The organism is Chryseobacterium mucoviscidosis, from assembly GCF_002177115.1.
GTDB classification, from domain to species: Bacteria; Bacteroidota; Bacteroidia; order Flavobacteriales; family Weeksellaceae; genus Chryseobacterium; species Chryseobacterium mucoviscidosis.
Genome location: NZ_MVAG01000084.1, coordinates 1 through 57671, shown reverse-complemented (window position 1 = coordinate 57671; position 57671 = coordinate 1). Strand labels below are relative to the sequence as shown.

The following is a 57671-nucleotide window of genomic DNA, read 5'->3' as shown; positions in this document are numbered from 1 at the left end:
TTTTGAGCATCGCTTCTCAAAAGTATACAGATCCGCTTGATATTTCTTTAGAAGATGTTGAGAAATTTATCTTTTGGAAAATTAATAAACACCATATTTCTGCATCGCATCAAAGCATTATTCTTTCGAGTATTGCTAAATTTTACAAATTATTATTTGGTAAGGATATCAATCTTAAACATCTGTATCCTAAAAGAAGAGAAACAAAGCTGCCTAAGTTTCTTACCTGTAACGAAGTAAAAAAGATTCTTGAATGCACCGAGAATATAAAGCATAAAGCTCTCCTCACTACAATTTATTCGTGTGGTCTGAGATTAAGTGAAGTTCTGGAACTGAAAATATCGGATATAAAATCTCAGGAATCTGTTCTTTTAATCAGACAGGGAAAAGGGAAGAAGGACAGATTTGTAAACCTCTCTCCCAAATTGCTGGAATTATTGAGAGTGTATTTTAAAATGTATCAGCCGAAAACGTATTTGTTTGAAGGTCAAAATACAGAACAATACTCAAAAAGAAGTGTGCAGCAGGTATTTAAAAACTCATTGAAAAAGGCAAACATCAGTTCTCCCGCAACCGTTCATACACTGCGCCATTCTTACGCAATGCATCTTTTAGAAAACGGTACAGATATCAGAATAATTAAAGAACTTTTAGGGCATAATGATATTAAAACCACAGAAATTTACACCCATATTACAGATATTTCCAAAAGTAAAGTCAAAAGTCCTTTAGATTACTTGTAAAAAAACTTCACAAAAGCAGTGTAATTCTCGCGATGTCACGGATTTGTAATTTCCATATTGTAAAATGACGGATTGCAAATCCGCGCTATCGGATAGTGCTTATTTCATTTTTGGTTCACTCTTCGAAAGTGTTACAAATTTACCATTTTCGTCAATTTTATAAATTGTTGTCGTAATCTCTGTTTCTCCACTGGATTCGTTATAATCTTTCACTTCAATTTTGCTTTTGGAAATCTCGCTTTTTGTCCACATCCAAGATTCCGCAATTTCGTCGTAAGCAATTTGCAATGTGTCAATTTTCTTGAAATTTTTGTCAAAAGTCACCATAAAGGTTTTAAGTTCCATTTCTCCATCTTGAAATGTAAATACAAATGTTCTGAAATTTTCAGAATAGGGCAGTTCATAATTAACAGAAATATCCCTTCCGTTTTTAAGCCAATCTTGAAGTCCTAATTTTTGTATTTGTTCTTTTTTAGCTTTTTATAAACTCTTCCATCAGGATGATTTTCTCTATATGATTCATCATAAGTGTCGAAAGAAGTTTCTTCAGATATTGGAAAATTCGCCATATCTACTTTCATAAATTTGATTTCATCAATTGCATCCGAATTTTCTTTTAATAAATCAGTTTTGGGTTGAATTTGATTTTTTGGCTTAATTTCTGTTTTTTCAATTTCTTGAGTTTTTTCTTTACAAGAAACTACTGTAATAAAGAATAGAAGTATTAAAATATTTTTTTTCATTATTGATTCATTTTATGTTTTTGTTTTGCGGTTTTGAGAGCATTACTGCTAACGGTTTGTGGCTTGGCGAAGGCAGGGCAATCGAAGCACTTCCGTTCGGTTAATGTACAAAAATTTTATAGAAGCACAAAAGCTGAAGTTTGCACTTCAGCCCTGCTTTTGCCAAACCGATGTTGTAGGTAGTTTTATTTTTCATCGCAATATCCTTTGTTGTCTGTTTTCATATGTTGTCGTCCCCATTGATACATACTGTCAATAATAGGCAACAAGGTTTTTCCATAGTCAGTTATATTATATTCAACTCTTGGTGGGATTTCAGGAAAAATAATTCTTTCAATTATTCCGTCTGTTTCTAATTCTCTTAACTGATTCGTCAAAGTCTGTTTACTAATTTCCGTTATGTTTTTAAGTAAAACACTATAACGATTTCTGTCTGTTCGTATCATATGAATAATACTTGGTTTCCATTTTCCACCAATAATATTCATACAATACACAACAGGGCAGTTACCTGGTGTAAACTCTTTTGTCTTCCTAACCGCTTTGTTTTCCATTAGTCTAAAATTTTAGCCTATACACATATTTATTGTTAATACAAAATTTTTAGTCAAAGGTAATAAATTTGTGGTACAACTAAATAAAATTAAAAAAATGAACAGAATAGCAGTTATAACAACAAAATACGCTTCTAATTATCCAGATGTGGATTTTGAGGCTTTGAAGCAAAAAGAAATACCAATGGTAATGAAGTGGAAAGAAGAAGGAATTATTGAAAACTTTTTTGTAAGAACAGATGCCAATGGTGCAATGCTTTTTTTTAAAGATATGGAAATGGAACAAGTGGCTAATAAAATAGAAAGTTTACCTTTTTTTCCATATTTAGAAAAGGTGGAATACATTGATTTAAATAAAATATTTTAAACTTAAAAATGTAAGTAATACAATATCAAAATTTTGGAGCATCAGAAGTTTTAGCTCTCAATAATATTCCTCAACCAACAATTGCTACGGCAGACGATGTTTTAATTCAAGTAAAAGCCGCAAGTCTAAATCCACTGGATATTAAAATACCGATGTCGCGGATTTGTAATCCGTGATTTTAATTTTTATATTCTGAAAGTATAGGTCGCAAATTTTTTGCGAAAGATGTTCTTGGTAGGTAAATGTCATGGGCTGTAAATCTGCGACATCTGGTTATCTGGAATTAATTGACAATCAAATGGGGTCATTAAAATTTACTGGACTTCCAAACCGAATTTTACTTTCTCTTAAGACATCTTCTGTAAAATTGATTAGTTTTAATATTTATATACAAATTGGGGAAGTTTTCCTTCTTTTACAATCTGCTTGACTAGTTCGATTTTTTCCGTATCAAATATTTGCATAATGTTGGTGTAAAATGGCAGCTAACGTTCCGGGGCTTGGCGTAGTAGCCGTTGAGCGTTGGATTTGTGCGTTGGCAGGCTATTACGCCAAACCCCTATTGCCTGATGTGCTTTTTTTATTATTTCAAAGTTTTTGTCAGCCATACAATTCTTCAAGTTCAAGTTTTTTAATTCGTGAACGGATTGCACCTTTTGTTCGTCCGAAATGTATTGCCAAATCACGAACATTCACGCCTTCGCAATACATTACTGTCAATTCTTGGTCAAGTTCGTCTGTCCAAGGTTTGTATGCGTCTTTATGTTTTTCTCTTATTTCGTCATAAGAATATGCTTTGCCATTTGTCTGTTCTTGTTTTTCTGTTTGCAGATTTGTGGTTTTGGATTGTATTGGTGTTACAAGTTTTTCCTTTTCTTCTTCGCTTGAAACTTTCATTATGTGAATTTGCGAAGAACGTGGAAATTCTTTTGGCATTAGTGTTTCAGGAATGTGAATACTGTTTCTTGTTCGTGTAACGGCAACATACAAAAGGTTGATTTCTTCATTTAGTTTGTCAGGATTGATGCTTTTTTCTTTGTCTTCTAAAAATTTTTCTAATTTTTCTTCTGAAATAAAATCGTTGACAAGTTGAATAGCATCGTATTCCATTCCTTTGCAACGATGAACAGTTGAAAAAATCATTTCTGCTTTTTCTTTGTCATCGTTGTCAATGTGCTTTTCTTTAATTGCTTTTATGATGTTTGGAATTTTGTTGCCGTATTCTCGCACAATTTCAATCATCATTCCAAGTTGAACGTCTTCGGTTTTTTCAATATAATCTTCTAATTCATCAAGGTTTTTCATTTCCTTGATTAGCTTATCTTTGATAAGGTGTCGTTTTTCGTTGTAAAGATTTAGAATGTCATAAAGCGAAGCTCCTTCGTCTGCATAAGTGTAAGAACTGATGTTGCCTTCAAAATAAATGTTCTTAACTTTTTTCTTTTCCATTACATACTCAATCGCTTTCAAAAGCAAACCAAGATTTGTTCTTCCAATTACCGCTTTTGATTTTACTTTGTCGGTTGTGCCTTTTCCTATTATTGAAAAATTTGGTTCGTTGTTGATATGTTTTTTTAATCTCAAAACTTCCATTCCTAAGCTTGCAATGTCTTGACTGAAACGAAAACTTGTTGAAAGATTATAAGTTTTGAAATCTGCTTTTTCAAGTGAGTTCACGGCATAACGCCAACCGTAAATTTGTTGGTGCGTGTCGCCAACGATTACTTTGGTTGCTTTTTGCTTAAAGAAAACGTCAAGCATTGCCGATGAAGCATCTTGTCCTTCGTCAAACAAAATGTAGTCGTAATGAAGTGTCGGGTTTGAAAGTTGAAATTTTTTGAGATAAAAGTCGTGTGTGATTTCAATTTCGCCTTTGTCCATTTTGTTTAAAAGTAAGCGTGTTTGTTTCTCAATGTAGTCGTAAAAGATTGTTACAAATGCTTTAGCTTTATTGTCGGAAACAGTTCCAAGATAATTTAAGTCCTGAATTTTTTGTTTGTCGCTGTTACAGAAATATGCAATAAACTTATTGATGTGGTTCGCAACAATGTATTCAGCGTGCTTTTCTCCGTTACCTTGCAAGTTAAGCAACTCGGCTATTTCGTTTGTCTTGTAACCTTGATGTCGGACTTTGTATTCGTGTTTGAAAACAATGTGCTTGTATGCAAGCGAATGTGCAGTTTCAACTTTTACGTTGTCAAGTCCTTTGTCCATAAATTTTTTCTGTGCTTCTAATTTTACTGATTTGTTGAAAGCAAGGTAAAGAATTTTGGATGTCTTGGGTCGTGCTTTGGCGTATTCAATTATGGTCGTAGTCTTACCCGAACCTGCAACAGCATTTATTTTGATGTTGCCCGTTGAATTTATGATGTCATATTGTTCCTGTGTAAGCTCCATTTTTAATGAAAAAATCGTCTGAAAGATACGATTTTTTGATTTTTGTCCGTTTGTTTTAGTTCGTCTGTTTCTTGTTAGCACGGTCGCCTGTAGCATTGCAGGCAACATTTAAATTTAATTATTGCGTCAAATTTAAATTTATAACATGCGTCCAAGTATTTTATAATCAACTGATGTCGCAGATTTGCAATCCGTTACTTTAATTTTACTAGTTCGCAACAGTAATGGTTAGCTTCTTTTTCTTTTGCTGGATGTGTACAGTTTTTCCTTTTCCGAAACCCAGTTCATCAAGCCATTTTCCTCTGAGCCTTATTTCCGGAACGATGATGAGTTGATTGCTGCTTTTCTGAAATCTTGAATGGATTTTTAGTTTTCTTGAATTCATTATTGTCGTATTTTTATATGACAAATGTATAAAAAAAAATCAATTTGTCAACTTTTTGTATGACAAATTTGTAAGCGAATTAGCTGACATTTGAATTATGACGAGAGAACAGCTAAAGACAGAATTGGGTAAAAGAATTATTATGCTTCGAGAACAGAAAGGGTGGAGCCAGTCGGATTTTGCCCGTGCCTGTAATAAAGACCGACAGGCAATTGAAAAATTGGAAAACGGAAAAGTAAATCCTACACTTTATACTTTACTGGAATTGGCTGCTGCTTTGGAAGTTTCTTTGTCAGAACTGGTGGATTTAAAATGATGTATTATTTCACACGAATTGTGACATTAGGATCTAAACGTGATGTCGCGGATTTGTAATCCGTGATTTTAATTTTTATATTCTGAAAGTATAGATTGCAAATTTTAGCGAAAGATGTTCTTGGTAGGTAAATGTCACGGATTGCAAATCCGCGACATCTGGAAAATTTAGTAATAAAAATGGTATAATTTTTATGATTTTCATTTTTGCGTTCCGTTGTTTTAAGATTACAGCTAACGATCAGCTCGGCTTTGCGATGTGGCGGAATTTTGGCACAAAAGTTCAATAGAATTACTGCTATTGAACCTTGCACAAATGTTTAATAGAAGCACTTCAGCCGCCATATTGCCAAACCGATGTTATGTGCCGTATTAATTTCATTCGTTAAAGTATTTTTCAATTTCAGTTATAGCATTGTCAAGACCATTTTCGTCTCTGATTTGTTGCCCAACTATTGAAACATTATTTTCTATTTCCTTTATTTGAACTTTTTGAATAGCCGAAATTAGTTTGTCAGCCGATAAAGTTTTTACAGGAATATGTACACCTAATTTTTTTCGTTCAACAATTTTCCCCCAAGTTGGTTGGTCTGTATAAAATGAAACAATGATTACTGGTAAATTGTGTCTTAACATCGTTGCCAAAGTTCCTGCACCACCGTGAAAAACTCCTATTTTGCATTGTGGTAAAATTGTTTCGTGATTTACATACTTCGTTACAAATAAATTTTTGTTTGTTGGCAAATTGTCAAACTGTGACCAGCCTGTACAAAACAAAATTCGTTCATTGGTTTGCTCTAAAACTTGTGTCAAGATTTTAGAAAACTTTGCTGTGTTACCAACTCCATTACTGCCGAAACCAATATAAATGGGTTTGTCGCCATTAGATAACCATTCAGAAAGTTCGCTTGTTGTTTGGTCCAAAAAATGATTTTCTCGTGTGTGTTTTGGAATATTTATAAAACCAGTTATTTTATGATGGCTTTCCCAGTCTTTTGGTTGTGGAATTAATGACTGACTTAAACAGTACAAGTCCAATATTTTTTGTTTGTCAAGATATGTAACTAAATTCTCTTTTAGTTCAGGCAAACCAAGTTCTTTTCTATACTCGTTGGTGTCTTGTTTTATGAATTTCCAAAAGAAACCTTGTGCGATTTTATAAGTGAGTTTATTGTACCAAGGAAAATTAAAAAAATCAAAATCACCTAATGGAAATTCAACCGTTGGAACAACCGGTGGCATAAAATAACTTAATGCAACTTTTTTATTTTGTATTTCAGCAATAGCACTTAAAATTGGAAGTGTCATTGAGTTAGCAATGATAAAATCAACTTTTGAAATTGCTTCATAATAGCTTTTTCTCAAAGGGTCTCTGTTGTCGTGAAGTACTTTGAAATAATACTTCATTAATTTTATTGAGTTCTCTGTCTGCAAAATGCTTTGTCCTTCTTTTGAGTTCATCATTGTTTCGGCATTTCCCCAAAGTGGCTGAAATGCGACACCAAAACCTTCAACAAAGTCTTTAAAGTCTTCCGTTGCAGAAAGGGTTACTTGATGCCCTTTTTCCATAAGTCCAAGAGCCAATGCGACATATGGTTGTAAATCTCCTCTTGTTCCGTAGGTAAATATTCCTATGTTCATTTAGTTTTTTTGTACAGTTTTACTATTTCTTCAATAACGATTGCTGGGTTTCTCTCCCAAACCTTATGGTCAGCATTTTTAGCAATTACAAAATTATGATTTGGCATTGTTCCCAATTCCTTACAACAATTTATCCATTTTTCCTTTTCATCTTCTTTTATCATTGGTTGGATGTTTTCCGCCATAATCATTGTTACAGGTGTTTTTGAACTTAAAAACTTGTCTTGCATAAATTCGGCTGTATTTGAAAAGCTATTTAAAGCATAAAACAAACCTGGTTTATATTGTTTAATCATTTTCCAATCTTCCTCTTTTATTGTTTGGATAAATTCATCCGACCATTTTTTTGTAAAAAAGCAAGGTGTAGCAATGTCTATACAAACAACTCCTTTTACCTTTTTTATATTCCGATGAGTAAATAATGAAGCATAATAACCACCAAAAGAATGGCAAACAATGAATATTTTTTTAGAATAGCCTAATTTTTTTAAAGCTATTTCTAAGTCTTTTACTTCGTTTTGGAAGCTGATTTTTGTCGTATCAATTTCACTTTTTCCTAACCCAGCTCTGTCATAAGTTATTATTGTAGCTTTTGTTTGCTTATGAATTTCGTTTGTTATTGATTGCCAAACACTACCATCATCGCCATTTCCTGCTTCAAAAAGGATTGGTGTTCCTTTTCCTTTAATAATGTTAAAGTGCAATTTGTGATTTCCAACATTTATAAGTGTGTCAATTGTTTGAGCTTGTCCAAAATTGTAAGTTGTCAAGCAAATAAGTAATAAAATAATTTTGTTCATTTTCTCAAAGTATTATTGTCCCGATCTCGCGGATTTGTAATCCGTGATTTTAATTTTTATATTCTGAAAGTATAGGTTGCAAATTTTTTGCGAAATATGTTCTTGGTAGGTAAACGTCACGGATTAAAAATCCGCGACATCTGAGCTTCAATTGTTGCAAGGCTCTCATCTTCAACAAAAAATCCTAACTTCCATAATTTTCCTTCAGTTTTCTCATCAACAGTCTCACGCCTTGTTGAGTATCCGGATTAAAAGAGTTGGCGAAAATAATATACGCTTTGTGCTTTATTCTGTCGATATGAACAAGGCTGTAATACGTTCCTGCTGTACCGGAATGGGTAGAAAGTTCCTTTCCGTTCTCGTAAATATTAAACCATCCGATCGAATAATTCGGAATTCCTTTGTGAATAAAAGTATACGTTTTGGCTTTCAGGTAATTGTTTTTTCCTTCAAGCCCCTGAATATTAAGCTGAATGAATTTGATATAATCTTTCAGTTTTATATTGATATCTCCCGAAGGTTCTGTGTAATCCAGATGATAATCAAAAGTGGAAGGAACCGGTTGTAGTTTACCATCTTCTGTAAAATGTCCCCAAGTGTCTTTCTTATCCTGATTTTCCGGCCACGATAATTGTACGTTTAATTTTAAATCTTTGTTAAAGACCTGATCAACCAGTTGTTCCCAGTTTTTACCAGTTACTTTTTCTACCATTAAAGTCGCTAAAGTATATCCTGCATTGGAATAGACAAAAGGATGCTGTTCGTCTGTTTTTGCAGGTTCTAACGTCAGTACAAACTCTCCGAACTGTTTTCTTTTTTCCTGATGAGTTCCTTTAAAATCCGGAATTTTGGGATCGTCTTCTCCCTGAAACGGCTGAATTCCTGCTTTGTGGGAAAGGAGATCCTGTAACGTAATATTGGCGTATTCGGGTTTGCTTTTCGACTTCCATTTGGGGAAAAGATCGAAAAATTTGGTCGTCCATTTTAATTTTCCGGCTTCCACATATTTGGCAATGATAAATGCAGTCATTGCTTTGGTGTTGGAACCAATGTGGAATCTGTCGTTTAGAGTTGCCGTGTCCTGAAGATCAACTGAATGTTTTCCTAATGCTGCAATTTCCAGTGTAGATTTGCTGTCGATTACGGCGTAGCTGATTTCGGGAATATGAAACGCTTTGCGAATAGAATCAGCAAAATGAACGGTTTTCTGCCCGAAACAGATAATTGACAGTATTATGAAAAGGAGGGAGGTTATTTTTTTCATCGGTTTTTTGCTGTAACATCATTATATTTTTGTAACACGCAGGCAAATTTTAACACTTTGGAAATCTATTCTTTTTCATTGTTTTCAATTTCGTCTTTTTGTTCTGATATTTTTTGTCCACAATATGGACAAAATTTATGAAGTTTTTCTAATTGGCTGAAACAAGTGCTGCACAGGATTACCTTATCAAAAACCTGTTTAATTTTGTTTGTAGTTCGAACTGTGTATGTAGTTGGAATTTCTTTTAAGAAACTCGATTCATTTCCCTTTTGAGTAATTAAAAAAAGCTTTTCTTTGGCTCTGGTAATAGCAACATAAAATAGACGTCTTTCTTCTTCCATAAGCAGATCGTGATTTGCTTGTTTTATCACTTGGAAAATCCTGTCTTCAAGCCAAATATCCGGAAATCCACCATTGCCTTCCGTTAAACCAATAATGAAAACAACTTTTGCTTCAAGTCCTTTGGATGCATGTATTGTCTTACTCTGAACACGAATATTTTCATTTTTAAATCTGAAAAAATAAGGCGTAAACATCTTACTTCGTCTGTACAGAAATAAAATTTCATCATTGTTTATCCCGTCTTCTAACAGCTCTTTTACTTTATCTGTACAAAATTGCAGATTTTCGTCTTCTGTATTTCCTGCGAAAACAACGATCTTATGTTCGGATTTTTTTGATGCCTGAACGTCTTTTTCTACCTTAAATTTGTTATGTTTAATAACTTCGTTGCTTGCACCAACAATATTTTGTGTGCTACGATAATTTAGATTGAGTTTTATTGTTTTTGCATTTGCAAAGTGTTTTTCAAATTCTACAATATAGCTCACATTTGATCCTCTGAAACCGTAAATACTCTGCCAATCATCACCAACGCAGAATAACTGGGTATTGTTGGTAAGTAATAATTTAATAAGCTCTACTTGTAAATTGTTTACGTCTTGAAACTCATCAACCAAGATATATTGAAATTTTCCTTTGTATTTGTTTGCTATATCTTCGTGATTTTGAAACAATGAAGCTGTTCGTGAAATTAAATCGTTAAAGTCAAGGTAAGATTTGTTTGTACAATAATGAATATATTTTTTCACAATGGGAATTGCCAACTCATAAAAAAAGCGTACACGTTCGTGTTGATCTTTCCCAGCGTTTTCTGAAACTTTATCTATGCAGATGTTTTCAACTTTTATCATATCAGTAATTCTTAAGATTTGTAGAATAAAATCTTTCACGTTTTCATGATAGCCATTAAATTCTTCTTTAAAGTTTATGGAAATATTTTGGTGATAATCTGATGGTAAACGATTTTTAACAATTTTGTCGAGCGTGTGATTGAACAAAGCAGAATCTTTTGTCATACTTTCAAAAGTCCTGATTAGCAAAAAATTTCCTATTTTAAACTGTTCTTCTTTATCTTTTGTTGAGTAACTTTTATTGCTAACGTGCTCAAGGTAAAGATTTGCATTCGGGATATAAAAATCAGGAGTAAAAGTAAAATCTTTAATGTTTAGCAAAGGTTCATATTCGAATTTTATGCTGTGGCGATAAAACCAATCTGCAATAAATTGTTCTGATTTCGAACGTACTTTTGTTCCGTTAAGTGTAGTAAAATATTTTCCGTCTTTGGGTATATATTTAGGATCTATTTGTTTTAAATGGATTTTGTCTATGATATAATCCAGTATATAGCGTTTCAGCTTTAACAGGTATTCTGTGTTTTCACATTCGTCTATAAGTAATTTATGCATTACTTCAAAAGCCGTTTCGGGAGCAATGTGTTTTGAAAGTTCACTCTCGTCGTCGCGCTTTTCGTCTCCTATTATTTTGAATTTGTTATCAAACTCATTTACACCATAATTACGTAAAACACTGTAACAGAAGCTATGAAAAGTTTTAATGGTAAGTCCGTCGATCCATGTGTATTTCTTCTGTTGTAAAAATCTTTCTTTTTCTTTGTCTGCAATGCTTTTTTGCTTGTCAAAAAGTTGTTTTTCGTATTCACCACTTTCGTCTGCAGAAATGATAAGCCGGTCAATCATCTCATTTGTTGCGTTTTTTGTAAAAGTAATCGCAAGAATGCCGGAAGGATTCACATTTTTTTCTTCAATTAAGTAAATGAGTTTTTGCAAAAGTGTTTTTGTCTTTCCTGAACCTGCTCCTGCAAGAACTAAAAGTCTCTTATCTTCGCTAATAACGGCATCTTGCTGTTTCTCATTTAAAGCACTTAAATTTGTTTTCACTTTTTTGTTTTTAGTTTTTTATTGATTATCGCCTTATTTATAACGGTTCTTTATATTCCCGAACTTCAAGCGAACTGCAATAATTTAAATATAGTAAAAAAGTTTAATAAAATCGGTATAGTATATTTGTAATCGGATTAATTTCAGGACTTATAGTAAAGTGAAAAATATTCTGATATTAGTTTTTAGATATTTTTACGAACGAGGTTCTTGGGTAGGGAAATGTCACAGATTTCAAATCCGCCGCATCTTTTTAAATATTAATAAAAGTTATTCTCTTTTTCTGCTAATGATTTCTTCAAGTCCGGGTTTACAGGTTAATAAATGCCATCCGCCAAAAACAATAAATATTCTGTCGTTGCTGTCTAATAATTTATCAACGGTACTTAGTAAAAACTGGTCGCGTATTTCTTTGGATTTTCTTCCGATTTCCTGAAATTTCCCCACGGGTTCAAAGGGATTTGTAGGTTCAAGTTCCAAAATGTCGAAAGGACGTTTCAACAGCTGCTCATAACCGGATTTATAGAAACTGAACTTCTGTTCGGACTTGGATAATGCTACACCGCCTTTTTTAATGATATAGTTTTCTATAAATGTATTGTATCTTTTTTCTATTTCGCGGAGGTCTGTAATGTGCTGTCCTTTAAGTCCCCACATAAGGCGTTCTGTAATGATGTACGCCAAGAATTCTTTTTTAGAATAGCTTTTAAGTAATTCTTTAAACTCGAAGGAAACTGGCGGATCTCCGTCAACTGTTTTTATTTTTAAACTGTCACTCAGTATTTTGGTTAATCCAATTTCTCCATCCTTTAATAAGGCATCCTGTTTAGAAGTATAAATTTTCTTTGAGATGTCGCCTCCTTCATTAATGGCAATATTGGGTCTGAAGGCAAAAAAGTTCTGCTCAATTTTTGCAAACATTGGATTTTCAATATCCGAATCGTCTGTGAGATGAGCTACACCGCAAAACATCACTGTTTTTTTACCGTTTGTAAATTCCAGAATGTACGGATTGGAAGGAAGTTGTTTGTTAGAATCCAGCTTTATGTCGAGATAACTTGTTGTAGTATAAACAGGCGCAGCATCGTTACCTGTTTTTTTATTGAGATTTGAAGCGCTGCAACTTACAAGCAACACAGAAATAAAAATGCAGATCAAGAGATGTTTCATAGTGATTTTAATTCATTGCGGCTGACTTTCAAATTTACACATTCGTAGATTGTATGCATACACAAACCATTGTTTTTCTTCTGCTGAATATTCACCATTTTTCCTTCTCCGAAGCCGAGTTCATCAGCCATTTTCCTCTGAGGCGGATTTCCGGAACGATGATCAGTCGGTTGCTGCTTTTCTGAAATCTTGAATAAATTTTAAGTTTTCTTGAATTCATCATGTTGTTTTTGTTATCTGATAAATTTGGTTTTGGTTATTTGTTTTTACATTTTTCTGGCTGTACAGGAGGAAGTTGTAAAAATGCCTGAACTTCCTGCCTATACAAACCAAGGGTATATGATAAATTGTGTTTTTAATCTCTAAATAATCAATTGATTTTATATTAAATGCTTTTATTCGACAAATATAACAAAAAATCACAATACTGGCATATATCCCAATAATATTTATTTTTTATAAATGCAATTTAGATGAAAACATAGTATTAATGGATTTTCACAAAGACCTGCAAATTTTGATAGGAAAACGTATTTCTGAAATTAGAATGAAAAATAACCAAACTCAACAAGATTTGGAATTTTTAACAGGTATTGATTCGGCAGAAGTAAGTAAATATGAAAAAGGAAAAAGAAATTTAACTTTGAAAACTATGATAAAGTTTGCCGTAGCATTACAGATTCATCCAAAAGAATTATTTGATTTTGACTTTGATATAGAAAAGTATAAAATTGATGAGTAAACCTCGATATCGCAGATTTGCATCAGGGTAGTTTATTAATTATCTTTTTTTGAAAAAGTTGATTAATTCCTCTGTTAAGGGAGTTTCTATCATATATCCAGTAGGGTGGTTTTTATTTGAATTATCAAACCATTCTTTTATTTTCTTGTATTTATTTGTTAAATTTTTCTCTCTGGAAATTAAATTTATCTTGTTTACATTATTTTCAAAAAAAGGTAAATCTTCTACTAGAATATTATTCCATAAATGGGCAATGATAAAATATTTCTTGTCTTTTCTTTTAATAAAAAATATATTATAGTATTTTTTGTCTTTTTGTATAATATTACTTATTCCGGAGCATTCTTCACCGTTAATATTTTCATAAAAATCATTATTATTGGTCTCAATTTTAACTTTTAGCTTTTTAAAATTTTGATTGTATCTATTTTTTAAAATAGTGAAAGTATTTCCAAATTTTATATTATTTTCTATATAAAATTCATTTTGTTGATTATTGTTATACGAAAATTCTGTTGTTTCGGCTATTAGTATAGCATCACTATTCATAACCATTTTGTATAAAGGAAGTCGAGACTGAGCATACATTATATTCCATCCTAAGATAAAAAGTATAACAATGAAAAATTTATATCGTTTCATATTTAATAATTTTTGATATCGTTTCTCATTATTTTTAATTTAACTCGATATTGCGGATTTTTAATCCGTGATTTAAATTTTTATATTGTATAAGCATTGATTGGAAATTTTTACGAACGAAATTCTTTGATAGGAAAATGTCACGGATTGTAAATCCGCGACATCGGATAAATCACTTATCATATATTTTATTTTTAAAAAGCTATTTATATTATAAATTGATAACCCGATAGCACGGATTGCAAATCTGTAACATCGGTTTATGTAACTTTTTTAATTTTTCTTATTTAATTCTTGAAAAAATTCTTTTGTTTTTTCTTCATCAACTAAAAGTTCTATAAATGTTCTAACTTCTCCAGTTATTTCTGGTTTATTCAATAAAATATCTCCTAAAGTTCTTAATCTACGTAATTGACCAACACTACTAATTCTTGATTTTAATGTTGTATCAGTTTTAATAGTTTTTACAAATTCTTCAGCGGATTTGTTATCAAATTTTTCAAACATTTTAGAAATTCGTGAAGCGGCTCCATCCGAATAAAATGCAGTTCTTGCATAACTATAACTTGAACCTTTATAACCTACATATGTTAAAGTAATAGCATTTACAAAACGACTAACTAATGTGTCTGGAATAACAGAGCCATAACTGTATAAATCTTTTGCTATTCTAGCTTCTTCATTCCAATTATCTAAATTTTCTTCTAATTCTTTAATTTTAGGTTCAAATATTAACTTTCGTGTTGTAGTACTTAAATAACGTAGTCCGTCCACATGGCTTAACAATTCAATGCCTTTTTCATTTTTATCAGCGTCACCTTCCAAATACATTTTGTCAAACCGTTGACTAATTTGTTCTCTAGATTCTTTAGGTAAAACTCTCCATAAAATAGGAAAACTAAACTCTATATTACCTCTAAATCTAGTGGAAATAGTATCTGAAATATAGTAAGTGAAAAATTTATTTGCCATCTCAGTTTTATAAATTATAGGTAAATCGATGAATGCTTGCTCAACTGCTAACTCATGTTTATCATAAGTATCTGTATCCATTTTTGTTATATAATCGTTTACATTAATTATGGGTACTGGAAATTCTTGAGATAACACATATTTATTACAATCAGCTAACATATTTAGAACCTTAAATAAACTAGGATCAGAACTATCGGGATGACCATCAAATATATTTCTTGTTTCCCTTGCCTGATGTATAACTTTTTTTGCTTCCCAACTTAATACACCAATTTTGTATGCTCCTTCAATAAGATCATTATCAGTTACATCACGTTGAAAACCTTCATAATCCTTTACATTTTTATTCATTTCTTTATTAAATAAATCTAAGCTACGGTGCATTACTTTTCTTCTTAAATCATCGCTTACCGCATTCCAATAACAACCAATAGCACTTCTTAAACCTCCAGCAGTTAATACTCGATGTGCTTCATTGATATATTTATTATCAAATAATTCCGGTCGAACATTTATTAGTTCTTTTTGTAAGTATGTTAATTGCTCCTCAGGTAAAACAATTTGAGGAGCAATACTATTGGGTTGAGTTGTTTCTCCCATATTTTAACTATTTTTATTTTTATGCAATTAGTTTTAAATCTCAATAATATCTAAATTATACATTTATCAAATTAATATTAATTAATTTAATTAAGTATATTAATAATATGTGATTATACATTGCTATTTGCGTTGATTTAACCATTTATTATTATCAAATATAAATAATAAATATACTATTTACTTAAGGAAAACCATAATAGAAACAAAAAAACCGCCCTATAAAATAGAGCGGTTAGTATATTGAATGGTCTTAGCGACACGCTGTTACATCATTCCCGGCATTCCGCCACCCATTGGCATTGCTGGTTCGTCTTTTTTCACTTCTGTGATTACACATTCTGTTGTTAAAAGCATTCCTGAAACAGAAGCTGCATTTTCAAGGGCAACTCTTGTTACTTTTGTTGGATCGATGATACCAGCTTCAAGCATGTTTACATACTCGTCTGTTTTTGCATTGTACCCGAAATCTCCGCTTCCTTCTGCTACTTTCGCAACGATTACAGAACCTTCTCCTCCTGCGTTGACAACGATTTGTCTCAATGGCTCTTCGATTGCTCTTTTCACGATCTTAATTCCTGTATTTTCGTCTGCATTTGCACCGGAAAGGCTTTCAAGAGAAGCGATTGCTCTTACCAAAGCAACACCACCACCTGCAACAATACCTTCTTCTACTGCAGCTCTTGTTGCGTGAAGCGCATCGTCCACTCTGTCTTTTTTCTCCTTCATTTCCACTTCAGAAGCAGCACCTACGTAAAGTACAGCAACACCTCCTGCTAATTTAGCCAGTCTTTCCTGAAGTTTCTCTCTGTCGTAGTCAGAAGTAGTAGTTTCCATCTGAGCTTTGATCTGTGCAACCCTTCCTTTGATTTTGCTGTCGTCACCACCACCGTTTACAATCGTTGTGTTGTCTTTGTCGATAGAAACTTTCTCAGCAGTTCCCAACATATCTAAAGAAATGTTTTCCATTGTGAAACCTTGCTCCTCAGAAATTACCTGTCCTCCTGTTAAGATTGCGATATCTTCCAACATCGCTTTTCTTCTGTCTCCGAATCCAGGTGCTTTTACTGCAGCAATTTTAAGAGAACCTCTTAATTTGTTTACCACTAAAGTTGCCAAAGCTTCTCCTTCAACTTCTTCAGAGATAATTAATAAAGATTTTCCTCCCTGAGCAATTGGTTCAAGAACAGGAAGTAATTCTTTCATGGAAGAGATTTTTTTCTCAACCAAAAGGATGTATGGATTTTCAAGTTCAGCCAACATTTTTTCAGGATTTGTCACGAAATACGGCGACTGATATCCTCTGTCGAACTGCATCCCTTCTACAACGTCTACCGTTGTATCGATTCCTTTAGCTTCTTCTACTGTGATAACACCTTCTTTACCTACTTTTCCGAACGCTTCAGCGATTAAAGCACCGATTGTTTCGTCGTTGTTCGCAGAAACAGAAGCTACCTGCTTTACTTTATCTGTAGAATCTCCAACTTCCTGAGACTGAGCTTTCAGGTTTTCAACCACTGTTGCAACCGCTTTGTCGATCCCTCTTTTTAAATCCATTGGGTTTGCACCTGCAGCTACGTTTTTAAGACCTTCTCTTACGATAGCCTGTGCCAGAACAGTAGCGGTAGTAGTACCGTCTCCTGCGATATCATTGGTTTTGGAAGCCACTTCTTTTACCATTTGCGCTCCCATGTTTTCTACTCTGTCTTCAAGTTCGATTTCTTTTGCAACTGAAACCCCATCTTTGGTAACGTGAGGAGCACCGAAAGATTTTTCGATGACTACGTTTCTACCTTTTGGTCCTAAAGTTACTTTTACTGCATTAGCCAATGCATCAACACCTCTTTTTAAAGCGTCTCTTGATTCGATATCGAATTTTATTTCTTTTGCCATTGTTTTAAGCTTTTGGCGATTTGCTTTTAGCTTTTGGCTTTAGCAATTCGCGGTTTATTTTTTATAATTTGATTTTAATTTCCGTTAAGCCTGTTCCAAAGCGTGACAAGCTTCTTTTTTAGCAGGGTTAATTCTTCTGAAAGATTTTGGTATTCATTTTCATTAATGTAATCTAAATCTTTAGCAAGAATTAATTGGTTTTCTGCTTCGTTGGATGATCCCAGCGCAATATTGATGAAATTAGCAAACTCTTTATCTGAATTTCTTCCGCTTCCTTCCGAAATATTATATCCGATAGAAGCAAATGATCTCCTGATTTGAGAGGTCAACCCAAACATTTCTTCCTTTGGAAAATTTTTGGTTGAGGTATAAATTTTTAAAGTCAGTTGATGGCTTAATTGCCAAACTTCAAATTTTTTGAAATCTCTCATTTACTATTTTCAATGCTGGAAAGCCATCTGCCAAAAGCAAAAAGCTATTAGCCAATTATTCCTAGTAAATCTCCTTCTTTTACAATTAAATAATCCTTTCCTTCCAATTTCAATTCAGAACCTGAATATTTTCCGTAAAGAACTTTGTCACCCACTTTTACAGTTGTAGGCTCATCTTTTTTGCCCGGGCCAACTGCCACAACAGTACCTTCCTGAGGTTTTTCTTTTGCGGTGTCCGGAATAATAATACCTGAAGCTGTTTTAGTTTCTGCAGCGATCGGCTCGATCAAAACTCTGTCTGCTAATGGTTTAAAGTTTACTGACATAATATATTTAATTTTTTTAATTATTTCTGTCTTGAAATTCTCTAATTGTATGCCAACACAGGCAAAAGAAAATTTTGGCAGACTAATTTTTTTTGAACGGAAATTTTGGCAGAAAAAAAGTCACTTCAAAAATGAGGTGACTTGTATTTTATTAATGACAAGAATCTTCGTAATCGTCGATCAGTTTTTTATAGATATCAGTGTATATTGCTGATTTATATTTCATATTTATTTTTGATGCTTCAGCTCCTCTTTTACCTTTAAGTGCTGCTTTTCTTTCGTCATCTGTTGCTCTTTTCTTTTCCTTAAAAGTTTTATTGGAAAAATAATCGTTCTGTCTTGCTTCATCTACTTTTTTCAGAAACTCAGGACAGTCTGCTCCTACTATTTCATAGGCTGTATAGAATTTCTTGTATAATGTTTTAAGATTAAATAAATCTAAGGGACTTAATGAAGGATAATCTACCGGCGCAATGGCAACGGTGTCGTCTGGTTTGCTTAAATAAACCATTACATAAGTTAACTGACAATCGTTTTCGTTTCCATTGGAAGCTGCGGAATAATTATTTCCAAAATCTGCCTTGCACATCATGCTTCTGTAACCATAAAGATTTATCAGTCCTTTTTCCATCAAAGGAAGCATCAGTACTTTTCCTTCGGATTCCAGTTCCTGATCTTTGTTGATTTCTTTTACCAGGCGTTTGTCCAGTTGAAATTGCTCCTGGGTTTCTTCATTTGTATACAATAAACTTTTAATATCAGAAACAGGGATTAATTGTACTTGGGTATCGCTTTTTGAAGATTTAAATTTTACTTCTTTTCTGTCTAAATTGGCATATTTAGGTCCTTTTCCCATGAAACTGAATGTTGCAACATCAGGAAGCATAAAGTCTTGTGCAAATCCTTTTTTCGTACTGCCGTCTTCCATTAGAATTTCTATGGGAAGGAAATCCCTTTTTCCTGTATAAAATTGTAGAGATTGTGCAAAAAAGTTTTGTGCTGAAAGAATAAACACCAATAAAAGGCTAAGTTTTTTCATGGATATTTTAAAGTTTTTTATCAGGTGCAAATCTAAAAAAAGTATCCAGATTCTGAATACTTTTAAAGAATAATCTTTTTATTTCACAGATTCCATAACCATTTTTCTTCCGTCGGAATCTATTTCCTGTTTTAAAACCTTCCTTGTTGAAGTATCAATGTAGTAAGTAACGACGGACTTTCTGTCCTGAATATCATCTGTTGTTTTTACGATCCAGACTTTATTACCGTTAAGATCTCCTTTGATTATATTTTCCACATAGGCTTTTATAACGCCTTTTTTAGCAGCCGGATTATAATCGAAAATCGGCATTTCTGCGGATATATTTTCTTTTAAAGGCATAAATCTTATGATTGCGGGATACGCATTGCTGTCAAAATATTCAGTAGAAATTTTTTCGTCGATAATGTCTTTTTTCTGTGTTTTTTTATCGAAATAATATCCTGTTGCTTTATTTTTTTCAAACTTAATCACCATGTCTCTCATCATATTGTAGGAAGAATGATACATCGGCTGAAAATCTGAAATTCTAACCACCGTAGAATCCGTCCATGGTTTGTCCGGAGCCTGATTCATCTTTACCGTAGTTTTAAGAAGAAGTCTGTTTTTGTCTAACTTTTTTACCTCAGAGGTTATTTTTCCGATTTCCATTTTCTGATCACCTTTTTCGGCGTACCATACTGCATCGGAAATTTCATCTTTAATGTATTGCGATTCGAGTTTTACATTACTTGGAACAATGGTTTTCTGAGCAAAAAATTGGGCACTGCTCATTATTAAAAGGATCAGAAATAGTCTCATGATTTTTTAATAATAAGTAGTGCCCTTTATGTAAAAGTTACAGAACTTTTCGGCTTATTTTTTCCCTGCAGCCTGCATCGGGTTTACTTTTCCGTTAGAAGCGCCTCTTGCATTTCCTGCTTCTTTCTGTTTAAATAGATCGAATTTGGAAACCTGTGCTGTTCCGCCGTCGTTGCTCCAGAAATTATTGGAAGTATCAATATCGGCAGTTTCTCTCATCGGATCTAGCTGAACAGATTTCAGTTTCTTTTCAAAATAATACGTTTTAGAAACTTTCTGCTCGTTCATTCTCCAGATCTGTGCAGAAGATTTGTCGGTAAGTTTTGTTCCGTCCTCAAAAGTAAATTCTAAAATAATCGGCATTACCAAACCTCCTTTGTTAACGAAATCAAATTGATAAGCGGTAAGATTTTTAAATTTATCTTTTTCTTTCTGCGTTAAAGGTTCGGTTCCGTCGAATTTGGAAGTGTATTCTTTGTTGTTATCCACTTTTTCCTGACCTCTGTCGTATCTGTAATAGAAATCCTGAGCTTCCTTGTCTTTGTCTACATAGAAAGTAATGTTTTTATCTTCTCTGTTTCTGATTTTTGAAATATCTTCAAATTCATTCAGAGCCGGTTTATCAACTTTATATTTATTTTCTTTGGCTTCTCTTGGAGCAGTATTCAAATCCGGAGTTGCAATCGTCACTTTATCAATCGCGATATCTACAGGATCAGTTCCATAGAACCAGCCTCTCCAGAACCAATCCAGATCTTCACCGCTTGCGTCTTCCATCGTTCTAAAAAAATCTGCAGGTTCAGGATGTCTGAAAGCCCATCTTTTCGCATAGGTTTTAAAAGCTTTATCAAAAAGTTCTCTTCCCATGATCGTTTCACGAAGAATATTCAATCCGGTTGCCGGTTTGGAATACGCGTTCGGACCAAACTGAATAATGTTTTCAGAATTGCTCATAATCGGCTCCAACTGATCTTTCGGAAGTTTCATGTAATCCACAATTGTCCACGCCGGACCTCTTTTTGACGGGAATTTATTATCCCATTTTTCTTCGGTAAGATATTCCACGAAAGTGTTTAATCCTTCGTCCATCCAGCTCCATTGTCTTTCGTCTGAATTAATGATCATCGGGAAGAAATTATGTCCCACCTCGTGAATCACAACGCCCAACATTCCGTTTTTAATTCCTTCGGAATAGGTTCCGTCTTTTTCCGTTCTTCCGTAATTGAAGCAGATCATCGGATATTCCATTCCGTTTGCTGCTTCTACAGACTGCGCAACAGGATATGGATAAGGAATGGTGAATTCTGAATAGGTTTTGATAGTATGCGCAACTGCTTTGGTTGAATATTTTCTGTATAATCCATAAGCTTCTTTAGGATAAAAGCTCATTGCCATTACTTTATTGTTGTTTTCAGGAATCGTAACGCCCATTCCGTCCCACACAAATTTTCTTGATGAAGTCCATGCGAAATCTCTCACGTCATTTGCTTCAAAAGTCCATGTTTTTCTCTGCTTGGAATGATTTTTCTCTGCTTTTTTAGCTTCATCCAGAGTCACGATTTCTACAGGTTCAGTAGAAGTTTTAGACTTGTTATATCTTGCCAATTGCTCAGATGTTAAAACCTGATCGTAGTTTTTACATTCTCCGGTTCCACCCACAACATGATCTGCGGGAACATTCATCGAAACTTTAAAATTTCCGAAAACCAGAGCAAATTCTCCTCTTCCTGTAAACTGATGATTCTGCCATCCGTGGAAATCGCTGTATACACACATTCTCGGATACCATTGCGTCATGGTGTAAAGATCGTTTCCTTCTTCAGGGAAGTTTTCGTAACCGCCACGACCACCCATTTTCATTCGGTTCGGGATATTGTAATTCCAGTCTACTTTGAAAACCAGTTTTTCTCCTTTTTTCAGAACTTTAGGAAGATCAATACGCATCATGGTTTTATTGACGGTATATTTCAAAGGATTTCCTGAAGCATCCGTTACTTTTTCAAGATTTACTCCATAACCATTATCAATTGCCGGAACTTCAGAAGCTTTCAACTGTTGGTCTGTTGCTGCTTTCGGAAGGGTAGAAGAGAACGGAAAGTCGGCTTTCTTTACCGTTGACTGTTGATTCTCATCAAGCTGAAGCCAGATATAATCCAGATCATCCGGAGAATTATTGTAATACGTAATGGTTTCAGAACCTTTTAAATTTCTTTTGTCTTCATCAAGGTAAGCATTGATCTCGTAATCGGCTCTGTTTTGCCAATAGCCATGACCGGGAGCTCCGGAAGCGGTTCTGTAGATATTAGGCGTAGGAAGAATGGTTCCTAACTGTTCGAATTTATTTCCGTGGTTGCTTCCCGGATTATTCTGAATATTCTGTGCGGTGAAACCTGTATACGCAAATACAGAAAGAGAAAGTATGGCAACTTTTAGTTTCATAACCGAAATTGTTTTAAAGATTTTCAAATATAATAATAAGTAGCTGAAAATTTGAAAATGTTTCAGCGTTAAAAAGGAATTCTTTCTAATGTCATTTTTAAGGATAAAGCAAATACGCCGGAAGAGACAAAAAGAATCCAGTCTTTCTGGTTTACTTTGAATAGTTTAAGCAAAATAAAGAGCAGCATTAAAATCCCGAAAACAATCGCAATCTGTCCCAATTCCAAACCGATATTGAAGCCTAAAAGAGGAATGGCAATACTCTGGCTTTTAGCAATCATCACTCTTGCGGTATTCGCAAAGCCCATTCCGTGGATCAATCCAAAAATTAAGGCTAAATAATAATTGGCGTTATTCTGAGACTGTTTTTTATTTCGGATGAGAATATTATTCAGCGAAGTTAAAACAATCGTTAGCGGAATGAGAAATTCTACCCAGTCTGAATTGATTCTTATAATGTCAAAAGTGCTTAATGCCAAAGTAATCGAATGACCGATGGTGAAAGCGGTGACAAGAATTAAAACTTTCTTTAGATCGCTAAAAGAATATACCGCAATTAAAGCCAGAACAAAAAGCTGATGATCGAGTGCATCCAAAGAAATAATGTGTTCCCAGCCGAGGTTCAGATAGAATAAAAAATCCTGCATTTTTCCAATATTATTTTTGAAACGCGATGATACAAAATTTATTTTAACTTTGTTATAAAATTCAATGGTATGCTTGTTAATATAGAATTAGAAAATGCTGAAGATTTTGTCTTTATCAAACAACTTTTAGAGAAAATAAAAGGTGTGAAATCTGTTTCTGTAAAAGAAGAGGAAGAATTTTATGAAGACGGAACGCCAAAATGGTTTATAGATAAACTGGCAGATTATGCAGACAGCCTTGAGGAAAAAGACATGATTTCAGAAGAGGAGTTTTTTTCATATGCAAGAAAAAAAGCGTGCGAATTATATTCTCGAAAGTAGCCAGCCGGAGTTATGAAAATATTCTTGAGTTTCTCTCCCAAACGTGGACTGAGAAAGAGATGGGGATTTTTATAGATGAAGCAGAAAAAGTAACAAATCAATTGAAGGAAGGTAAATTCCTACTTTTTCAAAAATATTCTAAAGACATCCGTTCAGCATTAATCGGCAAAAAACACGTAAGAATGTTCTTCCGAAAAGAAAGCGAGACTAAAATTAAAGTTCTACTGTTCTTCGATATGCGACAAGATCCACAAAAAATCCTTGATTTATTACAATGAAAAAACTGTTTTTCTTCTTTACCGTTTTAATTATATTTTTCTCTTTTACAAAGGCAAAACATCCTTATCATGTAGGTTCTGTAGAAATTAATTATAACCAGAAATCTAAAACGTTTGAAATTACAGGGCGTTTTTTTCTGGATGATCTGGAAAACGGACTGAATAATAAATACAGCAAATCGCTTCATTTCAACGATCCGAAATTCAAAACACAGCTCAACGAATCTCTTAAAAATTATTCCGCGGAATATTTTAAGCTAAAAGGCAATAATAAATTTCTGAATGTTAATTATGTAGGTTACGAAGAAGATCATGAATCGGTAAATATTTACCTTGAATCTGAAAAAATAGACAACCCGAAAAAAGTAGAAGCAGCAGTAAGTTTTCTGTATAACTTATTTGACGATCAGATCAATATTGTTCACATCATCGTTAACGGAAACCGAAAAAGTGAAAAACTAACCTATCCGAATCGTTATTTGTTTCAGCAGTTTTAAAAATTAATTTTCGAGCTGTAAAAGTGCATTGATTCCTTTGGCGTGTTCCAATAAATCAGGAAAAAAATCATCATAACATTCCTGAAGAAAATCTTTATTCTTTAAAAAAGCTTCGTGAACGGGAATATCAATGTTTAAATATTTTGCCTTGTTCAAAACGTTTCTCATACTGTAGCCGATGTTTTTCTCGAAGCGGTAGTTGTAAAGCCAATCGCCTTCTTCCATTTTTTCAAGCATGATTCTGAAGTTTTCAGGAAGAAATTCATAATTTTCATTTAAAACACGATAAACTTTTCGGGAATGATTTTTCCAGTCTTCCAGAGAATTCAGGCTTAAATCATTCGCTACAAAATAATCCATAGAAACATCCACAAAAGCTCCGGCATACAATCTTACCAAAGGTGCAAATACTTTTTTTGCTTCATGAATGGCAGGATGACCGTCTGTAAAAGTATCAATAGCGCGGTGTAAAGTGATCCCGTCCTGAATATCTTTCGGAAAAGAATAGCGGTCTCTGTTTTTAATGAAATCTTCCAGAAACTGACCGACAATCTGTCCGTCTGTAAAAGTAAGAAAGGAATGCGCCAAATAATTCATAAACGAATATAGAAATTTTTAAGCAAAACTTTACCGTTCTGTAAAGTTTCAACCCACACTCCGTTTTCTGTTTCAGAATAGTTAAAATTGATTGTATTCACAACGATTTCTTCCGGTGAAAGAAAACAGACATAAAGTTCTTCATCATTCACAAAACATTGCAACTGAACCGGAAACGAAAGCGTATTCTGAAACTGTAAATCTTTGTAGCCGTAAACCACGGTACAATCTGAACCTAAAGGCGTAAAACGTTCATGATCCTTATAAATGTCTATGGAATGAGGAAATCTTTCAAGGATTTTTAAACCTGACTGTAATGCTAAAAAGTATAAAATTGAAGAAAACTGACAGATTCCGCCTCCAAAATCACTCGAAATATTGTTTTTAATTAAATTTCTCCCTTCTTTAAAATTATTTTTCTCATTCGGTTTTCCGATCAGTTTCCAGAAAGAAAAAACTTCGTTGGGATGAATAATCAGATGGTTGATTTTTTCTCCGACAATCTTCAGATTATGAAGTTTGTTATCATAAAATTCTCCTTTTTTTATGACCTGCCGAAGCTCAATTTTATATTCTCCGATGTTTTCTGAGCTGTAATATTTCGGATAAGAATATTGGGTTTTGCTTTCGTTAATATATCTTCTCAATAATTTCCATTGCAGTTTAAAACCATGTGGAAGGAGTTTTCGTAGTTGCTGTCTCATATCTTTTCTAAAACAACAATGTGATAAGAAGCCCTGTTTTTCAGGAATGTTTTACACAGCAAAATATCCAGCGGAAGAAAATATTTTCTTAGGCTTTTAGGAATTCTATGAATCGGGAACAGTAAAATTCCGGTTGAATTTTTAATTTTCCATCGTTTTCCGGATAATTCAGAAATTTCTTTGGGTGTAAAACTGTTTCCTGCGTGCCAATCTTCCTGTGGAGAAACAACTTTTCGTCTGTTTTTCGTGGGATAATCGAAAATTAAAGTTCCGTTTTTGTTTAATTTCGAAAAGCATTCATCTAAAAAAGCTTCTGTTTCCTTTCTGTTTTGATGCATAATGACGTGGAAACAGAAAATACAGTCAAATTCATCCACAAAAGGGATTTTTGAGATTTCTCCTTTGGTTAAAATTTTTTCAGGATATTTTTTTCGGGCAATATTCAGCATTTCTTCACTGAAATCTGCGCCGTGAGTGGCAAAATTCAGCAATCTTCCTGTTCCGCAACCTAAATCCAGAACTTTTGAATAACTTTTATTTCCAAAAAATGAATTTAAAAAAGCTCTTTCCTGTTCATCAATATATTTTCCGTAGGAATTCCCGAAACGGTTTTCGTCATAGGTTTTTGCAAGATGATTATAGTAATTGAGAATGCTGGTTTTCATCATTTAATATTTTGTGTTTTTAATTAAAATAACCTCTCGTGAAAATCCTCTATTTTGCTTACTTCTTCTATTTTAATCCCGAATTTTTTCTTCGGAAGTTTATTTAAATTAGAAATGAAAATCTTTTCGTAGCCCAATTTTTCCGCTTCGGTAATTCTTTGTTCCGCCTGTGCAATCGGACGTATTTCGCCGCTTAAACCAATTTCTCCCGCAAAACAATAATGTTCGGAAATCGCAATGTCTTCATTGGATGAAAGAATGGAAGCGACAACCGCTAAATCTAAAGCCGGATCATCGGTTTTTATGCCTCCGGTAATATTTAAGAAAACGTCTTTTGCTCCGAGTTGAAAACCTGCTCTTTTTTCCAGAACCGCAAGAAGCATATTCAGTCTTTTGGCATCAAAACCGGTGGAACTTCTCTGCGGTGTTCCGTAAACTGCGGTACTCACCAAAGCTTGAATTTCCAACAGCATCGGACGGTTTCCTTCCAAAGTTACCGCCACCGAATTTCCGGAAAGTTCTTCAAATTTTTTGGTGATTAAAATTTCCGATGGATTTTTAATTTCCTTTAAACCCTGAGAAATCATTTCATAAATCCCGATCTCGGAAGTGGATCCGAAACGGTTTTTGTTGGCTCTCAATAATCTGAAAAGGTGATTTCTGTCACCATCGAAATTCAAAACCACATCTACCATGTGTTCCAGTACTTTCGGACCGGCAATTTGTCCGTCTTTCGTGATGTGACCTACCAAAAACACAGGAACATTGTTTTCTTTGGCGTATTTAATAATCTCATTGGAACATTCGCGGATCTGGGAAACCGTTCCCGGCGAACTTTCAATGAGCTGTGACTGCAATGTCTGAATGGAATCGATAATCACAAAGTCGGGCTCCAGTTTTTTAGCTTCATGAAGAATTTTTTCCAGATTGGTTTCTGTAAACAAAAAGCAGTTGGGATTTTGGATATCAGTCAGACGGTCGGCTCTCATTTTAATTTGAGAAGCACTTTCTTCCCCCGAAACATAGAAAACTTTTTTCTTCATTTTCAGAGCGAGTTGAAGAAGCAGGGTAGACTTACCGATTCCCGGTTCTCCGCCGATCAGGGTGACAGATCCTAAGACAATTCCGCCTCCCAAAACCCTGTTGAGTTCTTCGGAAGGTGTTTTTATTCTCGGTTCTTCATTGGTTTCAACTTCAACGATATTGATGACGTGCTGTTTGGTCTTTGAAAAAGGCGGCGTTTTGTGTGAAGTTGTTTTTTCCACCACTTCTTCCACCAAGGTATTCCACTGTCCGCAGTTTTTGCATTGTCCCATCCATTGGGAATACTGGGTTCCGCAGTTCTGACAGAAATATGCTGTTTTGAGTTTTGCCATACTGCGAAGTTCTGAAATATTTTTTAAGTGTCAATAAGATAAAATTTTAAATTTGTTTAAAAATTTAACCATGAAAATTTCAAAAAGCGCAATTTTTTTTGCCGGTATGTTCGTCGGGCATTTTATCATTTCTCCTATAAAAGATGGTCGGGCTAAAAGATTATATGATAAACTGACTGATTCTGAAGTGAATTTTAAAAATTATCATCAGACGTCAAATAAATTTAATTATAATTCAGACACGTATCGTGATGACAAAGATTATAGTTTTGATAATCAAGTTTCGGGATATTCCAAAGCTAATATCAACAATCGTTCTAATCAAATGAATTCAAACAACAATGCCTATTGGAGAAGTAGAGGGTATAATGAAAGACCTGATAATTGGCAAAATACGGGAGGAAACAGTGGATATTCAAAGGCTGAGCTAGATAATCATGCTAACCAAATGAATCCTAATAATGAAGCTTATCACTCCAGTAGAGGAAATAAGTAATTTTAACAAAATCGGAAAACTAATCAGGGCTTGTTTTACGTTATAATAGATTACTTTTACTTTAGAATTAATTCAAAATATTATACAATGAAAAAATTACTTTTAACCTTTGTATTTACATTACTAAGTGTTTTCAGTTTTGCGCAGACAGACTGGGCGGTAGATCCGATGCATTCTTCTGTTAATTTCAACATCAAACATATGGGAATCAGCTTTGTGCAGGGAAGATTTGATAAGTTTGACGGGAAGGCTTCCACAAAGGGCAATACTTTAGAAAATGCAGACCTGAATTTTACAGTTGAGGTAAATACCATTAATACAGGGGTTGAAATGAGAGATAAGCATTTGAAAAGCGAAGATTTTTTTAGTGCAGAAAAATATCCGACGATGAGTTTCGTAACGACGTCTATGAAGAAGGATAAAAATAATACCTACACTCTAAAAGGGAAATTAACTATAAAAGACGTAACCAGAGATATCTCTGTTCCGGTAACTTTCGGTGGAATAGCGAAAAATCAACAGGGAAAAGAAGTAATGGGATTTCAGGCAAATTTTACCATAAACCGTTTGGATTATGATATCAAATATGATCCTACAGGAACTGGAGTTGCTAAAGAAGTAGATGTTAATCTGTATTTTGAAATGGTAAAAATATAATTTGTACAATTATAAATATTAATAGAAGGTTTTCAGTTTTGGAAACCTTTTTTATTGGATAATCGCAAAGACGCAAGACTTTATAAACTAAATTGTTTTTAAGGCGCAAGAAAATCAAAGATTTTCAATTAAGACTAATGAAAAATATTGACTGTTAAATTTTATCAACGATAAAATCCTTGCGCCTTGTACATGGTACGCATGTAATAATAAACCTTTGTGGCTTTGCGATTATCCAAAACAAAATTTAAAATTCTAAAATGAAATTGCTTTGTATTTCTTTTTCCCCTAACTTTGCACAAACCTAATCTAATGAGTAAAAAGAATACAAAGTACATCTTTGTGACAGGAGGTGTAACTTCATCTTTGGGAAAGGGAATCGTTTCAGCTTCTCTTGGACTTCTACTAAAATCGCGTGGTTTCAACGTAACTATTCAAAAGCTTGATCCTTATATCAATATCGATCCGGGAACTTTGAATCCTTACGAACACGGAGAATGCTACGTAACCGAAGATGGTGCGGAGACGGATCTGGATTTAGGACACTATGAGCGTTATCTTGATGCGCCGACTTCCCAAAACAACAACGTTACAACAGGAAAAATTTACCAGACGGTAATCGAAAAGGAAAGAAAAGGAGATTTTCTTGGAAAAACGGTTCAGGTAATTCCTCATATTACGAACGAAATCAAACGCAGAATTAAAATCTTATCCAAACAGAACTACGATATCATCATTACAGAAATCGGTGGAACTGTGGGAGATATCGAATCTTTACCTTACATTGAAACGGTTCGTCAGTTGAAATGGGAGTTGGGTGAAAATAATTCTATGGTAATTCACCTTACTTTATTGCCATATCTGGCTTCAAGTGGAGAATTAAAAACAAAACCTTCTCAACATTCTGTTCGTCAGTTAATGGAGAGCGGAATTATGGCGGATGTTTTGGTTTGCCGTACGGAACATAAGATCCCGAAAGATCAGAGAGCTAAACTGGCTCAGTTCTGTAACGTTCCTTTAGATAATGTAATTGAATGTAAAGATTTAGATACAATTTATGAAGTTCCAATGTACCTTCAGAAACAAAACTTTGATGATGTGGTTCTTAAAGAATTGGATCTGAAAAGTGATAAAGAAGCGGATCTTAAAGACTGGAAGTCATTCCTTAAAAAATTCCAGAATCCTAAAAAATCTATCGAAATTGCGTTGGTTGGAAAATATGTTTCTCTTCAGGATTCATATATTTCCATTGCTGAGGCTTTCAAACATGCTGGAGCAGATCTTGAAACGGAAGTGAAGATCAGATGGGTGTACAGTGGAGATTTAACGGCTGAAAATATTAAAGAAACTTTATCCGGAGTGAGTGGGATTTTGGTTGCACCGGGATTCGGAGATAGAGGAATTGAAGGAAAAGTTCTTACGGCTCAATATGCAAGAGAAAATAAAATTCCGATGTTGGGAATTTGTTTGGGAATGCAGATCATGACGATTGAATTCGCTAGAAATGTTTTAGGGTACACTAAAGCAAATTCTATGGAATTCGATACTTCTACGGAGCATCCTGTAATTTCTTTAATGGAAGAACAGAAAAATGTAGTAGACAAAGGGGGAACAATGCGTCTTGGAGCATGGAAGTGTTCCCTGAAAAACGGTTCTAAATTAAACGAAATCTACGGAGCAAAAAATATTACGGAAAGACACCGTCACAGATATGAATTCAACAGCGATTACATTGGAGAATTCGAGAAAAACGGTTTCTTAGCAACGGGAACAAACCCTGAAACAGGATTAGTTGAAGCGTTGGAAATGCCGGATCACCCTTTCTATGTAGGCGTTCAGTATCACCCTGAATACAAAAGTACGGTGGCTACGCCGCATCCTTTATTCAGAGCTTTTATTAAAGCTTGTACTTCAAAATAAAGTAATTTAAAAATTACAAACGTCATAAATAAACTCAGACTGATTATTCTCAGCCTGAGTTTATTATATAGTAATATATTATAGCATAGAGTTTTGATAAAAAAACAGTATTTTTGTCGACTCGAAAATGTATAGCGTTTACTATATATTATTTAATAGGTAAAAATTTTAATTAAAGATAAAATGCAACAGAACAACGGACTCGATAAAAGTCAGATTATTAGTTTTGCGGTTTTATGCTTAGTTCTTTTCGGCTTCATGTTTTATTTCCAAAACAAACAATCGAAAGAAGATGCAGTAAAAGCTCAGCAGCAGAAAACTGAACAGGCTAAAAATGCCGTAAAACAGACTCAGGCAACCAATATCAATCCAAATGTAACTCCCGGTTCAATTCAGACGGTAACTCTGGCGAATAATGAATTGAAAATTGAATTTAACAGTTTAGGAGGGCAGGTTTCTAAAGTGGAACTTGCAAAATACAAAGCATACGATTATAAAACAGATAATGCAGATCTTCCGCTTTACCTGATCACGAAAAATAACTCCAACTACGGTTTTCAGTTTAAAGATAAAACGGGAAAAATTATCAATACTAAAGATTTAGTTTTTGCTCCTGTTGTCAATGGAAATGTTGCGACTTTAACGGCAAATTATAATGGTGCTGTTATTCAGTTTGTATATTCATTAAATAATAATCCAAAAGCAGAACTGAAAGATCAGTATGCTCTGGATTTTAAAGTAAGAACACAGGGACTTGCTAAAATTACTTCCGACAATAAGGCAGATTTCATTTGGGATTACAGCGTACGTAACCTTGAAAAGGGTAGAGCGCAGGAACAGTCTCACTCAGAATTCTCATATGCTTTCAATAATTATAAAGACTATGATTATGATGGAAGAACAACGATGACTGAGGACAAAGAAACGCTTAACTGGATCGGGGTTAAACAGCAGTTCTTCGCTTCTGTAATTGAATCTAAAACAGGATTTACCCAAAGCAAAGGAAATCAGGAAGCGATTGAAGAAGGAGAATATCTGAAAAAATTAAACTATGAAGGTTTTGTTCAGATGACAGGAAGTGAACTGAATCAGGATTTCACATGGTACTTTATGCCTTTGGATTTACCATTATTAAAAACGTATGATAAAAACTTTGATGAAATTCTTCCTTTAGGATGGTCTTTCATCGGATGGATGAACCGTTATTTCTTTATGTGGCTTTACAGTATAATTGCTGGTTGGGGATTATCTGCAGGTTGGGTAATTTTCTTAATGACAATTATTGTGAAGTTAATCTTATCGCCAATTATGTACAAACAGCACAAATTGAGCGCGATGATGAGAGTAATCCGTCCGGAAATTGATGAGGTAAATGCCAAATTTAAGGATGCAGATCCGATGAAAAAGCAGCAGGCAACAATGGAGGTCTATCGAAAAGCCGGAGTTAATCAGATGGCGGGATGTTTGCCGGCGTTGGTGCAGATTCCTATTTTCTATGCGTTATTCCGTTTCTTTCCGAACTTTATTGATCTTAGAGGTAAAGGATTCTGGTTTGCAAAAGATTTAACGGCTTATGATGATTTGATAAAATTGCCTTTTAAAGTTCCTTTCCTTGGAGACCATTTAAGTGTTTTCGCTTTGGCCTGTACCGTGGTGATCTTAATTTACACCGTAATGACTTCAGGAAATATGCAGCAGCCACAACAGGAAGGTATGCCAAATATGAAGGTCTTAATGTATATCTTCCCGGTTACCTTCTTATTCTTCTTAAATACGTCTGCATCCGGTCTTTCCTGGTATTATTTCGTATCGAATGCTATTAACATCTTAATTATATTAGTGATTAAATATGTAATTCTGGATGAGAAGAAAATCCATGCGCAGATTCAGGCAAATAAAGAAAAGCCTAAAACAGAAGGGAAATTCCAGAAGCGTATGAGAGAGATGATGGAGAAAGCTCAGGAGCAGCAAAATGTGCAACAGCAACAGAGAAAGAAAAAATAAAATTTTCTATAATACAAAAAAAGAGAGGTAAATTTAATTTTGCCTCTCTTTTTTACTTCAAATCTTCAATATTAGTCATATTTCAACCTGAAAGACTGTCTGTGATATTTTGTCGATCCGAATTTTATCAGCGCTTCCTGATGTTTTTTAGTAGCATAGCCAAAGTTTGTGTTCCAGCCGTATTCGGGATGTTCTTCATGAAGCTCAATCATTAATTTGTCTCTGTAATTTTTTGCTAAAATAGAAGCCGCAGCAATAGACAATACTTTAGAATCTCCTTTGATAATACATTCATGAGGAATAAAATTATAAGGATGAAATCTATTCCCATCAACTAAAATCAGTTCCGGTCTCATTGTTAATTTATCTAAAGCCTGATGCATAGCATGGATACTTGCATTCAGTATATTGTGCTGGTCTATAAAAGCAGGAGAAAGTTCTGCAATTGCGTAATCTTTTACATTATCTTTGATGTAGCTGTCAAGATCCATTCTCGTCTTAAAATTTAACTTTTTGGAATCGTTAACCAAATTTTGGTTAAAATTTTCATCTAAAATCACTGCAGCAGCTACCACAGGTCCGGATAAACAGCCACGACCTACTTCATCACACCCTGCTTCAACATAAAAAACCGACCATTTTTTTATTAAATCCATAAAAAATTTAGAAACTTAAATATAATTACATGCAATATTAAATATTTTTAACAAAATATTTGGTTACTTTAAGAAAGTTTTACATATTTGCAATTAATAAAAAAATAATCAATTTAAATATGAAGAAATTAACAGCAAGTGTTCTACTGGTAGTTTTATCATCTTCTTTTGCATTTGTAAATGCACAGAAAAGAAAAAATGATACTATCAGGGAGGGTAACATTGGTGAAGTAGTTATTACTGGAGCCTTAGGGCTTAAGAAAAAAGCAGATGCTCAAACTGCTGCTGTACAGGTGGTTAGCAGTGATCAGATTACAGCGGCATCAAATCCAAATGCAGTATTAGCTCTTCAAGGTAAAGTTTCTGGGGTAACTATTACAAATACTAATAGTAGTGTAACAGGTACACCGAAAATTCAGATTAGAGGTATGAGGTCTCTTACGGGAAATAATAATGCATTGGTAGTAATTGATAACGTCATTTCGTCAGCAGCTGCATTAAATCAACTTGCACCAGAACTAATTGAATCTATGAATATTCTTAAAGGTTCTCAAGCTTCGGCACTTTATGGGTCTGATGGTGTAAACGGTGTGGTATTAGTTACGACTAAAAGAGGGAATAAGGGTAAAATGAGAGTTACTTACAATGGCTCTATTGATTTTGAATCTGTATTAAATACACCTGAAAGACAGAGGAATTATGGACAAGGATGGTATGGCGGAAAAATTAACGTTGAAAATGGATCTTGGGGAGCACCATTTAATGGCTCTTTAGGAGGTCAAATGGTAGCTTATGGTATTCCTTTAGCAGATGTTAATGGTGATGGGCAAATTGATGTAAATATTGATGATAATACACCAACTGCGGATGAGCCTTCTTCAATTATGTCAACCTACGCACCGTATGGAAAAAATAATGTAAAAGATTTTTTTCAAACAGGAGTAATTATGCAAAATGGTGTTACTGCTAACGTAGGTGATGAAAATAGTTATTTATTAATGTCTATAGATCATTTGCAAAGGGAGTTCGTAGTTGCTGACGATAAGTTAAAAAGATTGTCAGCTTTTTTGAAAGCTGGGACAAAGTTTGGTAAATGGAGTTTTGATGCAATTGTAAATTATACACGTCAAACAACGAATACTACTGACAGTAGTTTATATGAAGATTTGTTACAATCATCTGTTGATATTCCTATTACTGCTTACAAGAATTATCCTGATAATGGATATGCTTGGAATATTTACTATCAAAATCCTTATTGGGCAATTAAACACCAAAGATTTAATACTACAACTGATAGGTTAAATTTAGTTGGAAGCGTTGGATATAAAATAAACAAAAATATAGATGTTCTTTATAGATCAAATTTCCAATATGTCGGTGCTTTTAGTAATCAATGGAATGATGGATGGTCTAGTGTAATAAATACAGCACCAGCGGCTATTGCTTCATCTTATTTTCAATCGAACTCAAGTCAAAACAGATATTATGGTGATTTACTAGTTAATTTTAACTATGATCTTACAGATGATATCAATATGAAATTAAATATAGGTCATAACTTTCAGAATTTTGCGTATAATACTACAAGTGCAGGTGGTAGTGGTATTATTATTCCAGGTTTATATCAAGTATGGAATTTGGCAAATCCTTCAAATCCTTATGGGTTAGATAATCAGAGAGGGTCTTATAATTCTCAAGCGGTTTTTGCTAATTTAGATTTAGGGTATAAAGATTATTTGTATTTAACAGGTACAGCAAGAAATGAATGGAATTCTGTTCTTTCTAAAGAAGAAAGAAGCTATTTCTTTCCATCTGTAGGTTTAAGTTTTATCCCGACTAAAGCATTTGATTTTGGTGGTAAAATTTTAAGTTATATGAAAGTATATGGAAATATTAGTGGTACTGCAAATTCATCTTCAGTCGGAGTCTACAGCATAAGAAATTATTTTGGTTTAGGTTCTGGTTTCCCATTCACAGCGAGCGGTGGATTAAGTTTTGTTAATCCTACAGGACAGACATCTAATAATATTAGTGCTGAAAAAGTTTCTAAAAAAGAACTTGGTTTATCTTTAGGATTTTGGAATAATAGGGTTTTATTAAACGGATCAGTTTATCAGGATGATACAACAGATATGATTACTGATACAAATACTTCGATAGCATCTGGTATTTCAACGTTAAGAACAAATATTGGTAAACTAAGAAACCGAGGTATTGATGCAGATATTACTGTTACTCCATTAAAAAGTGAAGATTTCAGGTGGGATATAGGGGCAAATCTCACTACTTATTCCATGGAAGTATTAGAAGTAACGCCCGATACAGATAGAGTTGCAATAGGTGGTTCGACATTAGTGGGAGTATATGCTGTCAAAGGTATGAAAGGTCTTCAACTAATGGGGACTGATTTTGTACGTGATGATCAGGGAAGAATTATTGTCGATAGAAATACTGGAAGACCAACTGTTACTTCTGCATTGCAAAATTTAGGATCAACTAATCCAAGGTATCTCTGGGGCTTTAATACTAGTATTAATTATAAAGGATTTAAGCTTACTGCTACTGCAGACTGGAGAGTTGGAGGTAAGATGACGACTGAAATTCTTCAAAATATGGCATTTAATGGTACGTTGCCAGAAAGTGGAAATTTTGTTCGAGAATCAGGATTTATTATGCCAAATTCTTCTTATTTGGTTAATGGTCAATATATTGCTAATAATGATGTATACTATCAATATTCTGGAGTAACAGGAAATGCGTTATATGACGGAGTAGAATATTACTATCAGAGTCAATTTAATACGGTAGGTTCTAACCATGTTTTCTCTGGTTCTTACTTTAAGTTAAGAGAAGTAGCTCTTTCTTACACATTTTCTGCTGAAATGCTTAGAAATACAGGACTTACAGGTATTACATTAGGTGTTCATGCCAGAAATCCTTTTGTAAAGTATTCTGATTCAAACAAAAATTACGCAGATCCTGAAACGTCTACAGGCACGGGTAATGCGCAGGGATATGCAGGAGTGTCACAATATCCATCAATAAAATCTTACGGATTTAGTGTAAATGTTAATTTTTAATAAGAAAAAAATGAAAAAAATATTTTTATATTCATCAATAGTCCTTACTGCTTTTATATCTTCTTGTAGGGAGATAGATGATAATATTTCTCCAAATAACGTAGATCCTTCAGAAATTTCTCCACGGCAAACTTTAACTGCGGCAGAAAATCTTGTTATGGCTGCTCAAGCTGGAACAATGAATTCTTTATCAAATGTATGGACAAATACATGGGCTGGTAACTATTATTATTTTGGAAACCCTTTAACTAGAGAATATTCTCTAGATATAAGTAACACTTTCGGAACAGGAATCTGGACAAGTAGTTATAATGCTGCAAATAATTTACAGGGAATTATTGATAAAGGAGCCTCATTACCTTTACATTCAGCAATTGCAAGAATTCTGAAATCTTATCAGTTACAATATGTTGTAGATTTTTATGGTGACGCACCTTATTCTGAAGCATTTAAAGGTCAAAATAATCTAACTCCAAAATATGATGATGATGCAACAATTTATAGAGCTTTAGTTGAGGAGATTAATAAAGCCATTGCTGATATTGATGCAACTGTTCAAAATGGAGATAATGTTGTTACTTCGCAGGAAGATATTATTTTTGGGGGAGACATGGCAAGCTGGAAAAAATTTGCTAAAAACGTTAAATTAAAGATACTTTTAAGACAATCTAAAGTCACAACAGCTTCCGTAAAGAGTTTTGTTGATGCTCAACTTCAAAGTCTTGGTACGGCTAATCCTAATGATTTTTATTTAGCAGATGTTACAATAAATCCAGGATACAGTAATAAGAATTCTGCTACACCAAATCCCTTATTTAATAATTATGGTTCTGTAAATTTTCAAGGTTCTGCTTTGAATATTAATGGATGGAGATTGTATAAAGCATCTCAATATTACGCGAACTCAGTTAATGGAACTTCGTATGGTATAGCTTCTAGAGACCTTCGTGGTACACAAATGTTCAGAAGGCTTTCTACAAGTAATGCGCAACAGCCTGCCTCTTCTGTTACAGGAATTCGTCAAGGTGGAGCTAAACCAGCGGGAAGTACTGAATGGCAGTATTCTTTTATTGGATGGAAATTTATTGGTAGTCAATGGAATGGGAATTTACCTTCTCCTACACCTCCTACAGCATCTCCAGCAACAGGGCAAAATCCTGATGAAAGTAATAATCTTATATACGGAATGTTAAATGGTGATACTTCTGCTGGAGCGAAAATTGCTGAAATTGGTGCTGCCATGGATGGCTATTTAGCTTTAGGTGCTGAAAATAAGTTATTATTAGCTGAAGCTGCAGTATTATATCCACAATATTTCACCTTTAATGCACAGACACAATACAATGCTGCAATAACAGATTCCTATCAGTTTTACGGCTTAACAGTTGCTCAAGCAACTGCATACATTAATAATATTAATACAACTTCTGTTGGATGGAATTTATCTTCAGATAAAATTGCTGCTATTCAATTTCAAAGATTTGCATCACTTGCAAACTTACGACAAGTTGAGACATATATCAATTTCCTTAAAACTGGTTATCCAGTAATTACTAACGCTGATAATGCAATTTATCCAAATAAACCTTATAGGTTAATTTATCCTGTTTCAGAATATACTGGAAACTCTTCAAATGTTCCAAATATTAATCAAGCACAGGTTTTTGTTAAAAACCAATTTACTCCATTCTGGAATCAAAACTAATCTTTTGGTAAGATTATAATACAAAACCGCCTTCGGGCGGTTTTTTTATTTCCAAGTGTTAAAATTTATTTTTTCTGAAAAATAAATATATGTCACGCATTATATTTATTTTTTATTTTAATAGATATTTTTTTTAATTAGTATTCTAAATAATTCATTATCAGTTATTAAAGATATTTATTCATAAAGTTTTTTAGTTTACTTAATATCACTTCTTTTTTTAATAAATAATAAAATTTGATGTAATTATTGTTAATAATATTTGTTAATTTTATTGGTTTTAACTTTTTTTATTAAATTATTTTGATTTATTAATGAGATTATTTGACTGAATGTTAAATTTAGCTAATTTTATTTTGTACTGAATATAAAATTTCACATATTTGTGATTAGCAAATATAATTTGATATGAAGAAATTAACAGCAGGAATACTAATACTGGTATTATCCTCATCTCTAGCTGTGTCAAATGCTCAGCAAAAGAAGAATGATACGGTAAGAACACAAGAAATTGAAGGTGTGGTCGTAACTGCACTCGGTATTAAAAGAGACAAAAAATCATTAGGTTATTCTACTCAGCAAATCAAAGCTGATGCGATTACCGACGGTGTCAATACAGGTAATATTGCCAATCAGCTAGTTGGTAAAGCAGCAGGTCTGAATGTTTCAACAACAACCAACTTTGGAGGTTCTGCCAATATTGTAATCAGAGGAAATAAATCAATTGTCTCTAATAATCAGGCATTGATCGTTATTGATGGGGTTCCTATTGACAACAGAAATAACTTTAGCGAGAGGTATGACTATGGTAATAACCTTTCCGACATCAATCAGGCAGATATCGAAAGTGTTAACGTTTTGAAAGGTGCTGCAGCTTCGGCACTTTATGGTGAGCGTGCAGGAAATGGAGTTATCTTAATTACAACTAAAAAAGGGCGATCAAGAAACGGAAGAGTAGGAATTACACTTTCTTCTGAAATCCAAGTGGGCGCTATTGATAGAAATACTTTTGCAAAATATCAGGATAAATATGGAGCCGGTTATGGTCAGTATTTTGATGAAGACGCAGCTGGTAATTTATATGCTCCTTTTTATGATGATGCTTCTTTAGGGAACGCATTTAATCCTAATTTGATGGTTTACCAGTGGGATTCCTATGATCCTAATTCTCCTAATTTTGGAAAAGCGTATGCTTGGCAGGCTGCAAAACATACTCCCGCAGATTTTTTTGAAACCGCTACCAATTACGTAAATACAGTAAGTTTAGAATCTGGTAATAATGATTCAAATATCTTGGTGAATTATACAAACTTCCTTTCAAATGGAGTTCTTCCGAATTCCGAGCAAAAGAAAAATACAATTTCGGCAAAATTTAATCATAAGTTCAATGATAAATTTGATGTAACGACCTATGCTTCCCTTACATTGCAGGATACTAAAGGAAGAAACTCTACGGGATATGGGGATAATATTATTACAGGATTCAGACAATGGTGGCAGAATAACGTAGATATTTATTCTTTAAGAGATGCCTATTCTAATTCAGGAGGACAAAATGTTACATGGAACAGAGTAAGTGCTGATGACGGAAGTCCAAAGTACTGGAATAACCCATATTTTGACAGATATCAGAATTATCAGACCGATAAAAGAAACAGATTCTTTGGATATCTGATGCTGAATTATAAAGTGACTCCGGATTTAACCATCACAGGAAGAATGTCATCAGATACCTACGATCAGAAAAATGAAACAAGAAAGCAATTAGGAAGTATGCCTGAATCCTTCGGATTGTCTGGCAAATCTGTTTCTTCGGGATATGAACTTGAAAATATCCGTTCTTCAGAGATTAACTTTGATGTGTATGGTGCTTATAATAAAAAGTTTGATGATTTAAGTGTAACAGGGTTATTAGGGACTAGTTACAGAAGAAACTACATTGAAGCGGTTAGAAACTCTACAGAAGGAGGATTAATTTTACCAAACGTTTGGGCACTTAACAACACGGCAGAAGCTCCGTTACCTGCACAGGAAGATCTGGCTAAAAATGTAACAATGGGAGCTTATGCACAGGCATCATTAGGTTATAAAGATACTTATTTCGTAGAAGGTTCTTATCGTGTGGATAAGTCTTCAAATTTAGCGCAGAACAGTAATGTATATGGTTATCCTTCAGTATCTGCATCGGTAATTCTATCCAATCTTATTAATCAGGATTGGCTTTCATTCTTAAAGCTTAGAGGAAATTATGCTAAAGTAGGTAAGTCTACAGACAATTACAGATTGTTCGACCAATATACCATCTTAGGTATTTTTGGTAAAATTCCTATGGTAAGTGCAAATACTGTGAAAAATAACCCTAATCTAAAGCCTGAATCCTCAAATGAATATGAATTTGGTTTAGAAGGAAGTTTCCTTAAAAACAGAATAGGTTTTGACGTGGCTTATTACGACACCCGTACAATTAACCAGATTGTTAGAGCAGATGTTTCCAACTCGACAGGGTATGCTTCTCAATGGTTGAATGCAGGAGAAATCCAAAATAAAGGGATTGAAGTATCTTTAAATTTAACTCCCTTTAAATCTAAAAATTTCTCTTGGGATATCAACTTGAACTGGTCTAAAAATAAGAGCAGTGTACTTAAGTTAACCGAAGGATTAGATAATTTATTGCTGCAAAGTGTGCAGGGAGAAGTTTCTTATAATGCATTTGTAGGACAGCCTTTCGGAATTATTAAAGGAACAGATTATGTATACCTGAATGGTCAGCCGGTTGTAGAAGACGGAGTATATGCTAGAGCTGAAGATCAGGTTATTGGAAATATTAATCCGGATTGGATTGGCGGTATCAGAAATACAATCAATTATAAAGGAGTAAGTTTAAGCTTCCTGATCGATGGACAGAAAGGGGGAGATATTTTCTCAACCGACCTTTATTATGGTTTAGGAACGGGAATTTATCCGGAAACCGCTTTTCCGGACAGAAACAATGTTATTTTAGCAGGGGTAAATCCTGACGGAACTCCTAATACAACTCCGATTCCTTTAGCAGATACAGGAGAATTGATGGGAGGAATTTCTGTAATGCCGGCAAAAGCATTCATCTATGATGCTTCTTTCATCAAATTAAGAGAAGCTTCTTTAACCTTCAATTTACCAAAAGACTGGTACAGCGGAACATTTATCAACGATATGAAGTTCTCTATCATCGGAAGAAACCTCTGGATTATTCACAAGAACTTACCTTACGCAGATCCGGAATCAGGATTAAGAGCAGGTTTGCTTTCAAGAGGCTATTCAGTAGGGGCAATGCCTACCGTAAGAACTTTCGGATTTAATTTTACAGCTAAATTTTAAAAAAAATTCATGAAAAAAATATTTTTAATTATAGGAAGCGCTTTGTTGATGTTAACATCTTGTGAAGACATAGAATCCTTAAACGTCGATCCTAAAGCACCCGTCGATAATCCGCCAAGTGGATATCTTTTCTCATCAGGCGTAGTTACTGGACTAAACCAGATGAATACTTTGAATGTTAACAGAAGTATATTCAGACACTTAACGCAACAGCTTGCCGATGTTACCTACAGAGAAGGAACAAGATATTCTTTCAGAAGGAGAGATGTTGCAGATGCGCATTGGAATCAGCTATTTTACGCTTTGAATTCTCTTAATAAATCTAAAGAAATTATTGCCACAGAAACTCTGGATGCTAAAGTGAAAGCAAACAGATTGGCAATGATTGATGCGATGCAGGTTTATTTCTTTCAGATTTTGGTAGACAGCTACGGAAATGTTCCTTATTCTCAGGCTCTACAGATTGAGCAGTTTCTTTCTCCAAAATATGATGACGGAAAAACAATTTATCAGGATCTTATTAAAAGAATCAATGCAGATATCAGCGCATTGGATAACAGTGCCGCAGGATTTGGATCTGATGATGTGGTGTATGGAGGAGATTTGGTTAAATGGAGAAAATTCATGAATTCTCTTAAGCTAAAACTGGGAATGAATTTAGCAGATGTAGATGCATCACTTGCAAAAAGTACGGTAGAATCAGCTTACAGTGCGGGAGTTTTTTCTTCCAATACAGACAGCGCAATCATTCAGTACCAGTCAACAGGATTGTTTACCTCTCCTTTATATGAAGATCTTGTACTTTCCGGAAGGGTAGATTTCTGTGCAACAAACCTTATTGTCAACTATCTGAAAACCAATAATGATCCGAGAATTTCCAAGTATTTTACAACTGCTTTAAGCGGATCAAATGCCGGACAATATGTAGGAGGAACTTTTGGATTAAATCCTTCTGCGGCTCAGACTTTATCTTTAATTAATCCGTCAATATCTGTTGCCAACGGATTGGGGTATCTAGCAGATTATGTAGAAATAGAATTTTTATTGGCTGAAGCAGCAGCAAGAGGATATTCTGTAGGTTCAATAGCAACTCACTTTGATGCCGGAATCGGAGCATCTATGGATCACTGGAAAGTTAGCGCTACAGATAAAGCAGCATATTTAGCCACACACAATTATGCAGTACAGTCAACAACAGGTAATCCTTGGAAAAAAATTATCGGGGATGAAGCTTGGATTGCAATGTACAACAGAGGATTTGAAGCGTGGACGTTCAACAGAAGATTAGACAACAGAACTTATACGCCGACTCCGCCTGTAAGAGTTTTATACCCAATCAAAGAATACTCAATCAACAGTTCAAATGTAGCAGCTGCTTCCACAGCAATTGGTGGAGACGAGCAGACGACCAAAATATTTTGGGATGTAAATTAATACTCAAAATAGTTAATCATTCATATTTATTCCGCCTTCGGGCGGTTTTTTTATTTCCGTATATTTGCAGAGCAGAAAAAGACTCATTCGTTTTTAAATAACAGACAATGAATATTAAAAATATAATAGAAGAAAAACTTTCGGAGGTTATTTTAAATGTGTTTCAGTTGAAAGACATTACTCTGGAAGTTCAGGAAAATAAAACAGAATTTGAAGGAGATTTTACGATTGTTACTTTCCCTTTGGTAAAACAATTGAAGAAAAATCCGGAAAGTATCGGCGTAGAACTGGGAGAAGCTTTAACAGAGCAGACCGATTTACTGGAAAGTTTTAATGTCGTAAAAGGTTTCCTGAATATTAAAATAAGAAATCAGTTTTTCGTAGACAATTTTACATCTGTTTATAATGGTTTCGATACTATAGAAAAGAAAAATGCTACGGTTATGGTAGAATATTCTTCTCCAAATACCAATAAGCCGCTTCACTTAGGACACGTAAGAAATAACTTATTAGGTTTTTCCGTTGCTCAGATCTTGAAAGAAGCGGGATATGATGTCATTAAAACGCAGATCATCAACGACAGAGGAATTCATATCTGTAAATCCATGCTGGCTTGGGAAAAGTTCGGGAACAACGAAACTCCTGAATCTACCAGTACAAAAGGAGATCATTTCGTCGGAAAATATTATGTGGAGTTTGATAAGGAATTGAAAAATCAGACCAATGCGATCTTCAATGATTTCAGAGTAAATAAATTTGATCAGTTTGACACTCCTAAAAAAGAGGAAGTTAAAACATTAAATGAAAAAATAAATACGCTTGAAGCTAAGAAAAAAGAATTGCTTCAGAAAGTAGATCTGTCGGAGCTTTCTGCATTGCATGAAGAGTTCGAAAAACAATCCAAAGAAGCTTTAAATAATGATTCTTTAATTTCTGCTGTTCCTAAAAAGGTGGAAGAAATCATTTCCAAAAAGAATAAAGCAGAAAATATTTCAGACGAAAAAGAACTGGAAACCATTAAATCTCAGATCAAAGTTTTTCAGAGTATTTTTAAAGAAGTATTGGAAGCTGAAGGCAAGCTCGAAGCTGAAAAGTCCAATCTGAAAGAGATCTGTAAACCGGTAACTGAAATCATGAAAGAAGCGCAACAGATGCTTCTGGATTGGGAAAACGGAGACGAAAAAGTAAGAAACCTCTGGAGCGAGATGAACTCTTGGGTTTACAAAGGATTCAACGAAACGTACAACAGATTGGGAGTGGATTTCGATCAGGTTCAGTATGAAAGCAATACCTATATTTTAGGAAAAGATTTGATTCAGGAAGGTTTGGATAAAGGGGTGCTGTATCAGAAAGAAGACGGTTCGGTATGGTGCGATCTTACCGATGAAGGTCTGGATCAGAAATTACTGCTTCGTTCGGATGGAACTTCCGTGTATATGACACAGGATTTGGGAACTGCGGTAGAACGTTTTAAGCAGAATGATATTCAGAAACTGATTTATACCGTTGGAAACGAGCAGGATTACCATTTCCAGGTTTTGTTTAAAATTTTAGGAAAATTAGGATATTCTTGGGCAGACCAGTTGTATCATTTGTCTTACGGAATGGTGGAACTTCCAAACGGAAAAATGAAATCGCGTGAGGGAACCGTAGTGGATGCAGATGATCTGATGCAGGAAATGTATAAGGAAGCTAAAGCAATTACTACTGAACTAGGAAAACTGGAAGGTCTTACCGACGAAGAAAAAGAAGCTTCTTATGAAATTATCGGGCAGGCTGCGTTAAAATATTTCATGCTGAAAGTTGATCCTAAGAAAAAAATGCTGTTCAATCCGGATGAAAGTGTAGAATTTGCAGGAAATACAGGACCTTTCGTTTTATATACTTATGCACGTATTCAATCGGTATTATCTAAAGCTAATTTTGAATTTAAAACGACTTCAGATCTGGCTTTGAATGAATATGAAAAAGAACTTATTATGCTTTTGTCCAATTACAAAGGTACGGTAGAAAAAGCAGCAGAATTATTAAGTCCGGCATTCTTAGCCAATTATGTGTATGATTTGGTAAAAGCTTACAATTCATTCTATCAGAGCAATCCGATTATCAGTCAGGAAGACGAAAATCTGAAACAGTTCCGATTGAATTTATCAGATCTCACAGCAAAAACCATAAAAAAATCATTAGGTTTACTCGGAATAAAAACCGTAAACAGAATGTAAAAATAAAACCTTCAGAACGCTCTGAAGGTTTTTTATTTTAAGCTTTTTCAGCATTCATTTTCTCTTTTAAACTGTCTTCATACAATTTCGCATCGCTCCATTTTGCGTGTTTCGATGGTAAAATGGTATATCCTTTTTTATAGGCGTAAACTTTCGTGTATTCTGCGCCAAAGAAAATCAGCATACAGGAATAATTAATCCACATCATGATCAGGATCACGGTTCCTGCAGCTCCGAAAGCGGAAGTAGGTTTCGTAGTTCCGAAATAAAGACTCAGTAAAAATTTACCCAGAGTAAACAATATTGCCGTTAGAAAAGCTCCGTTCCACACCGGTTTCCAACGCATTCTTACATCAGGAAGAATTTTAAACATCAATGCAAAAAGCAACATGACAATGGCAAAACCGATTCCGAAATTCACAAGCTGAACAATAAGATAAGTTTCCAGTCCAAAATAATTCGTAATCCAGTTATTCAGAATGCTGATCATTGAAGAAAGCACCATCGTAATCATCAGTAAAAAACCAATAATCAGAATCATTCCTAAAGAGTTGGCTCTGTCCATTAAAAATTTAACGAATGCTTTCTTAGGAGTTGCCTGAACATCCCACAAATTATTAAGCGAGTGCTGAAGCTGAAAGAACAGGGTAGTGGAACCAAAAACCAACGAACCGACTCCCACAGCTTTCATAAAAATATTTTCTTTGTCAATTAAAGCTCCTGCAATCATATCCTGAATGCTTTTTGCAACATCATTTCCCATGATTCCGCTGATCTGATTGGTAATTTCTCCGCGAATAGCTTCCTCTCCAAAGAAATACCCTGCAATCCAGATGATGATAATTAAAAGCCCGGGAATTGAAAAAATAGCGTAATAGGCAAGACTTGCGGCATCACTTGAAGCCGAAGAGTTATTCCATTGTCTGAATGATTCTTTTAATGTTTCCCAGAAAAATTTTAATTGTTCGATCATTGATGGTTTGGTTTAGAAAGGATATCCGATGGCGATATTCAGGATAAGATTATCTTTTCTCCAGCTCGAATCTCCGAAATTAATTTTATCAAATGTCCATCTTTCGCCCCTTTCATAATAAGGAACGCGCAATGGCATGGCTAGATCCAGTCTCAGGATCAGGATAGAGAAATCAAGTCTCAGACCAAAACCTGCGCCTACAGCTATTTCGCTTAAAAATTCTTTGGAAAATTTAGCTCCCGGTCTTTGGGAATCTTCATTAATCAGCCATACATTTCCGGCATCGGCAAACAAGGCAACATTTAAAAATTTATAGAGATTGGCTCTGTATTCCGCATTCAGTTCCAGTTTTACGTCTCCCGACTGATCAAAATAATAGCCGGGTTTAATGGTTCTCGGATCAAAACTTCCCGGTCCTAAAGTTCTTGCGCGGAAGGCTCTCACACTGTTGCTTCCTCCAGAGAAAAATTGTCTGGAAAAAGGAATATACTCCGAATTTCCATAAGGATAGGCAACTCCCGCAATAGCCCTTGTTGCCAAAGAAGTTTTTTCATTGAATTTATGATAGAACCTGAAATCATTCTCAATTTTGGCAAACTGACTGAACGGAACTCCGAAAATTTTTCTTTCTTTATCTTTTTCAACATTCGCTCCTGTAATCAAACCGGTTAAATTTCCTGCAAGATCCAAAGTTCCTTTATAATAAAAAGTATTTGGTTTCTGGAGCATCGTGTTGGTATACGTATAGGAATAAATCGGTCCGAATATCAACTGAGGTTTTACCACTCTGGCTAAAGCATCGTTATTTTTAGAAACCTCTCGATAAGCATCTGTAATATTTGCCGGAGAAACATACGTGATATCAAAAATCTTCAGATCATGTTCTTTTCGTGCGTTTTCTTTCCAATTGTACCCGAAAGATCCCGTAAAAGTATTGAGGGAATAATCTTCTGTTCTGTTCTGGAATTCGTAGCCTACCGAAATATTGGTTCTCGGAACAAATGCGCTTGAAGAATTAAATCTGAAAGGCGCAACAATCCTCGGAATAGAAAGTTGCGCATTCGCTCCCGTTCTGAAAATATTTTTCGCATTTTCAGGACCTCCGATCTGGAAGTCGAAAGCACCGTAAACAGAAGCTTTAAACTGTTCGGCGCCACGGAAAAAATTATGGTGGGTCCAGTTAAGATTCACTTCACTTCCGGCGTAGTTTGCAGAATTGGTTCTTCCCAAAGCTTCCAGACGAAGCGACTGCAGTTCTCTCGGAGTCAGAAGATAATACGTGTCAAATTTATGTTGTAAAGAATCAGAAACAATGAATTCATTTTTCACAAATTTGAAAACACCAAGACTGATGAGCCTGTTCAGCGTAAGATTATGATTCGTTCTGTTGTACAGATCTCCTTTTTTAAAATATAATGCTCTGTCGAAAATTTTCGGTTTAAATTTATTCTGAGGATCGATAACATAAATGTCGCCGTGTTCATATTTCTGAAGCGAATCTGTGTTCATCGGGATCGAATATTTTCCCTGTTTCACATCCTGAATACTGTAATTCGGGAAAACGATTACTTTATCAATGCTGAATTGTTGCGTAGACAGATCCGGAGTATTATCCTTCAGCTTCACATTCAGTTCCACCTTGTGATTTTTGCTTACTGTACTGTCTGCCTGAACAATGAGATTGTCCGGATGGAAATAATAAAACCCTCTTTCTTTCAGTCGGTTATCTATTCTCTCTCTTTCAGATTTTATTACATCCAGATCGAAAGGATTTCCCTGCTTCAAAAGCGTGTTGTCTTTCAGATTCTGGATTTCCTGATTCACCAGTGAAGAATCTTTCTGGAATTTTACATTGCTGATCAGATATCTTGCTCCCGGTTTTAAAGTGTAAATTACCTTGGCTTTTTTATTTTTGGCAACCGTGTCATAGGTAGCTCTTGCATTGAAATATCCTTTGTTTTCAGAATAATTAACAATGATGTCTTTATTGAATTCGCGGTCTACATCACCCAGTAAAACAGGTTTTTCTCCCACTTTATATTTCAGCCAGTAATTAAAACCTTTTTCTTTTTTCGGCTCTTTGGCAATATTATAAAAATACAGTTTAGGTCTTAATCCTAAAAATGAAGAGTTCGGTTTAGGAGTCAGCTTATCCTGAAGCGCGCTCTGAAGATCTTTCTTTTCCTTTTTCGGCAAAGTGTCGTTTTCAATCTTCACTTCCGCACCCGTGTAAAGCATCTGTCCTTCCTTCAGAAATCTTGTATTGCTGCAGGAAAGGGTTGCAGAAGCCATTCCGCAGGTGATTAAAAATTTAAAATAGGTCTGATAACTTTTTTTCATTTACTTAAATTCTACAACTTGGTTTTGTTGGTTTTTTCTGGATTCCTTCTGCTTTCTGTTTTTAGATTTCTGGAAAATATCGCGGAACTTGTCATAATCCAAAGTGATGATAAATCCTACGCCTGTTTCCACGATCTGCCCCTGAAGCGCAACCTGATATTCGTTCTTGCGGTATGCGCGAAGCATATATCTTCCGTCTCTGGAAAGGCTGTAATCCACCGTTACGTCTCCTGCAATATTCGTCATGTTTTCATTTTGTCGGGCTTCTCCTTCCAGTGCAAAATTACTTCCTACAGAAACTTTCAGACGGTCGTTCAGTAATTTTTTACTTAACCCTACATTCAGGTCTGTTCTCGTATTTTTAGATCCTGTAGAATAATCTTCAGAAGATTCAAGATCAAAATTAAGATCCACTCCTTTAATGAGATCCGAGGCAAGATTATTTAACTGTTGGGAAAGAATTTTACTCACACTCTGTCTTGCCAGCATTTCTCCCGAAAGCCCCGCTCCGGATTCAAAAGGATTTTCCCCGATAAATCTGTTAAGAAGAAGAAGGGCAAAAACCTGTTTATTCATTTCAGATTCCTGAGTTCTCAACTGGACAAGCTTCTGATCTACAATATCTGTAACCGTGGAAGAAACTGCGTTATTTTTTTCGTCTGTCGTAATATCAAAAGTAATTACAGGTTTCAGCAGTTCGCCTTTCATTTTCAGTAACGTGCTGAAAGGAATTCTCTGCTTAAACTGATTGAGTGTAGAAGCCTGTTCTCCGCTGATCTGCTGTTCCACAAGATCAATTGGGGCGGCTTCGGTTTTATAGACGGCGGTGATATCCAGATTTGCCGTTGTCGGTTCTCCAGTCCATGTAATCGTACTTCCTTTCTGAATATCAAATTTACGTTTCAGAACACTTACCGTCATTTCATAACTTCCGGATTCCACTTCATAGACTCCGACAAGGGTAGTTTTCCCCGATGGATCGATTCCGCCCGTTAATTCCGCTTCCCCCTGAAGTTTAACAAAATCTCCGTTGGCTTTGTCAATCAGCAAAGACATTTTTGCTTTCTTACTGATTTCGATGTTCACACTTACGTCCATTCCTTTAATTTTGCTCTGGGAATTTAAAGAATCTGCCTTCACGGTTTTGTTTAAAACAACCTGATCCTGATCGATAAATTCTACAATTCCGTCTCTTTCCTGAAGCGTAGGAGAAGACTGCGGAAGCACAAAAGTAAAGTCGGTGTTGTCTGCAACAGCCAGTCTTCCGTCCACCTTCGGCAAATCTAAATTTCCGCGGATGTGTAATCCTGCATCAATAGAAAGAACACCGTACATAATGGCATCGTTGGATTTTTCAGAATTCACTACTTTGAAATTCTGTGCATCTACATCAAGATTAAAGGCAAAATCTCTGTATGTCTGTGTAAGAATCTGTCCGTCCACTCTAAGCGCATTTCCGTCTTTATCTTTAATTTTAAAATTATCAAACTCAATTCCGCGGTTGGTAAAGCTGATTTCGTCATTCAGTTTTCTGAAATCACTTCCTGTTTTTGCTATTTCCAAACCTACATCATTGAATTTTACTTTACCTAAAATATTCGGTTTGGATGCTGTTCCTGTAATCTTCAGATTTCCTGAAAGATATCCTTCCGTATTGGTAATCGCATTCATCGAGAATCCCTGTACAGATTTCATCTGAAGCTGATTGATCGCCATATTCATATCGAATGTGCTGGAAGAAGTATTGTAATCTCCCAGAATTTTCACATCGTTGTTATTTCCGGAAAGTGCAATATCCGCATTCAGAAGATTCGGAGCATTATTATTGACTTTTACGGCAAGATTTCCGACAGGATTTCCATAGACAATCAGATCAGATACATTAAGATCCGAAGTGAAGGTCATGTTTTTCGTAATATTTTTAAGCTGAGCCGTTCCGTTGATCGTTCCTCTTGCCAAAACTGTATCTTTTTTAATTAATTCGGTGATGGTCTCAATTTTAAAATCCTTCAGAGAAACATTCAGCGGAGCATTCGCAGTCTGGCTTTCGGATTGTAAGGCAATTTCGCTTCCCGCGTTGGAGAGTCTGAAATTGTCTGCGAGAATTCCGTTTTTGCTGATCTGTATTTTATTTCCTTCAGAAACCGTCCAGTCAGAATAATTTAATTTTAAACCATTCGGATTTAGAGAAATTTCTGTGATGTCGTTCAGCGATTTTGCATTTCCGGCAATCAGGAACTGGGTAACCTCTTTCTGGTCTTTTGTGGTGATGTTATAATTGATGATATTATTAGCAACATCTCCTGTAATTCCTACTTTATTCAGCGCGAAGCTGGAACTTTTCAGCCCTGCAACATAAAGATTATATTGCAAAGCATTATTTTCGTTAGTTACTTTTATAGTGGCATCTTCAATAGAATTTTCACCGTAAAGAACCTGCGGAATCTGTCCGTCGATCTCAATTTTCTGAGAATCGGCATCGTAATTTCCGTTTAAATTAATGGTTTCAAAACTTTTCAGTTCCGGAACAAATTTTCTGATCAGATCATCATTTTTAATTTTTGCATTGAAGGTGAAAAACTGTCCTGCCTGAATTTTCTGTGCTTTTCCGGGCTTTTGGAACTGATAATATTGGTTAATTGTGTTTGACAAAGCACCGAAAATCTGTGTCAGTTTATATTTTCCTTTTAATTCGACATCTGCAATCTGGGAATTGAACATAATTTTGGTGGAGTCCGCAGTTGAAGACGCTTTTAAATTCACTTCCTGAATCGGGTATACTTCTTTGGTATCCGAAAAAGCGAAGTCTTTTAAATTCAGATAACCATTCAGATTGTCGGGATCGAGATTAGAAAAATCTCCGTCTATTTTTCCGGCAAGAATCATCGGATCTTTATAGAATCCCAGTTTGTTGAGGTCTAATTTTATGACTTCTCCGTTTACTTTTACCGTCGGATTTTTTTCGTTGTACACTCCGGAAGCGGTTAACATCATGTTCGCATTCGGATCTTTTGAATTTAAAACAACGTTATACACACCGCGGCGGATTTTTCCGGTAAGGTTCATGTTCTGATAACGGTATCCTTTATAAACAGCCGAAGCAACATGACCTTTAAGATCGGCATTGGCATTTTTAAAATCGAAACTTTCTCCTTTCGCGTAAATTTGTGCAGAAATGGCTCCGATTTCTTTATTCTGGATGATTTTTCCCAACTGAAGTCCCTGAAGATTGGCTTTTACATCATACAGTTCCCTGTTTTTTCTGCGCATATCCACATTTGCCTTAACGGAAGCATTTCCAAGCGTAGAGTAGAGGTTAAGGTCTGTTGTAACCACTTTCGTAGTTCCTTTTGCGATTCCTTTGATGCTGAAATTGGAAGGCAGTGAAATATTTTTCGGAATTGTATTTTGGGGAACCAGATTGTAAATGGTTTTTGCGGATGAAGATAATTCTGCAATTTTCAGATCATAATACAACTGATCCGGATTCATTGCATTCTTCACTCTTCCGGATGCGGCAACCCGTAGCTGATCGAGACCTGAAATTTTCAGATTATTAATCAATAAATCATTGACGCTTCCTTTTACATTGGCATTAACATTTAAAACCGTATTGGGATATTTGTTGAAAGGCGTGGTATTTCTTAAGGTCGGAACAATATTCAGAATATCCGAAAATCCGATCTTTGAATCTTTGATGTTGGCTGAAATCTGTACGGCTCCTAAATTTGAGCTTAACTGTTCTATTGAATTGTAATTTAATACGACCTCATCGCGAAGAATGGTTTTCGGGGTCTGCAGATAAAGATCTTTTAAATAAGCCTGTTTATCATTATACACAAAATCTGTATTGAATTTCTGAATATCCAGTCCTCTTGCTTCCTGAATTTCTGCTGAATTTACGTTTCCTGCAAAAGTGTTGTCCTGCATTTTAAAACTTCTGACTTCAAGATTGAGTTTGGAAAAATTCAGGTGATTGAAATCCATTCCCTGTTTGGTAGGAGCAATTGCGGTATTGTTGTAGGCGACTTTTACATCATTTAAAACAAATTTTCCGAGAAGAAGACTGAGTGCTTTTTCTTTTTCCGAAGGTTTTGAAGCTTCAGTTTCCTCCGCTTTCGGATTGGCATTTTTCGCAGGAAGATATAAATTGGCGTTAATATCGGCTCCGGAAAGAAACACATTATCCACATTGTAAGTGTTGTTTTCCAGATCAAGTTTATTCACTTTCGTGCTTAGTTCTTTAAATAAAACTTTAGCGAAAGTTTTGGTATTGTCATCTCCGTAATCGATGTTGAAATTGGTGAGTTTAATTCCTCTTAAGCCAATCTGCATGGGATTTTTGTTATTAAGAGAATCGACTTTTTTCTCTACTTTTTTGGAAACTTCTTCTACAAGATCCTGCTTCAGTTTCAGTTTTAAGCCGTCTAAATTGATGTCGTTGACGGCGTAAGAATTCTTCTGAAGATCAAATGTTTTTACTCTAGTATCAAAAGATTTAAAGTAAAGCTGAATATCATTTCTGGATTGCTGATCGTTGAAGGTAACACCGATGTCTTTCAGATTGATTTTATCTAAAGAAATAATGAACGGTTTGGAGGCACTTTCTTCCTTATCGCTTGTTGCAAAAGCATCCAGAATATAATCGAAGTTAAATTTTCCGTCGGGTTTTCTTACTACATTGGCTCTTGCTCCTTCCAGATCTACGGACGTAATGTCTGCGGTGGAGTTGATGAGTTTAAGCATATTTAAACCTACATCCAGTTTTTTTACCGCCAAAAGGGTGTCGATATCCTGACCTTTCAGATAAAGGTTTTCCATCACAAGACTGTTGGGGAAGCCGACGTAGACTCTTTCGAGACTAACTTTTGTTTTGATTTTTTTCTCCAGATAAACAACCAGTTTGTCTTTGATAAAGTTCTGAACAACAGGAAGTCTTAAGCTAAGTACTAATAACGAAAAAAATACCAGTATGGATATAATGGTAATTGCAAAACGCTTTAAGAGTTTTCTTTTATTGATTTTCAGTTTCAAAAGTGATCGGGTTTATAACAAATATAACAATACTTACCGTACTGTTACTATGTTGTGGTACTCTTTTTCTTAATACAAAAACCCTGCCTCGACTGCCAATTATGGAATTTAGTTTAGTTTATTGTCAAGTGAATAGTTGAAAATGGCAGTCAAGGCTCGGGTTTGAATTGTTTAAAAAGCCCCCTTCTTAATCATTTTTCTGTTGAAAAGGTTTAGCAAAAATGAAAATTCAAAATGTTTAGTTAGTGTATGGATAGGGGGCTTGGCATGGTTTAAGTGTTGAGATAATTATTTTTTATTCGTTTCCGTTCTCCCATTTTACCTGTTCGCCTTGTGGGGCAGCACCGCCCTGAGCCGGAGTGATAGGAGGGGTTTCCTGATTGATATGGTAAATATAGGCAGCAATTTTTTCGGCATCTCTTCCTGTAATGGTTCCTTCTTTAATCAGAGGTCTCATCGTAGGATTATTAGGTGAACCGTTTTCCAGCATCCAGATTACGTTTTTAAACAGGCTTTTCTGTTGTACATTAATCCAGTGTGTGTCTGTAAGGTTAGGACCAATTCCGCCTTTTCCGTTTTCTCCGTGGCAGGTTACGCAGTTTGTTTTAAATAATTCCTGACCTTCCGCGATGTTGTCTGCACTGTATTTTGCAGTTTCCAGTGTTACCTGTGGTGCGGTTTTTTCAAACTCGGCAATAGAAGCAAGCATTGTTTTGGTTTCTGCATTCAGTTCTGCATCCGGATGCGCATAATCTGTGAAGGTAAAAGCAATTAGATATACCGCACAGAAAATACACCCGAAGTAGAATAAACCGATCCACCATTTCGGAAGAGAATTGTCCAGCTCTGTAATTCCGTCGAATCCGTGATCGATAAGAATATCTTTTTCCTCTGTTGCAGACTGCTTTTTGAATGCCGAATTCCAGAGTTTCTGAAAGTAAGGCGTATTTTTATCTTTAATATAGGCTGCTTTTTCTTCGTCAGATAATTTCTTAAAATTTTCACCTTCAATTAAATCTCCGATGGAATTCATGATGAGAAGAAGAATAATGGCAATAAGCATTAATCCCCAGAAAAAAGGTGAAGAAAAATATCCTGAATCGTGCGCGAACATTTCGAACGCCATAATCGTTAAACCTACTGTTACGAGAATGTAGATTGAAATCGGGGTTCTTGTTTTCATGTCAATTTAATTTAAATTATTCTGCACTTGCAGTTTGAATCTGAGTGGTCTTGATGTCTGTTCCCAATCTTTGCAGATAAGCAATCATGGCTACGATTTCTCTTTTTTCCAGCGGAACGAATGAAGCTCCTTTTGCAGCACGGTCTTTTTCCACCTGATCTTTCACATCTTTCGCTTCAGAATAAATTCTTTTTACGATAGCATCAGCCTGATTGTCTGCCCACTGATCGGCGGAATCTATTTCAGCTTTTGAATAAGGAACGTCAAAGTAATTTTTCATTAATTTCATCTTGTCTACCGTCTTTGTTCTGTCTAGTGTATTGCTGATCAGCCAAGGGAAACGTGGCATAATAGAACCTGCTGAGGTAATTCTTGGATTATACATGTGTTTGAAGTGCCATGAATCCGGGTTTCTTCCACCTTCTCTCTGCAGATCCGGTCCTGTTCTTTTAGATCCCCAAAGGAATGGTCTGTCGTAAACAAATTCTCCTGCTTTGGAATACTGTCCGTTTTTGCCTTCAAATCTTACAATCTCATCACGGAAAGGGCGGATCATCTGTGAGTGACAGGCGTTACAGCCTTCGCGGATGTATAAATCTCTTCCTTCCAGTTCCAATGGTGAGTAAGGTTTTACTGCGGTAATGGTAGGAACACTCTGTTTTAAGGTTAATGTCGGGATAATTTCTACCAAACCTCCAATGGCTACGGTTATGAAAGCTAATATTGCCATAATTTTTGGAGTTCTTTCGATCCATAAGTGAATTCCTTCGCCTTCTTTTCTTGCAGATCCGATGTTTGCCAGTGCCGGAGCTTCTGCCGGAACGTTTTTCTGGAAAGATCCTGCTCTGACGGTTTTGATAACATTCACCACCATTAAAATGGCTCCTGAAATATAGAACAGACCTCCTAAGAATCTCATTTTATAGTAAGGAATAATTGCAGTTACGGTATCCAGCCAGTTTTTCCAAACTAAAGTTCCGTCCGGATTGAACTGTTTCCACATTAATCCCTGAGTAAATCCTGAAATATACATCGGAACGGCGTAGAAAATAATTCCTAAAGTTCCCAGCCAGAAATGCAAGTTGGCTAATTTTCTGGACCAAAGCTGTGTTCTCCACATCACCGGAATCAGATAATAAACGATACCGAAAGCCATGAAACCATTCCATCCTAATGCTCCGATGTGTACGTGTCCGATTACCCAGTCTGTATAGTGACCAATTTTATTTAAAGATTTTGTTGCTAAAAGAGGACCTTCAAAGGTTGCCATTCCGTAGCATGTTACCGCAACAACGAAGAATTTTAAGATAGGATTTTCTCTTACTTTATCCCATGCTCCTCTTAAGGTTAATAATCCGTTCAGCATTCCTCCCCAAGACGGAGCGATCAGCATGATGGAGAAACCTGTTCCCACCGCCTGTGCCCAAGCCGGAAGCGCCGTGTATTGTAAATGGTGTGGTCCTGCCCAAAGGTAAACGAAGATCAGAGACCAGAAGTGAATGATTGATAATTTGTATGAAAATACAGGTCGGTCTGCCGCTTTTGGTAAGAAATAATACATTAAACCCAAAACCGGAGTTGTGAGTACGAACGCTACCGCATTATGACCGTACCACCACTGAACCAAAGCGTCTTTAGCTCCTGCGTAGATGGAATAAGATTTCCATGTGGTGAAAGACAACGGAACTTCAAGATTATTGAAGATATGAAGCATTGCTACGGCAAGCCAAGTTCCCATATAAAACCAGATGGCTACATAAAGGTGTCGCACTCTTCTTTTGGCAATGGTTCCGAACATATTGATCCCGAAAATCACCCACGAAATGGTAATTAAAATATCAATCGGCCATTCGTGTTCTGCGTATTCTTTTGAGGTGTTGATTCCCATAAGGAAAGTAATAACCACAGAAACAATCATGATCTGCCATGTCCAGAAATGAATCCATGATAAGGTGTCGCTGTACATTCTTGTTTTAAGAAGTCTCTGCATACTGTAATATGCACCGCAGAAAAAGGAATTACAGACGAAAGCGAAAATTACAGCACTCGTATGCAGCATTCTGATTCTCCCGAAACCTAAAGCTCCCTGAGTATTAATAAGTCCCTGAATATTTCCAGATACTAAACTTTTAATCGTTGTATCATCGGTTCCGAATAAAAATTCCGGAAGCTCAGGATAAAAAAGCATCAGCGCAGCAGTAAGCCCGAGTAAAAAACCCACCAAACCGAATGCGATTGTAGCATAGAGGAATGCTCTGACAATATTATTGTCATAATTAAATTTTTGCGTCTCCATAATTCCTATTGTGTTGTACTGAAGTTGATATTTTTCTATTAAAGCCTAATTCTACAAACAAATTTTAAGGTAATATTTAAATATCATGTAGTGTAATAATGTTTTGACAAAGGTATTTACTAACTTTGTGTAAGTCTAATAGATATACTTCTAAAATATACCGAAAACTACTAAAACCAAGAGAGATGAAAATATGCGGACAAAATATCAGGAAAATAAGACGGAGTAAGGATTTTACTCAGGAATATATGGCTTTTGAGATGGGAATTTCTCAGAAAGCCTATTCTGATATCGAAAATTCCAAAGTGAAGATTAATCTGGAAATCCTTACCAAAATTTCTGATATTTTAGAAATTAAACCTTCTGATATTTGCAGTATTTCAGATAAATGCGGTAATGGTTTTGAGGATAAGTATAATGATCTGGTAGAATATATGAAAAAGAACGGAATTGAAGTTCCTAAAGAATATTTATAAATATTGTTAGATATAAAATCGGAAAGGCTGCTTTTTTTGAGGCAGTCTTTTATTTTTAAAACAAATTAAAAACGGAGAAAATAAAAATTTATTAAAAATAACGGATCAGTCTCAAAAGTTGGGGAGGAATGTTAAGTAGTTTTATCTTTGTATAATGCTAAACGATCAAGAATTACTAAAGTTTTTGCTTCCACCATACTTAGTGGATTATTTTGATATTGTGAAATTTGAAGAAAAAGAAGG

The 57671-nt window shown here is 34.9% G+C and carries 47 protein-coding genes (1 of these 47 running past the window's edge); 17 read left to right on the top strand and 30 right to left on the bottom strand.

What is annotated here, in order from left to right; translation table 11 throughout:
* Positions 1-743, top strand: the 3' portion of a protein-coding gene (locus tag B0E34_RS04785; protein ID WP_087707339.1) for a phage lytic cycle repressor MrpR family protein. The gene continues 100 nt to the left of window position 1, outside the view; 743 of the gene's 843 nt are visible here — the last part of the coding sequence; its start codon lies off the left edge, out of view; it ends in the stop codon at positions 741-743.
* Between the two features lie 99 nt (positions 744-842).
* On the opposite strand, the gene B0E34_RS04780 is transcribed toward B0E34_RS04785, so the two are convergent.
* The 3 genes from B0E34_RS04780 to B0E34_RS04770 all read right to left on the bottom strand — a co-directional run bounded on the left by B0E34_RS04780 (position 843) and on the right by B0E34_RS04770 (position 2040).
* Positions 843-1088: a hypothetical protein gene (locus tag B0E34_RS04780; RefSeq protein WP_087707337.1), complete on the bottom strand. Its 246-nt coding sequence runs from the start codon at positions 1086-1088 to the stop codon at positions 843-845.
* Between the two features lie 104 nt (positions 1089-1192).
* Positions 1193-1486, bottom strand: a complete 294-nt coding sequence (locus tag B0E34_RS04775) for a hypothetical protein (protein ID WP_087707334.1) — start codon at positions 1484-1486, stop codon at positions 1193-1195.
* A gap of 185 nt (positions 1487-1671) precedes the next feature.
* The gene (locus B0E34_RS04770; protein ID WP_087707331.1) at positions 1672-2040 is read right to left on the bottom strand and encodes a winged helix-turn-helix transcriptional regulator; all 369 of its coding nucleotides are present in this window, start codon (positions 2038-2040) and stop codon (positions 1672-1674) included.
* A 97-nt stretch (positions 2041-2137) separates the two neighbouring features.
* On the opposite strand from B0E34_RS04770, the gene B0E34_RS04765 reads away from it, so the two are divergent.
* Positions 2138-2407, top strand: a complete 270-nt coding sequence (locus tag B0E34_RS04765; RefSeq protein ID WP_087707328.1) for a hypothetical protein — start codon at positions 2138-2140, stop codon at positions 2405-2407.
* A 600-nt stretch (positions 2408-3007) separates the two neighbouring features.
* Here the strand turns inward: B0E34_RS04765 and B0E34_RS04755 are convergent.
* Entirely contained in the window at positions 3008-4804 is a 1797-nt protein-coding gene (locus B0E34_RS04755; RefSeq protein ID WP_087707504.1) for a UvrD-helicase domain-containing protein, read from the bottom strand.
* A gap of 208 nt (positions 4805-5012) precedes the next feature.
* The gene (locus B0E34_RS04750) at positions 5013-5189 is read right to left on the bottom strand and encodes a SymE family type I addiction module toxin (protein ID WP_228423018.1); all 177 of its coding nucleotides are present in this window, start codon (positions 5187-5189) and stop codon (positions 5013-5015) included.
* Positions 5190-5286: 97 nt separating this feature from the next.
* Between B0E34_RS04750 and B0E34_RS04745 the strand changes: the two genes are divergently transcribed.
* Complete coding sequence (locus B0E34_RS04745) at positions 5287-5505, top strand: helix-turn-helix domain-containing protein (protein WP_087707323.1); 219 nt, start codon at positions 5287-5289, stop codon at positions 5503-5505.
* Between the two features lie 377 nt (positions 5506-5882).
* On the opposite strand, the gene B0E34_RS04740 is transcribed toward B0E34_RS04745, so the two are convergent.
* From B0E34_RS04740 to B0E34_RS21710, 6 genes are all read right to left on the bottom strand, one after another.
* Positions 5883-7145 carry a glycosyltransferase gene (locus tag B0E34_RS04740; RefSeq protein WP_087707320.1) on the bottom strand — a complete coding sequence of 421 codons (1263 nt, stop codon included), beginning with the start codon at positions 7143-7145 and terminating at the stop codon, positions 5883-5885.
* Positions 7142-7945, bottom strand: a complete 804-nt coding sequence (locus B0E34_RS04735) for an alpha/beta fold hydrolase (RefSeq protein WP_087707316.1) — start codon at positions 7943-7945, stop codon at positions 7142-7144. Before B0E34_RS04735 ends, B0E34_RS04740 begins: the two co-directional genes overlap by 4 nt.
* A 184-nt stretch (positions 7946-8129) precedes the next feature.
* Positions 8130-9209 (bottom strand): serine hydrolase domain-containing protein, encoded by a 1080-nt coding sequence (locus tag B0E34_RS04730; protein ID WP_087707314.1) that lies wholly within the window; start codon positions 9207-9209, stop codon positions 8130-8132.
* 65 nt (positions 9210-9274) lie between these two features.
* Positions 9275-11449, bottom strand: a complete 2175-nt coding sequence (locus B0E34_RS04725; protein ID WP_087707311.1) for a UvrD-helicase domain-containing protein — start codon at positions 11447-11449, stop codon at positions 9275-9277.
* A 270-nt stretch (positions 11450-11719) separates the two neighbouring features.
* A complete protein-coding gene (locus B0E34_RS04720) occupies positions 11720-12619 on the bottom strand; it encodes a hypothetical protein (RefSeq protein WP_087707308.1) in 900 nt (299 codons plus the stop codon).
* Positions 12620-12710: 91 nt separating this feature from the next.
* Positions 12711-12839 (bottom strand): hypothetical protein, encoded by a 129-nt coding sequence (locus B0E34_RS21710; protein ID WP_262484724.1) that lies wholly within the window; start codon positions 12837-12839, stop codon positions 12711-12713.
* Positions 12840-13109: 270 nt separating this feature from the next.
* Between B0E34_RS21710 and B0E34_RS04715 the strand changes: the two genes are divergently transcribed.
* Positions 13110-13361 carry a helix-turn-helix domain-containing protein gene (locus B0E34_RS04715; RefSeq protein ID WP_087707305.1) on the top strand — a complete coding sequence of 84 codons (252 nt, stop codon included), beginning with the start codon at positions 13110-13112 and terminating at the stop codon, positions 13359-13361.
* 39 nt (positions 13362-13400) lie between these two features.
* On the opposite strand, the gene B0E34_RS04710 is transcribed toward B0E34_RS04715, so the two are convergent.
* The 9 genes from B0E34_RS04710 to B0E34_RS04670 form a co-directional block, all read right to left on the bottom strand.
* Positions 13401-14003 carry a hypothetical protein gene (locus B0E34_RS04710; RefSeq protein ID WP_123956536.1) on the bottom strand — a complete coding sequence of 201 codons (603 nt, stop codon included), beginning with the start codon at positions 14001-14003 and terminating at the stop codon, positions 13401-13403.
* A gap of 273 nt (positions 14004-14276) precedes the next feature.
* Positions 14277-15578 (bottom strand): hypothetical protein, encoded by a 1302-nt coding sequence (locus tag B0E34_RS22450; protein WP_087707299.1) that lies wholly within the window; start codon positions 15576-15578, stop codon positions 14277-14279.
* A 267-nt stretch (positions 15579-15845) separates the two neighbouring features.
* Positions 15846-17471, bottom strand: coding sequence for a chaperonin GroEL (gene groL / locus B0E34_RS04700; protein ID WP_087707296.1), 1626 nt, complete (start codon positions 17469-17471; stop codon positions 15846-15848).
* A gap of 74 nt (positions 17472-17545) precedes the next feature.
* A complete protein-coding gene (locus tag B0E34_RS04695) occupies positions 17546-17902 on the bottom strand; it encodes a four helix bundle protein (protein ID WP_076390783.1) in 357 nt (118 codons plus the stop codon).
* Between the two features lie 47 nt (positions 17903-17949).
* Positions 17950-18228 (bottom strand): co-chaperone GroES, encoded by a 279-nt coding sequence (locus tag B0E34_RS04690; RefSeq protein WP_029295711.1) that lies wholly within the window; start codon positions 18226-18228, stop codon positions 17950-17952.
* Positions 18229-18379: 151 nt separating this feature from the next.
* Positions 18380-19267, bottom strand: a complete 888-nt coding sequence (locus B0E34_RS04685) for a hypothetical protein (protein WP_087707293.1) — start codon at positions 19265-19267, stop codon at positions 18380-18382.
* Between the two features lie 78 nt (positions 19268-19345).
* On the bottom strand, positions 19346-20068 hold the full coding sequence (locus B0E34_RS04680; protein WP_087707290.1) for a DUF3108 domain-containing protein: 723 nt from the start codon (positions 20066-20068) through the stop codon (positions 19346-19348).
* A gap of 54 nt (positions 20069-20122) precedes the next feature.
* Entirely contained in the window at positions 20123-22507 is a 2385-nt protein-coding gene (locus B0E34_RS04675; protein ID WP_087707286.1) for a M1 family metallopeptidase, read from the bottom strand.
* Positions 22508-22575: 68 nt separating this feature from the next.
* Entirely contained in the window at positions 22576-23154 is a 579-nt protein-coding gene (locus B0E34_RS04670; RefSeq protein ID WP_087707283.1) for a HupE/UreJ family protein, read from the bottom strand.
* A 69-nt stretch (positions 23155-23223) separates the two neighbouring features.
* Here B0E34_RS04670 and B0E34_RS04665 point away from each other — a divergent pair, with 69 nt between their 5' ends.
* From B0E34_RS04665 to B0E34_RS04655, 3 genes are read left to right on the top strand one after another with little or no spacing between them, the layout of a single operon-like run.
* A complete protein-coding gene (locus B0E34_RS04665; protein WP_087707280.1) occupies positions 23224-23475 on the top strand; it encodes a hypothetical protein in 252 nt (83 codons plus the stop codon).
* Positions 23451-23753: a hypothetical protein gene (locus B0E34_RS21235; RefSeq protein WP_087707277.1), complete on the top strand. Its 303-nt coding sequence runs from the start codon at positions 23451-23453 to the stop codon at positions 23751-23753. Before B0E34_RS04665 ends, B0E34_RS21235 begins: the two co-directional genes overlap by 25 nt.
* On the top strand, positions 23750-24250 hold the full coding sequence (locus B0E34_RS04655; RefSeq protein WP_087707275.1) for a DUF6702 family protein: 501 nt from the start codon (positions 23750-23752) through the stop codon (positions 24248-24250). Before B0E34_RS21235 ends, B0E34_RS04655 begins: the two co-directional genes overlap by 4 nt.
* Before the next feature lie 3 nt (positions 24251-24253).
* Here the strand turns inward: B0E34_RS04655 and B0E34_RS04650 are convergent, their stop codons facing one another.
* Genes B0E34_RS04650 through radA form a run of 4 tightly spaced genes read right to left on the bottom strand, consistent with a single transcriptional unit; the run spans position 24254 to position 27592 of the window.
* Positions 24254-24847 carry an acyl carrier protein phosphodiesterase gene (locus tag B0E34_RS04650; RefSeq protein WP_087707272.1) on the bottom strand — a complete coding sequence of 198 codons (594 nt, stop codon included), beginning with the start codon at positions 24845-24847 and terminating at the stop codon, positions 24254-24256.
* Complete coding sequence (locus B0E34_RS04645; RefSeq protein WP_087707269.1) at positions 24844-25551, bottom strand: VanW family protein; 708 nt, start codon at positions 25549-25551, stop codon at positions 24844-24846. Before B0E34_RS04645 ends, B0E34_RS04650 begins: the two co-directional genes overlap by 4 nt.
* Positions 25548-26216, bottom strand: a complete 669-nt coding sequence (locus B0E34_RS04640; RefSeq protein WP_228423017.1) for a class I SAM-dependent methyltransferase — start codon at positions 26214-26216, stop codon at positions 25548-25550. Before B0E34_RS04640 ends, B0E34_RS04645 begins: the two co-directional genes overlap by 4 nt.
* 23 nt (positions 26217-26239) lie before the next feature.
* Positions 26240-27592, bottom strand: coding sequence for a DNA repair protein RadA (radA, locus tag B0E34_RS04635; RefSeq protein WP_076390791.1), 1353 nt, complete (start codon positions 27590-27592; stop codon positions 26240-26242).
* Positions 27593-27662: 70 nt separating this feature from the next.
* Between radA and B0E34_RS21560 the strand changes: the two genes are divergently transcribed.
* From B0E34_RS21560 to yidC, 4 genes are all read left to right on the top strand, one after another.
* Entirely contained in the window at positions 27663-28088 is a 426-nt protein-coding gene (locus B0E34_RS21560; RefSeq protein ID WP_087707264.1) for a hypothetical protein, read from the top strand.
* 87 nt (positions 28089-28175) lie between these two features.
* The gene (locus B0E34_RS04625; RefSeq protein WP_087707262.1) at positions 28176-28745 is read left to right on the top strand and encodes a YceI family protein; all 570 of its coding nucleotides are present in this window, start codon (positions 28176-28178) and stop codon (positions 28743-28745) included.
* Between the two features lie 312 nt (positions 28746-29057).
* Positions 29058-30665: a CTP synthase gene (gene pyrG / locus B0E34_RS04620; RefSeq protein ID WP_087707259.1), complete on the top strand. Its 1608-nt coding sequence runs from the start codon at positions 29058-29060 to the stop codon at positions 30663-30665.
* A gap of 183 nt (positions 30666-30848) precedes the next feature.
* The gene (yidC, locus tag B0E34_RS04615) at positions 30849-32669 is read left to right on the top strand and encodes a membrane protein insertase YidC (protein ID WP_087707255.1); all 1821 of its coding nucleotides are present in this window, start codon (positions 30849-30851) and stop codon (positions 32667-32669) included.
* A gap of 71 nt (positions 32670-32740) precedes the next feature.
* Here the strand turns inward: yidC and rnhB are convergent, their stop codons facing one another.
* Complete coding sequence (rnhB, locus tag B0E34_RS04610) at positions 32741-33325, bottom strand: ribonuclease HII (RefSeq protein ID WP_087707252.1); 585 nt, start codon at positions 33323-33325, stop codon at positions 32741-32743.
* Positions 33326-33384: 59 nt separating this feature from the next.
* Here rnhB and B0E34_RS04605 point away from each other — a divergent pair, with 59 nt between their 5' ends.
* From B0E34_RS04605 to argS, 5 genes are all read left to right on the top strand, one after another.
* Entirely contained in the window at positions 33385-36408 is a 3024-nt protein-coding gene (locus B0E34_RS04605) for a SusC/RagA family TonB-linked outer membrane protein (RefSeq protein WP_228423016.1), read from the top strand.
* Between the two features lie 10 nt (positions 36409-36418).
* On the top strand, positions 36419-38113 hold the full coding sequence (locus B0E34_RS04600; protein ID WP_087707498.1) for a SusD/RagB family nutrient-binding outer membrane lipoprotein: 1695 nt from the start codon (positions 36419-36421) through the stop codon (positions 38111-38113).
* A 408-nt stretch (positions 38114-38521) separates the two neighbouring features.
* Complete coding sequence (locus B0E34_RS04595; protein ID WP_087707247.1) at positions 38522-41470, top strand: SusC/RagA family TonB-linked outer membrane protein; 2949 nt, start codon at positions 38522-38524, stop codon at positions 41468-41470.
* A 9-nt stretch (positions 41471-41479) separates the two neighbouring features.
* Positions 41480-42904 carry a SusD/RagB family nutrient-binding outer membrane lipoprotein gene (locus B0E34_RS04590; RefSeq protein WP_087707245.1) on the top strand — a complete coding sequence of 475 codons (1425 nt, stop codon included), beginning with the start codon at positions 41480-41482 and terminating at the stop codon, positions 42902-42904.
* Positions 42905-43011: 107 nt separating this feature from the next.
* Positions 43012-45126 (top strand): arginine--tRNA ligase, encoded by a 2115-nt coding sequence (argS, locus tag B0E34_RS21555; RefSeq protein ID WP_228423015.1) that lies wholly within the window; start codon positions 43012-43014, stop codon positions 45124-45126.
* 37 nt (positions 45127-45163) lie between these two features.
* Here the strand turns inward: argS and B0E34_RS04575 are convergent, their stop codons facing one another.
* The 5 genes from B0E34_RS04575 to ccoN all read right to left on the bottom strand — a co-directional run bounded on the left by B0E34_RS04575 (position 45164) and on the right by ccoN (position 56952).
* Positions 45164-46099 carry a YihY/virulence factor BrkB family protein gene (locus B0E34_RS04575; RefSeq protein ID WP_087707242.1) on the bottom strand — a complete coding sequence of 312 codons (936 nt, stop codon included), beginning with the start codon at positions 46097-46099 and terminating at the stop codon, positions 45164-45166.
* Between the two features lie 12 nt (positions 46100-46111).
* Complete coding sequence (tamL, locus tag B0E34_RS04570; protein ID WP_087707239.1) at positions 46112-48439, bottom strand: translocation and assembly module lipoprotein TamL; 2328 nt, start codon at positions 48437-48439, stop codon at positions 46112-46114.
* Positions 48440-53473, bottom strand: coding sequence for a translocation/assembly module TamB domain-containing protein (locus B0E34_RS04565; RefSeq protein WP_087707236.1), 5034 nt, complete (start codon positions 53471-53473; stop codon positions 48440-48442). It abuts the gene before it with no gap.
* A 295-nt stretch (positions 53474-53768) separates the two neighbouring features.
* On the bottom strand, positions 53769-54656 hold the full coding sequence (locus tag B0E34_RS04560; RefSeq protein WP_076390805.1) for a cbb3-type cytochrome c oxidase N-terminal domain-containing protein: 888 nt from the start codon (positions 54654-54656) through the stop codon (positions 53769-53771).
* Positions 54657-54672: 16 nt separating this feature from the next.
* Positions 54673-56952 (bottom strand): cytochrome-c oxidase, cbb3-type subunit I, encoded by a 2280-nt coding sequence (gene ccoN / locus B0E34_RS04555; protein ID WP_087707233.1) that lies wholly within the window; start codon positions 56950-56952, stop codon positions 54673-54675.
* A gap of 185 nt (positions 56953-57137) precedes the next feature.
* Here ccoN and B0E34_RS04550 point away from each other — a divergent pair, with 185 nt between their 5' ends.
* On the top strand, positions 57138-57428 hold the full coding sequence (locus B0E34_RS04550) for a helix-turn-helix domain-containing protein (protein ID WP_076390807.1): 291 nt from the start codon (positions 57138-57140) through the stop codon (positions 57426-57428).
* Positions 57429-57671 lie beyond the last annotated feature (243 nt).

Excerpts from the sequence above, each read along its gene's own strand:
- B0E34_RS04780 (WP_087707337.1), bottom strand. The coding sequence starts at position 1,088 with ATGGAACTTAAAACCTTTATGGTGACTTTTGACAAAAATTTCAAGAAA.
- B0E34_RS04775 (WP_087707334.1), bottom strand. The coding sequence starts at position 1,486 with ATGAAAAAAAATATTTTAATACTTCTATTCTTTATTACAGTAGTTTCT.
- B0E34_RS04770 (WP_087707331.1), bottom strand. The coding sequence starts at position 2,040 with ATGGAAAACAAAGCGGTTAGGAAGACAAAAGAGTTTACACCAGGTAAC.
- B0E34_RS04765 (WP_087707328.1), top strand. The coding sequence starts at position 2,138 with ATGAACAGAATAGCAGTTATAACAACAAAATACGCTTCTAATTATCCA.
- B0E34_RS04755 (WP_087707504.1), bottom strand. The coding sequence starts at position 4,804 with ATGGAGCTTACACAGGAACAATATGACATCATAAATTCAACGGGCAAC.
- B0E34_RS04750 (WP_228423018.1), bottom strand. The coding sequence starts at position 5,189 with ATGAATTCAAGAAAACTAAAAATCCATTCAAGATTTCAGAAAAGCAGC.
- B0E34_RS04745 (WP_087707323.1), top strand. The coding sequence starts at position 5,287 with ATGACGAGAGAACAGCTAAAGACAGAATTGGGTAAAAGAATTATTATG.
- B0E34_RS04740 (WP_087707320.1), bottom strand. The coding sequence starts at position 7,145 with ATGAACATAGGAATATTTACCTACGGAACAAGAGGAGATTTACAACCA.
- B0E34_RS04735 (WP_087707316.1), bottom strand. The coding sequence starts at position 7,945 with ATGAACAAAATTATTTTATTACTTATTTGCTTGACAACTTACAATTTT.
- B0E34_RS04730 (WP_087707314.1), bottom strand. The coding sequence starts at position 9,209 with ATGAAAAAAATAACCTCCCTCCTTTTCATAATACTGTCAATTATCTGT.
- B0E34_RS04720 (WP_087707308.1), bottom strand. The coding sequence starts at position 12,619 with ATGAAACATCTCTTGATCTGCATTTTTATTTCTGTGTTGCTTGTAAGT.
- B0E34_RS21710 (WP_262484724.1), bottom strand. The coding sequence starts at position 12,839 with ATGAATTCAAGAAAACTTAAAATTTATTCAAGATTTCAGAAAAGCAGC.
- B0E34_RS04715 (WP_087707305.1), top strand. The coding sequence starts at position 13,110 with ATGGATTTTCACAAAGACCTGCAAATTTTGATAGGAAAACGTATTTCT.
- B0E34_RS04710 (WP_123956536.1), bottom strand. The coding sequence starts at position 14,003 with ATGAAACGATATAAATTTTTCATTGTTATACTTTTTATCTTAGGATGG.
- B0E34_RS22450 (WP_087707299.1), bottom strand. The coding sequence starts at position 15,578 with ATGGGAGAAACAACTCAACCCAATAGTATTGCTCCTCAAATTGTTTTA.
- groL (WP_087707296.1), bottom strand. The coding sequence starts at position 17,471 with ATGGCAAAAGAAATAAAATTCGATATCGAATCAAGAGACGCTTTAAAA.
- B0E34_RS04695 (WP_076390783.1), bottom strand. The coding sequence starts at position 17,902 with ATGAGAGATTTCAAAAAATTTGAAGTTTGGCAATTAAGCCATCAACTG.
- B0E34_RS04690 (WP_029295711.1), bottom strand. The coding sequence starts at position 18,228 with ATGTCAGTAAACTTTAAACCATTAGCAGACAGAGTTTTGATCGAGCCG.
- B0E34_RS04685 (WP_087707293.1), bottom strand. The coding sequence starts at position 19,267 with ATGAAAAAACTTAGCCTTTTATTGGTGTTTATTCTTTCAGCACAAAAC.
- B0E34_RS04680 (WP_087707290.1), bottom strand. The coding sequence starts at position 20,068 with ATGAGACTATTTCTGATCCTTTTAATAATGAGCAGTGCCCAATTTTTT.
- B0E34_RS04675 (WP_087707286.1), bottom strand. The coding sequence starts at position 22,507 with ATGAAACTAAAAGTTGCCATACTTTCTCTTTCTGTATTTGCGTATACA.
- B0E34_RS04670 (WP_087707283.1), bottom strand. The coding sequence starts at position 23,154 with ATGCAGGATTTTTTATTCTATCTGAACCTCGGCTGGGAACACATTATT.
- B0E34_RS04665 (WP_087707280.1), top strand. The coding sequence starts at position 23,224 with ATGCTTGTTAATATAGAATTAGAAAATGCTGAAGATTTTGTCTTTATC.
- B0E34_RS04655 (WP_087707275.1), top strand. The coding sequence starts at position 23,750 with ATGAAAAAACTGTTTTTCTTCTTTACCGTTTTAATTATATTTTTCTCT.
- B0E34_RS04650 (WP_087707272.1), bottom strand. The coding sequence starts at position 24,847 with ATGAATTATTTGGCGCATTCCTTTCTTACTTTTACAGACGGACAGATT.
- B0E34_RS04645 (WP_087707269.1), bottom strand. The coding sequence starts at position 25,551 with ATGAGACAGCAACTACGAAAACTCCTTCCACATGGTTTTAAACTGCAA.
- B0E34_RS04640 (WP_228423017.1), bottom strand. The coding sequence starts at position 26,216 with ATGAAAACCAGCATTCTCAATTACTATAATCATCTTGCAAAAACCTAT.
- radA (WP_076390791.1), bottom strand. The coding sequence starts at position 27,592 with ATGGCAAAACTCAAAACAGCATATTTCTGTCAGAACTGCGGAACCCAG.
- B0E34_RS21560 (WP_087707264.1), top strand. The coding sequence starts at position 27,663 with ATGAAAATTTCAAAAAGCGCAATTTTTTTTGCCGGTATGTTCGTCGGG.
- B0E34_RS04625 (WP_087707262.1), top strand. The coding sequence starts at position 28,176 with ATGAAAAAATTACTTTTAACCTTTGTATTTACATTACTAAGTGTTTTC.
- pyrG (WP_087707259.1), top strand. The coding sequence starts at position 29,058 with ATGAGTAAAAAGAATACAAAGTACATCTTTGTGACAGGAGGTGTAACT.
- yidC (WP_087707255.1), top strand. The coding sequence starts at position 30,849 with ATGCAACAGAACAACGGACTCGATAAAAGTCAGATTATTAGTTTTGCG.
- rnhB (WP_087707252.1), bottom strand. The coding sequence starts at position 33,325 with ATGGATTTAATAAAAAAATGGTCGGTTTTTTATGTTGAAGCAGGGTGT.
- B0E34_RS04600 (WP_087707498.1), top strand. The coding sequence starts at position 36,419 with ATGAAAAAAATATTTTTATATTCATCAATAGTCCTTACTGCTTTTATA.
- B0E34_RS04595 (WP_087707247.1), top strand. The coding sequence starts at position 38,522 with ATGAAGAAATTAACAGCAGGAATACTAATACTGGTATTATCCTCATCT.
- B0E34_RS04590 (WP_087707245.1), top strand. The coding sequence starts at position 41,480 with ATGAAAAAAATATTTTTAATTATAGGAAGCGCTTTGTTGATGTTAACA.
- argS (WP_228423015.1), top strand. The coding sequence starts at position 43,012 with ATGAATATTAAAAATATAATAGAAGAAAAACTTTCGGAGGTTATTTTA.
- B0E34_RS04575 (WP_087707242.1), bottom strand. The coding sequence starts at position 46,099 with ATGATCGAACAATTAAAATTTTTCTGGGAAACATTAAAAGAATCATTC.
- tamL (WP_087707239.1), bottom strand. The coding sequence starts at position 48,439 with ATGAAAAAAAGTTATCAGACCTATTTTAAATTTTTAATCACCTGCGGA.
- B0E34_RS04560 (WP_076390805.1), bottom strand. The coding sequence starts at position 54,656 with ATGAAAACAAGAACCCCGATTTCAATCTACATTCTCGTAACAGTAGGT.
- ccoN (WP_087707233.1), bottom strand. The coding sequence starts at position 56,952 with ATGGAGACGCAAAAATTTAATTATGACAATAATATTGTCAGAGCATTC.
- B0E34_RS04550 (WP_076390807.1), top strand. The coding sequence starts at position 57,138 with ATGAAAATATGCGGACAAAATATCAGGAAAATAAGACGGAGTAAGGAT.